Annotated in this window: 48 protein-coding genes (2 of these 48 running past the window's edge); 23 read left to right on the top strand and 25 right to left on the bottom strand. The window is 60.6% G+C overall.

Annotation, left to right across the window (positions count from 1 at the left end; genetic code table 11):
* On the top strand, positions 1-581 hold the 3' end of the coding sequence (locus AC26AR_RS08095; protein WP_488107821.1) for an FUSC family protein. The gene continues 1,648 nt to the left of window position 1, outside the view; only the last 581 of its 2,229 coding nucleotides appear in the window; its start codon lies beyond the left edge, outside the window; the stop codon is at positions 579-581.
* A gap of 155 nt (positions 582-736) precedes the next feature.
* Positions 737-1,057 (top strand): type 2 periplasmic-binding domain-containing protein, encoded by a 321-nt coding sequence (locus tag AC26AR_RS08090; RefSeq protein WP_479398741.1) that lies wholly within the window; start codon positions 737-739, stop codon positions 1,055-1,057.
* Between the two features lie 121 nt (positions 1,058-1,178).
* Here the strand turns inward: AC26AR_RS08090 and AC26AR_RS08085 are convergent, their stop codons facing one another.
* From AC26AR_RS08085 to AC26AR_RS08040, 10 genes are all read right to left on the bottom strand, one after another.
* Positions 1,179-2,564, bottom strand: a complete 1,386-nt coding sequence (locus tag AC26AR_RS08085; RefSeq protein ID WP_479398740.1) for a GntP family permease — start codon at positions 2,562-2,564, stop codon at positions 1,179-1,181.
* Between the two features lie 555 nt (positions 2,565-3,119).
* On the bottom strand, positions 3,120-5,108 hold the full coding sequence (locus AC26AR_RS08080) for a beta-galactosidase (RefSeq protein WP_488107820.1): 1,989 nt from the start codon (positions 5,106-5,108) through the stop codon (positions 3,120-3,122).
* 44 nt (positions 5,109-5,152) lie between these two features.
* Complete coding sequence (locus AC26AR_RS08075) at positions 5,153-7,381, bottom strand: alpha-galactosidase (protein ID WP_488107819.1); 2,229 nt, start codon at positions 7,379-7,381, stop codon at positions 5,153-5,155.
* Positions 7,382-7,425: 44 nt separating this feature from the next.
* Positions 7,426-8,382: an SMP-30/gluconolactonase/LRE family protein gene (locus tag AC26AR_RS08070; RefSeq protein ID WP_488107818.1), complete on the bottom strand. Its 957-nt coding sequence runs from the start codon at positions 8,380-8,382 to the stop codon at positions 7,426-7,428.
* Between the two features lie 40 nt (positions 8,383-8,422).
* A complete protein-coding gene (locus tag AC26AR_RS08065; protein ID WP_136937793.1) occupies positions 8,423-9,037 on the bottom strand; it encodes a 2-dehydro-3-deoxy-6-phosphogalactonate aldolase in 615 nt (204 codons plus the stop codon).
* A gap of 28 nt (positions 9,038-9,065) precedes the next feature.
* The gene (locus AC26AR_RS08060; protein ID WP_488107817.1) at positions 9,066-10,061 is read right to left on the bottom strand and encodes a 2-dehydro-3-deoxygalactonokinase; all 996 of its coding nucleotides are present in this window, start codon (positions 10,059-10,061) and stop codon (positions 9,066-9,068) included.
* Positions 10,058-10,855, bottom strand: a complete 798-nt coding sequence (locus AC26AR_RS08055) for an SDR family NAD(P)-dependent oxidoreductase (RefSeq protein WP_488107816.1) — start codon at positions 10,853-10,855, stop codon at positions 10,058-10,060. The genes AC26AR_RS08060 and AC26AR_RS08055 overlap by 4 nt, the downstream gene beginning before the upstream one ends.
* Positions 10,856-10,951: 96 nt before the next feature.
* On the bottom strand, positions 10,952-12,100 hold the full coding sequence (gene dgoD, locus AC26AR_RS08050) for a galactonate dehydratase (protein ID WP_077376333.1): 1,149 nt from the start codon (positions 12,098-12,100) through the stop codon (positions 10,952-10,954).
* A 66-nt stretch (positions 12,101-12,166) separates the two neighbouring features.
* Positions 12,167-12,892: a FadR/GntR family transcriptional regulator gene (locus tag AC26AR_RS08045; RefSeq protein WP_488107815.1), complete on the bottom strand. Its 726-nt coding sequence runs from the start codon at positions 12,890-12,892 to the stop codon at positions 12,167-12,169.
* Positions 12,893-13,233: 341 nt separating this feature from the next.
* Positions 13,234-15,306, bottom strand: a complete 2,073-nt coding sequence (locus AC26AR_RS08040) for a cache domain-containing protein (protein ID WP_488107814.1) — start codon at positions 15,304-15,306, stop codon at positions 13,234-13,236.
* A 569-nt stretch (positions 15,307-15,875) separates the two neighbouring features.
* On the opposite strand from AC26AR_RS08040, the gene AC26AR_RS08035 reads away from it, so the two are divergent.
* On the top strand, positions 15,876-16,157 hold the full coding sequence (locus tag AC26AR_RS08035) for a hypothetical protein (RefSeq protein ID WP_488107813.1): 282 nt from the start codon (positions 15,876-15,878) through the stop codon (positions 16,155-16,157).
* 153 nt (positions 16,158-16,310) lie between these two features.
* Here the strand turns inward: AC26AR_RS08035 and AC26AR_RS08030 are convergent, their stop codons facing one another.
* Positions 16,311-16,670, bottom strand: a complete 360-nt coding sequence (locus AC26AR_RS08030; RefSeq protein WP_488107812.1) for a hypothetical protein — start codon at positions 16,668-16,670, stop codon at positions 16,311-16,313.
* 229 nt (positions 16,671-16,899) lie between these two features.
* On the opposite strand from AC26AR_RS08030, the gene AC26AR_RS08025 reads away from it, so the two are divergent.
* The gene (locus AC26AR_RS08025) at positions 16,900-17,073 is read left to right on the top strand and encodes a DUF2970 domain-containing protein (protein WP_077376348.1); all 174 of its coding nucleotides are present in this window, start codon (positions 16,900-16,902) and stop codon (positions 17,071-17,073) included.
* A 139-nt stretch (positions 17,074-17,212) separates the two neighbouring features.
* Here the strand turns inward: AC26AR_RS08025 and AC26AR_RS08020 are convergent, their stop codons facing one another.
* The 8 genes from AC26AR_RS08020 to metH form a co-directional block, all read right to left on the bottom strand.
* Positions 17,213-17,767 carry a DUF934 domain-containing protein gene (locus tag AC26AR_RS08020; protein WP_488107811.1) on the bottom strand — a complete coding sequence of 185 codons (555 nt, stop codon included), beginning with the start codon at positions 17,765-17,767 and terminating at the stop codon, positions 17,213-17,215.
* Positions 17,760-19,412, bottom strand: coding sequence for a nitrite/sulfite reductase (locus AC26AR_RS08015; RefSeq protein WP_077376353.1), 1,653 nt, complete (start codon positions 19,410-19,412; stop codon positions 17,760-17,762). Before AC26AR_RS08015 ends, AC26AR_RS08020 begins: the two co-directional genes overlap by 8 nt.
* 232 nt (positions 19,413-19,644) lie before the next feature.
* On the bottom strand, positions 19,645-22,125 hold the full coding sequence (locus AC26AR_RS08010) for a putative bifunctional diguanylate cyclase/phosphodiesterase (protein ID WP_488107810.1): 2,481 nt from the start codon (positions 22,123-22,125) through the stop codon (positions 19,645-19,647).
* On the bottom strand, positions 22,115-22,627 hold the full coding sequence (locus AC26AR_RS08005) for a hypothetical protein (RefSeq protein WP_488107809.1): 513 nt from the start codon (positions 22,625-22,627) through the stop codon (positions 22,115-22,117). Before AC26AR_RS08005 ends, AC26AR_RS08010 begins: the two co-directional genes overlap by 11 nt.
* Positions 22,624-23,292 carry a type 1 periplasmic-binding domain-containing protein gene (locus tag AC26AR_RS08000; protein ID WP_488107808.1) on the bottom strand — a complete coding sequence of 223 codons (669 nt, stop codon included), beginning with the start codon at positions 23,290-23,292 and terminating at the stop codon, positions 22,624-22,626. The genes AC26AR_RS08005 and AC26AR_RS08000 overlap by 4 nt, the downstream gene beginning before the upstream one ends.
* Before the next feature lie 187 nt (positions 23,293-23,479).
* A complete protein-coding gene (locus AC26AR_RS07995) occupies positions 23,480-24,580 on the bottom strand; it encodes an ABC transporter substrate-binding protein (protein WP_404625575.1) in 1,101 nt (366 codons plus the stop codon).
* A 392-nt stretch (positions 24,581-24,972) separates the two neighbouring features.
* Positions 24,973-26,301: an MATE family efflux transporter gene (locus tag AC26AR_RS07990; RefSeq protein WP_488107807.1), complete on the bottom strand. Its 1,329-nt coding sequence runs from the start codon at positions 26,299-26,301 to the stop codon at positions 24,973-24,975.
* Between the two features lie 321 nt (positions 26,302-26,622).
* Positions 26,623-30,351, bottom strand: a complete 3,729-nt coding sequence (gene metH, locus AC26AR_RS07985) for a methionine synthase (RefSeq protein WP_488107806.1) — start codon at positions 30,349-30,351, stop codon at positions 26,623-26,625.
* 360 nt (positions 30,352-30,711) lie between these two features.
* Between metH and nfuA the strand changes: the two genes are divergently transcribed.
* From nfuA to AC26AR_RS07955, 6 genes are all read left to right on the top strand, one after another.
* Positions 30,712-31,302 carry a Fe-S biogenesis protein NfuA gene (nfuA, locus tag AC26AR_RS07980; RefSeq protein ID WP_077376371.1) on the top strand — a complete coding sequence of 197 codons (591 nt, stop codon included), beginning with the start codon at positions 30,712-30,714 and terminating at the stop codon, positions 31,300-31,302.
* A 247-nt stretch (positions 31,303-31,549) separates the two neighbouring features.
* On the top strand, positions 31,550-33,355 hold the full coding sequence (locus AC26AR_RS07975) for a diguanylate cyclase domain-containing protein (RefSeq protein ID WP_488107805.1): 1,806 nt from the start codon (positions 31,550-31,552) through the stop codon (positions 33,353-33,355).
* Positions 33,356-33,756: 401 nt separating this feature from the next.
* On the top strand, positions 33,757-34,314 hold the full coding sequence (ectA, locus tag AC26AR_RS07970; protein ID WP_077376377.1) for a diaminobutyrate acetyltransferase: 558 nt from the start codon (positions 33,757-33,759) through the stop codon (positions 34,312-34,314).
* A gap of 259 nt (positions 34,315-34,573) precedes the next feature.
* Positions 34,574-35,836, top strand: coding sequence for a diaminobutyrate--2-oxoglutarate transaminase (ectB, locus tag AC26AR_RS07965; RefSeq protein WP_065392487.1), 1,263 nt, complete (start codon positions 34,574-34,576; stop codon positions 35,834-35,836).
* A gap of 232 nt (positions 35,837-36,068) precedes the next feature.
* Positions 36,069-36,461: an ectoine synthase gene (locus tag AC26AR_RS07960; RefSeq protein ID WP_065392486.1), complete on the top strand. Its 393-nt coding sequence runs from the start codon at positions 36,069-36,071 to the stop codon at positions 36,459-36,461.
* 309 nt (positions 36,462-36,770) lie between these two features.
* On the top strand, positions 36,771-38,591 hold the full coding sequence (locus tag AC26AR_RS07955; RefSeq protein WP_488107804.1) for an EAL domain-containing protein: 1,821 nt from the start codon (positions 36,771-36,773) through the stop codon (positions 38,589-38,591).
* Here the strand turns inward: AC26AR_RS07955 and AC26AR_RS07950 are convergent.
* Complete coding sequence (locus tag AC26AR_RS07950; protein WP_488107803.1) at positions 38,588-39,154, bottom strand: DUF3833 domain-containing protein; 567 nt, start codon at positions 39,152-39,154, stop codon at positions 38,588-38,590. The genes AC26AR_RS07955 and AC26AR_RS07950 overlap by 4 nt on opposite strands.
* 882 nt (positions 39,155-40,036) lie before the next feature.
* On the opposite strand from AC26AR_RS07950, the gene AC26AR_RS07945 reads away from it, so the two are divergent.
* From AC26AR_RS07945 to AC26AR_RS07935, 3 genes are all read left to right on the top strand, one after another.
* Entirely contained in the window at positions 40,037-40,867 is an 831-nt protein-coding gene (locus AC26AR_RS07945; protein WP_077376386.1) for an ATP-dependent zinc protease family protein, read from the top strand.
* A gap of 99 nt (positions 40,868-40,966) precedes the next feature.
* On the top strand, positions 40,967-42,529 hold the full coding sequence (locus tag AC26AR_RS07940; protein WP_077376389.1) for an inactive transglutaminase family protein: 1,563 nt from the start codon (positions 40,967-40,969) through the stop codon (positions 42,527-42,529).
* A 1-nt stretch (position 42,530) separates the two neighbouring features.
* The gene (locus AC26AR_RS07935; RefSeq protein WP_240499519.1) at positions 42,531-43,547 is read left to right on the top strand and encodes an alpha-L-glutamate ligase-like protein; all 1,017 of its coding nucleotides are present in this window, start codon (positions 42,531-42,533) and stop codon (positions 43,545-43,547) included.
* A 74-nt stretch (positions 43,548-43,621) separates the two neighbouring features.
* Here the strand turns inward: AC26AR_RS07935 and AC26AR_RS07930 are convergent, their stop codons facing one another.
* The gene (locus AC26AR_RS07930; protein WP_488107802.1) at positions 43,622-44,278 is read right to left on the bottom strand and encodes a DUF1826 domain-containing protein; all 657 of its coding nucleotides are present in this window, start codon (positions 44,276-44,278) and stop codon (positions 43,622-43,624) included.
* Positions 44,279-44,613: 335 nt separating this feature from the next.
* Between AC26AR_RS07930 and AC26AR_RS07925 the strand changes: the two genes are divergently transcribed.
* From AC26AR_RS07925 to AC26AR_RS07885, 9 genes are all read left to right on the top strand, one after another.
* On the top strand, positions 44,614-45,081 hold the full coding sequence (locus tag AC26AR_RS07925; RefSeq protein ID WP_084208678.1) for a Fur family transcriptional regulator: 468 nt from the start codon (positions 44,614-44,616) through the stop codon (positions 45,079-45,081).
* A 59-nt stretch (positions 45,082-45,140) separates the two neighbouring features.
* Positions 45,141-46,478: a dihydroorotase gene (locus AC26AR_RS07920; protein ID WP_077376398.1), complete on the top strand. Its 1,338-nt coding sequence runs from the start codon at positions 45,141-45,143 to the stop codon at positions 46,476-46,478.
* 76 nt (positions 46,479-46,554) lie between these two features.
* Complete coding sequence (locus tag AC26AR_RS07915; protein ID WP_488107801.1) at positions 46,555-47,697, top strand: metal ABC transporter solute-binding protein, Zn/Mn family; 1,143 nt, start codon at positions 46,555-46,557, stop codon at positions 47,695-47,697.
* A gap of 112 nt (positions 47,698-47,809) precedes the next feature.
* Positions 47,810-48,640: a metal ABC transporter ATP-binding protein gene (locus AC26AR_RS07910; RefSeq protein WP_136937812.1), complete on the top strand. Its 831-nt coding sequence runs from the start codon at positions 47,810-47,812 to the stop codon at positions 48,638-48,640.
* Between the two features lie 78 nt (positions 48,641-48,718).
* Positions 48,719-49,543 carry a metal ABC transporter permease gene (locus tag AC26AR_RS07905; RefSeq protein WP_077376406.1) on the top strand — a complete coding sequence of 275 codons (825 nt, stop codon included), beginning with the start codon at positions 48,719-48,721 and terminating at the stop codon, positions 49,541-49,543.
* Between the two features lie 123 nt (positions 49,544-49,666).
* Positions 49,667-50,113, top strand: coding sequence for a phosphoribosyl-AMP cyclohydrolase (gene hisI / locus AC26AR_RS07900; RefSeq protein WP_373996124.1), 447 nt, complete (start codon positions 49,667-49,669; stop codon positions 50,111-50,113).
* A 67-nt stretch (positions 50,114-50,180) separates the two neighbouring features.
* The gene (yidD, locus tag AC26AR_RS07895; protein ID WP_279854545.1) at positions 50,181-50,456 is read left to right on the top strand and encodes a membrane protein insertion efficiency factor YidD; all 276 of its coding nucleotides are present in this window, start codon (positions 50,181-50,183) and stop codon (positions 50,454-50,456) included.
* 112 nt (positions 50,457-50,568) lie between these two features.
* Positions 50,569-50,970 (top strand): MbcA/ParS/Xre antitoxin family protein, encoded by a 402-nt coding sequence (locus tag AC26AR_RS07890; protein WP_176503301.1) that lies wholly within the window; start codon positions 50,569-50,571, stop codon positions 50,968-50,970.
* On the top strand, positions 50,967-51,677 hold the full coding sequence (locus AC26AR_RS07885; RefSeq protein WP_240499520.1) for an RES family NAD+ phosphorylase: 711 nt from the start codon (positions 50,967-50,969) through the stop codon (positions 51,675-51,677). The genes AC26AR_RS07890 and AC26AR_RS07885 overlap by 4 nt, the downstream gene beginning before the upstream one ends.
* A 156-nt stretch (positions 51,678-51,833) precedes the next feature.
* On the opposite strand, the gene AC26AR_RS07880 is transcribed toward AC26AR_RS07885, so the two are convergent.
* Both AC26AR_RS07880 and AC26AR_RS07875 read right to left on the bottom strand, forming a co-directional pair.
* Positions 51,834-52,265, bottom strand: a complete 432-nt coding sequence (locus AC26AR_RS07880) for a SufE family protein (RefSeq protein WP_084208681.1) — start codon at positions 52,263-52,265, stop codon at positions 51,834-51,836.
* 112 nt (positions 52,266-52,377) lie between these two features.
* Complete coding sequence (locus AC26AR_RS07875; protein ID WP_488107800.1) at positions 52,378-53,646, bottom strand: tyrosine-type recombinase/integrase; 1,269 nt, start codon at positions 53,644-53,646, stop codon at positions 52,378-52,380.
* A 328-nt stretch (positions 53,647-53,974) separates the two neighbouring features.
* Here AC26AR_RS07875 and AC26AR_RS07870 point away from each other — a divergent pair, with 328 nt between their 5' ends.
* Positions 53,975-54,940: a DNA-binding protein gene (locus AC26AR_RS07870; RefSeq protein ID WP_488107799.1), complete on the top strand. Its 966-nt coding sequence runs from the start codon at positions 53,975-53,977 to the stop codon at positions 54,938-54,940.
* Positions 54,941-55,083: 143 nt separating this feature from the next.
* On the opposite strand, the gene AC26AR_RS07865 is transcribed toward AC26AR_RS07870, so the two are convergent.
* A complete protein-coding gene (locus AC26AR_RS07865) occupies positions 55,084-56,484 on the bottom strand; it encodes a PhoH family protein (protein ID WP_077376418.1) in 1,401 nt (466 codons plus the stop codon).
* A gap of 421 nt (positions 56,485-56,905) precedes the next feature.
* Positions 56,906-57,671, bottom strand: the 3' end of a protein-coding gene (locus AC26AR_RS07860) for a TRAP transporter permease (protein WP_488107798.1). It continues 1,817 nt past the right edge of the window; only the last 766 of its 2,583 coding nucleotides appear in the window; its start codon lies off the right edge, out of view; its stop codon occupies positions 56,906-56,908.

Below are 57,671 nucleotides of genomic sequence, written 5' to 3'. Positions count from 1 at the left end.
GGATCGGCCTGATCGTGACCATTCTCGGGTTTCGCCTGATCCCGGTACCCGGGGCCGGCTGGGACAAACGCCAGCTGATCCAGACAACGGCGAGTGATATCCGGGAGCTGGCCGAACGCCCCGCTCAGCAGGTGGACAGCTGGTTCGGGGGACGCATGGGGGATCGCCTGCTGCGTCTTGCCCGCCATGAGCAAAGCCGTCAACAGGAGCAGCAGTCACGTCAGGGCGGGGCCGATTCACCTGCGATCGCGGACAAGCCGCAGGGAATGCCTCTGATGTCTCTGGGCCTGACAGGCATGGATATCGGGCGCGGAATAGGCTTCGTGCGACGCGAGCTTGGCGAGAACATGTCCAGGCCCGTGCAGCGTGCCTTGCAGAGCTTGATTCTGGCGCTGGCGGAGGATTTCGAGCGATGCAGTCAGGGCAAGCGACCCAGGCGTCTTCAGAAGGCCGGGCGCCGATTCTCGCAGACCATCGCCGAACAGGACGCCATGAGTCGCCACAAGCAAGCCTTGCTGGCGGGCTGGCTGGAGCGGGTGCAACTCACGCTCGAGAGTGATGCGTTGCGTCAGAACGCGTGAATCTGACGCCTGATCAATGTTCCGCGCTCAGGCGTCGGGTGGTCCGTTAAAAAACGCTAATAAAAGCAACCGTGGCAAGAGCATCTGGTCTATCATTGAAGATATCTGCTCATATCTGAGCGAAATGCATGAGATGTCTACTACAGGGGAGCATCATGGCTTTCATGAATGACATCAGCAACAGTGGTCGTGATGCCCCTGATCGCTTCAAGCGTGTCACCTTCACGACGCAATACCTGCACGAATTGAGCCTGTATGTGCTGCCCGGCAGTGAAGTGCTGCTGCGAGTGAGCCAGGCCAGTGAAGACCTGATGCTGTTGCAGTTCGATGATGACTTCTACGCCGAGTTCATTGCCTCGCGCATCGTCGACTGGGTGGCGGAGAATCCCCGGGCCGACAAGGAAGATCTGACGCTCTGGATCAAGACGCGTGCCCTCGCCGAAGTCCCCATGATCCAACAGCATCACGTCTATTGAGACTGTCCGTGCCATCAAGGCGCCCTGAGACAGATGTCTCAGGTATCGAAACGACACAGGCCACCCCTTGAGGTGGCCTGTGTCGTTTCTGTCGCCCTTGGCTTTCAGAGGCATGTCGTGGTCAGAAGCTGCCAAACAGGCTGCCCAGCGTCACGACACTGATCAGTGCCAGCATCGGGAACGCCACGGTCATCATGAACATCTGTCCGTAGGACTGGCGGTGAGTCAGCTTGCAGATGGCCAGCAGCGTGATGACTGCACCTGAGTGCGGTAGCGTATCCATGCTGCCAGCCGCCAGTGCCGCCACACGGTGCATCAATTCAGGGTCTATCCCGGCATTGACGGCCATCTCCATGTAGGTCGAGCCCAGTGTCGAGAGCGCGATGCTCATGCCGCCCGAGGAGGAGCCGGTAATCCCTGCCAGCACGTTGACCGCCACGGCCTCCGAGATCAGCGGATTGTCGGGGTAGAGCCCCAGTACTGCCTCCTTGACCAGTGCAAAGCCGGCCAGGCTTGCGATCACGGCGCCATAACCGACCTCCGAGGCGGTGTTGAAGACGGGCAGCATGGCACCGAAACAGCCATTGTTGACCGTCGTCTTCAAGTCAGCCCACTGCTTCCAGCGAGTCACCACCAGCCAGAGTGACGCACAGCTCAGCGCGATCAATATCGACCACATGCCGGTGGCGCCGGCCGGGTCCAGCTCCGGGAAGGCGTCATTGAGATAGGAGAAGTCGATGCGCGGGAAAACCAGGTAGGTGAGCAGGGCATTGAGTCCGATCACCAGTATCAGCGGGATCACCGCTGCCAGCATGCTCATGCTTGCCACCGGCGCATCATCATTCAATGCCTCATTGTCATGCTTGCCATAGCCTTCGCCCTGCGCCTGAGCTTTCGTGGCTCTGCCCTTCAGCCACCAGGTGCCCAGCCCCAGCATGATCAGACCGGCGATGATGCCAAGTCCGGGAGCCGCGAAGCTGTTGGTCTGGAAGTAGGGAATCGGAATCGCGTTCTGGATCGCCGGGGTACCGGGCAGGGCGGTCATCGTGAAGGTGAAGGAGCCCAGTGCCAGTGCCGCGGGCAGCAGTCGCTTGGGTGTCGAGGTGCGCCGGAAGAGCTGGGCCCCGATGGGATAGACGGCGAAAGCGACCACGAACAGCGAGACGCCACCGTAGGTCAGCAGGGCGCAGGCCAGCACGACGGTGAGGATCACATGACGGGTTCCGAGGCGCCTTACCAGTCCCTCGGAAATCGCGTGGGCAGCCCCGGAATCCGCCATCAACTGGCCAAACAGAGCACCGAGAATGAACAGCGGGAAGAACTTGGCCAGGTAACCGCCCAGCTGGCTCATGAAGGTGACGGTATAGCTGGGCAGCAGGGCGCCTGCATCACCTGAAAGCACGACGGCAAGAGCCGCCATCACAGGTGCCAGCAACAGAACGGTGATACCGCGGTAGGCCAGGAACATCAACAGTCCCAGCGATATCAGAATGGCAAGAATGCTCATGAAAGGGACATCTCGTGGTTGGCGTTGTAGTCATGGTGTGCCGTCTGCCAATGACGACGTATGTCCTGTGAACAGGTGCGTTTCCTGTAATTATTTCTTTATATGGACTGTTCTACAGTGATATCTGGCTCACGGTAGAGTTTGTCTGACAAGAGGGCAATGCGGCTTAAGTGGCAGCGTGGGACTCCCGTATCGGGGGGTGGCAAGGCGTGTGGTACAACAGATAGAAATTATACCGTTATCAATCGTTTGGATAAAAAATCCTGCCAATTCCGCGAGTCTCCAGGGCAGAAGGGACCATCGTGTCAGCAGAAGACCTTCCACGGGAAGGGGCTGTGTTCTGCACACCGCCAGCGGCAAGCTCTTGACAAGACTCTTGTTGGCAACTGTCGCATTAAGAAAAAGGCGGTACCCGGAGGCACCGCCATAAACGATCGAACCATCCGCCGGTCGCGAGGCCGACAGGGGTCATGGAGTCATACGTACGTGACGCTTGTCTGGATGATGGCAAGACTACTGAAGCGCTCCGTTGCCGTCATCGCCTTGGACATCTCGTCATGCCATGCGCCAGATACTGACGCCAGCGGGAGCGAGCTGTTGGCCTCCGCAGATCCAGCCATCTTCCGGCACCAGGCCTTCGGGTAGCCAGCGTGGTTCAGGCGCATAATTGAAGGCAAACACCAGATTGCCTCTGCAGCGCAGGCGCACACCCTCCGGCAGAGCGGTGGTAAGGATGGCTGCCTTGCGACATTCCTCGACCAGCACGGCCATGAGGGTGTCTTCTTTAAGCCAGGCGGTCAGATAGCTGACCCCTGCGCGCTCCGTGAGAGCCGCTTCTCCATCATCGAAACGGGTCACGACCCTTGCCGTGGTACGCGTGCTGTCGAGCAGGTCTCGCCAGCGCAACGCGTGGCCATGATGACCATTGGTTGTGGTGACCCCGGGGCAGGCACCGGGGCGCAGACCATCGACCCGATCGACCGTGACGCCGGCCAGCTCGCCGAGGGCGCCCGGTGCCAGTTGATCGGGTATCTGGAAGTCTGGCGTGCGTGAGCCGGAGCGTGCGCCGATCACGATACGGCTGCCGCTGTCACGTGCAGCGCTCAGGCGTGCCGCAAGCGCATCGTCGGCAATCACCTGACAGGGCAACACGACGAGAGGATAGCCACTGACATCATCACGAGGGGAGACGATGTCGATGTCCAGACCCAGCCGGCGAAGGGCGCTGTACCAGCTCAGATGCAGTTCCAACGCATCGAAGTCCTCGGCATGCGGTTGAATCTGGCAGGCCCAGATCGAGGCATAGTCGAACATCAAGGCCACGGGGGCCTGTTCGGTCTCGATCTCGCGCCCACTGAGGCCTTCTGCGCTCAAGCGAGCCAGTTCATCGCGGACCTGCAACAGCTCCGGCCAGGCCGAGGCCGGTGAACCATCCGGACGCAACAGACCCGCATGCATCTGTTCCTGCGCGAAGGGGGCCTGACGCCAACGGAAATAGGAAACGACTTCCGCGCCATGGGCAAAGGCCTCATGACTCCAGAGGCGAACCATGCCGGGCAGTGGGGCGGCATTGCTGATGGCCCAGTTGACCGGACCCGGCTGTTGCTCCATGACCCACCAGCGCCCCTTGCACATGGCGCGATAGAGGTCGTGGTGGAAACCGGCGAAATCAGGGTGGCCCTGTTGGCGATAGAACGCCTTGGTGGCCTCGAGATGGGCACCACGCTCCAGAAAGCCCAACGGGTAGCTATCCCAGCTGGCGATGTCCAGGTCCCGGGCGACGTCAAAGTGGTCAAACTCCGTGAACAGGCCCATGAAGTTGTGCACGATATCGACGTTCACGCCGCTGTCTCGCAGCGTCTGGACCTGAAGCCGGTTGTACTCGACCACCATGTCGGAGCAGAAGCGACGATAATCCAGCACGATCGCCGGATGTGGCTCGGTGACGGTGCCGACCGGCGCCTCGACCTGCGAGAAGGCGGTCACCTCCAGGCTCCAGAACACCGCGCCCCATGCCTCATTGAGCGCTTCGACACTGCCGTAGCGTTGTTCCAGCCACTCAGGGAAGCCTGCGCGCGCCGCTCGAGAGTAGCTGAGGATGGTGTCGTGACAGCCGTATTCGTTGTCGGTCTGCCACGCCATGATCGCCGGATGAGTGGCGTAGCGCTCCCCCATCAGACGCACGATACGCTCGCTCTGCGTACGATAGACGGGTGAGGAGAAGCAGTAATGGCGACGTGAGCCATACCCCCGCACCTGGCCATGCTCATCGACGGCCAGTATCTCGGGATGGGCATCCACCAGCCATTTCGGGGGCGTGGCCGTCGGGGTTCCCATCACGATCTTGAGACCGGCGCGGGCAAGCACCTCAACGGCCTCGTCGAGCCACTCGAAACGCAGCTCTCCGGAGCGCGGCTCCAGCCGACTCCAGGCGAACTCGCCTATGCGCACCACGCGAATGCCGGCCTCGAACATGTCACGGGCATCCTGCGCCCAGCGCTCACGCGGCCAGTGTTCCGGGTAATAACAGACGCCGAGTTGCATACAGGTCATCCTTGAATCGGTGAAGTGATAGCCGGAGCACAGGCTCAGTCAACGTCGTGTGCCGCCGTCAGGTGGATCAGGATCGCCTGTTCCGGGTCGAGCACCGGCAGGGCAAGCCCGGCACGCATCAGCATCTCGCCACTGGCGACGACGGGCTCCCCCGAGAGCTGGGCCTGCACCCAGGCCGGCAGCTGCTTCATGCGGCGTTCGGGATGTTCCGGCAGTTCCAGCAGCTCGAGTCGATAATGCTGCTCGGCGATGAGCCCTGCCAGCGGCTGTGGCGCAGGTACGGCGTGGCGTGGCATGGCCAGCTGGCTGATGCAGTAAAGCGCCTCTTCACCGTCCTGTCTGACCACGCCATGTGCATGCTGGCCGTCATCCAGGCAGTCCAGACGCCAGCTCACGCCGCCATGCAACAGCCCGCGCAATGCCTTGTAGCGCTCGATCCAGACGCGCAGCTCCCCACGCTCGCATGGCGCGAGCTGGCTGACGTCCAGTTCAAGGCCCAGGTGACCGAACAGGGCCGTGGAGGCACGAAAGGCAAGGGAGGTACGCCGCGACGTGGTGTGTGCATGCTCCGGCCCGATATGAGCCCCGAGCAGCTCCGGTGGCAGGAAGCGACTGGCACCGCGCTGGATGTGCGTTCTCTCATGCGGGTCGTTGCAGTCCGAGGTCCAGACGCGATGGGTGTGGCGCAGAATGCCGTGGTCGGTACGGGCGCCCCCCGAGGCGCAGCTCTCGATTTCCACCTCAGGGTGCGCCTGGCGCAGACGTGCGAGCAGCGCATAGAGCGCTTGTACCTGAGCATGCGCTGCAGGCATGCCGCGACGCTCGCCGGACTGGGTCGCGGCGTGGGTGAGGTCGCGATTCATGTCCCACTTGAGATAGCGGATCGGGTAGTCGCTGAGCAGGGCATCCAGTCGCGCAAACAGATAGTCAGTGACGTCAGGGCGTGTGAGATCCAACACGCATTGATACCGCCCCAGTGGCTGTTCACGGCCTTCCAGCGCCAGTATCCAGTCGGGATGCGTGCGAAAGAGCGCGCTGTCCGGATTGACCATCTCGGGTTCCACCCACAGACCGAATTCCATGCCCTGGGCATGGACGGACGCGATCAAGGGCCCCAGCCCCTCGGGGTATTTGCCCTGATCCAGGTACCAATCGCCCAGCGCTGCTCGCTCACCATCGCGGCCCACGAACCAGCCATCGTCGAGCACGAAGCGTTCCGCGCCGACGTCACCGGCAGCGTTGACCAGCTCCTCCAGCCGCTCGGCGTCGTGATCGAAATAGAGGGCCTCCCAGGTGTTGACGTGGACCGGGCGAGGCTTGTTCGGCGTCGGCCAGTCAAGCCGTGCACGCAAGGTACGATGCATGCGCTGACTGGCGCCATTGATGCCCGTGTCAGACCACGCCATGACGACTTCCGGCGTGGTGACGCTGTCCCCGGCGGCCAGTACCTGCTCACCGGGCAACAGCAGTGCGCCCAGCTGCAGTTGCGTGCTGCCATCGAACTGGCGCTCCACCAGCAGTCGATGGTTGCCGCTCCAGGCCAGGTGCGCGCTGATGACCTCCCCGGACTGCTCACTGAACCCCTCGGTACCCACGATGAGGGAGGGCACACGCTGGTGAGAGCTGCGCCCGCGACGATTCTCGAGCGTGAAGGTGCCTTCACTCAGGGCGTGGCGTGTCTCGGTGAACTCCTGGACCCAACGGCCACCGAAGCTCAGGCACTGTTCGAAGCGGTTCGGCAGTGGCAGGCAGCAGGCCGCCAGCCACTCGAGGCGATAGTCGGCCGTACCAGGATTGCGCAGGGTGGTGGACTGACGCAGCACCCCCTCGCTGGTGAGCGTGACTGACAGCAGAACTTCCAGCTCGCTCGTGGCATCCGCCAGTGTCAGCTGGGCATGCGCGCCCAGTGAATCGGTCGAGCACGCCACCTTACTCAGTCGCATGTCGGTGAGCCAGTCACGCCCATCACGGTCACCGATCAAGGCCGGATAGCCCGCAAAGCCAAGCCCGGCATCATTGAACAAGGTATTGGGCGGGAGCTGATCGAGGCTTGCCTGGGGCGTGGCAGCAGCGCTCATCAGGCGGTGCTGGGCTGGCGTGACCGGGGCGATGCGCCCCAGGTGGGCCAGCTTGAGCAGGCCATCGGCGAGATCCAGCTGCAGCTGGATGCCGTCGGCGCTCAGGTTCAGCCATTGCTGTTGGGGGGACCAGGTCGCGTCGGGCGCTGCCGAAGGTCGGGTGGATGAGGCGTCTGCGGTCATCATGAGAGGTCCAGAAATAAAGAAGAATCAGAGACGGAATGGCAGTGTCAGCCCAACACCAGCGGCGGTTCTGCCAGTCCCTTGAAGCCGTGTGCTGACAGGTCCAGCGCGAAGAGATCACCATCACCCGCCGCATGATCCGGCGTGGCCATGCCTTCGTGCGCCGTGGTGATATACAGCGTGCTCAGCCCCTCACCACCGAACAGCGGGCACGAGGGCTGGCTGACCGGCAGGGCCGCATGAGCGATTTCCTTGCCGTCATGATCCAGCCTTGCCACGCGGCCGGCCCCCCAGAGCGCAATCCACATATGGCCGTCGGCGTCGATCACGGCGCCATCCGGGCCACCGCCACAATCGCGCAGGTCGGCCCAGACCTCAGGAGCGTTGTATTCACCTGCTGACCCTTCACTTGCTGACCCTTCACCTGCTGATTTGAGTGGCCAGCCATCGGCGTCCAGCGGCCAGCGCAGCACCTGACCGGTAACGGTGTCGGTGAAATAGGCGAAGCGGCCATCCGGCGAGAAACACAGCGCATTGGGAATGGTCAGCCCATCCATGAGCTTGCAAAGCTTGCCGCGGTGCAGGCGGTAGAGACTGCCAGCCCCGGTCTCGGCGTTGCAGCCCATGCTCGAGAGCCACAGACTGCCGTGGGTATCCACTCGAGCATCATTGCTGCGTGTCGCGGGCATGGCGTCCGCCTCGAAGGACATGACATCCTCCACGGCGCCTGTCTCGGGGTTCCAGCGTGACAGCATGCCTTCCCCGACCAGCAGGTAGTCGCCTTCAAGGGTGAGCGCCGCATAGGAGGTGCGGCGCGCAAGCTGAGTGATGACGTGATCACTGCCGTCCGCGGCCGCGTGATGCAGCTCGCCGGCGAGGATGTTCAGCCAGCGCACCCGCGCAGGCAGGGTGGTTGTCGCGGGTGTCCAGCCGGGGCCTTCTCCCAGCTCGCAGTGGCTGGCCACGAGGCGCTCAGCCGTGCCCAGGCAGGTCGATCGTGTCATCCGTTACTCCTCGTGAATCCTGTGGGAGAGCCGCTGGGGCTCAGTCGGCGGCGGTCCAGGCGGAGACCAGCTTGCGTGCTCGTTCACCGACGTCAAAAGCCGTCAGACCCGGCGTGTAGATGGCCGTTCCCAGACCTGCACCATGGATACCTGCCGCACGCCATTGCGCGAAGTTGTCACTGCCGATGCCCCCGACGGCATACAGCTCGGTGCCTGTGGGCAGCACGGCCAGCATCGCTTTCATGTTGACGATACCGACCTGGGTCGCCGGGAAGAGCTTGAGACCTGAGGCGCCGGCGGCGAGGGCCGCGAAGGCCTCCGTCGGCGTGACGATGCCTGGCATGGACACCATCTCGAGTCGGCGACTCTCGCGAATGACCTCGACATCGGCATTGGGCGACACGATCAGCCGACCACCTACGCCGTGCACGTCCCGCACCTGCTCCGGCGTCAGGACGGTGCCGGCACCGATGAGGATCTGGCCGTCATGGGCCGTCGCACAGTGCTTGACCAGTGCCGCGATGCTGACCAGCGGCTGGGGCGAATTGAGCGGGACCTCGATGCGGGTGATGCCCGCCGCGATGATCTCGTCGGCAATCGCGATGATTTCCTGCGGCGTGACGCCGCGCAGAATGGCAACCAGGGGAAGGCTCATGGAAGTCTCCAGGGGAAAGATGGGGGTGTCAGTCAGTGGCGAGGCGTGTCTGACAGGCGTGATGAATGCGCCCGAGCCCGGCCAGAATCATGTCGGCATTGGCGGCCAGGCTGACGCGATAGCCCAGATGCTCGAGTGCAATCCGATAGCGCTGGCATAAGATGTCATCACCGATCAAGGTGATCAGCGACCCTTGCGGCTGCAGGCATGTGGCACCGGCCAGCTCAAGGCCCAGAACCAGACCGGAAAGCCGCGCACCCAGCAAGGCTGCGCGCGAGGCCTCATCATCGAGGCGTTCATCGAGCAAATCCCGCGCACGGATGCCGAACAACGCCGCCGTCATGCGCGCCGGTTCCGCCATGGCCGCATCGATGCCTGCCAGAAATGCCTGACGCTGTGGCTCATCGGCAAGATCCCCTCCCGCCACGGAGTGCTTGAGGACCGAATCCTGACTGAGCAGCTTGTAGAGTTCACCGCTCATGAAGGTGGTGAAGCCCGTGATCGAACCGTTCTCGAGCTGTGCCCACTTCGCGTGGGTGCCGGGCAGGCAGACGGCCCCGCTATAGCCCGGCTGAGTGGCGACCAGACCCGCCAGCTGTGTCTCCTCACCGCGCATGACATCAAAGGCCGGCTGGTGCTGACATAGCCCCGGCACGATGGTGACGGCGATGCGTCTGTCGCGCGTTGCCACTTGGGTCAGCTGCTCTGCCAGGCCAGACAGGACATCGATGGCAGGGGCTTGCTCACCGGGGACCGGAAGGTAGGCCGCTTCCACCCAGCCCTGGCGTGCGCCCGCCATGCCGCAGATCAACACCGGCATGCTTGAGTTAGAGTCCTCGGGCAGCCAGTCATTGATCACCACCCGCAGGACATCCTCGAATTCATCGCTCGCCAGACCCAGCATGCCGCGGGCACTGCTTGCCTGGGCGATGATCCGGTCCTGATCATCCAGCGCCCAGGCACGCAGATTGCTGGAGCCCCAATCCACGGCGATCCAGGCGGGGAGGGCATGGACGGCGCTCACACTCGACCTCCATCCACGACCATCGGTTGGCCGGTCATCATGCGTGAGGCGGTGGAGGCCAGGAACAGACAAGGATTGATCATGTCCTCGACCGGAATCGCTTCCTTGAGGCACTGCTGGTCGATGCACTCGTTCAAGTCCTTGTCATTGACCCACAGCTCGCGCTGACGCTCCGTCATTACCCAGCCCGGAATCAGACAGTTGACGCGAATGGCGTCTGGCCCGAGCTCACGCGCCAGCGCCTTGGTAAGCCCCATGATGCCGGCCTTGGCGGTGACGTAGGTGGGATAGCCCCCCAGCCCCAGCATGTAGCTGTTGGAAGACAGGTTGATGATGGCGCCGCCTCCCAGTGCCCGCATGTCAGCCGCGACCGCCTGAGCGGTGAAGAACTGGGGACGCAGGTTGGTGGCGATGGATTCATCCCACTGCTCCACCGTCCATTCCTCCAGCGTATGGCGAGTATCGCGGGCCGCATTGTTGACCAGAACTTTGATCAGGCCGTGCGCCTCACGCGCCTGAGCGACGGCGGCCTGCAATGCCTCGATGTCCTGGATGTTGCAGCGGATGAACAGCGGACGATTGGCGTAGCGAGCTTCCATGGCGTCACAGAATTCGCTGGCATCGGACAGGCCGACGAAGGCGACCTTGGCACCCTGCGCCAGGAAGCCTTCGGTCAATGCGGCACCGATACCCGAGCCTCCGCCGGTGATGAAGACACTGGCACCCGCGAGGTCCGGGTAGCGAAAGTCCGCGAAGGCGGGGAGTTCAGTATGGGGTGATGCGGTACGGGTCATGATGAGTCCCTTCTGCAGCGTGACAGACTCTCGGCTGAGAGCCTGTCCTGGCATGGCGTCTGTGTTGTCAGTGTGTACGTTGCGGCTTGCTCGGCATTACCACTCAGCGACGGAGCCGTCTTCGTGGGTCCAGACCGGATTGCGCCAGCGATGCCCGACCTTGGCACGTTCCTCGACGAAGGCTTCGTCAATCTCGACCCCGAGCCCCGGGCCCTGGGGAATGGCGCAGAATCCGTCCTTGATCGCCAGCGCGTCCTTGTCGACCAGGTAATCCAGGACGTCGTTGTCCTTGTTGTAGTGGATGCCCATGCTCTGTTCCTGGATGAAGGCGTTGTGACACACCGCATCCAGCTGCAGGGAAGCCGCCAGCGTCAGCGGGCCCAGCGGGCAGTGCGGTGCCAGGGCCACGTCATAGGCCGAGGCCAGCGTCGCGATCTTGAAGCCTTCACTGATGCCGCCGCAGTGGGAGAGATCCGGCTGGATGATGTCGACCATGCCGTCCGCCAGCAGGTCACGGAACTGGAAGCGGGTGTGCAGGCGCTCGCCGGTGGCGATGGGCGTCGCGATGCCCTCGGCGATATGCTTGAGCGCGGGCAGGTGCTCAGGTGCCACCGGCTCTTCGATGAACATCGGGTGGAACTGCTCCAGTTCCCGCAGCAGCGCCTTGGCCATCGGGCGGTGCACGCGGCCATGGAAGTCGATGCCGATCCCCACGTCGGGGCCGACCGCATCACGCGCTTCGGCGACACGCGCCACGGCGTCATCGATCTTCTTGTGGGAATCGACGATCTGCATCTCCGGCGTGCCGTTCATCTTGAAGGCCGTGAAGCCCTGGTCGACCAGCGCCTTGGCACCTGCGCCGACCTCTGACGGGCGATCGCCGCCCGTCCAGGCGTACATCCGCATCTTGTCGCGCACCGGGCCGCCGAGCAGCTGATGCACGGGCACTCCCAGATCACGGCCCTTCAGGTCCCACAGGGCCTGGTCGATGCCGGCGATCGCGGACATCAGAATAGGGCCGCCGCGATAGAACCCTGCGCGGTACATGACGTTCCACAGGTGCTCGATGTTGCGCGGGTCCTGGCCGACCAGATAATCCGACAGCTCGTGGACCGCGGCTTCCACCGTGGCGGCGCGCCCTTCGATGACCGGTTCCCCCCAGCCATAGCAGCCCTCATCGGTCTCGATCTTGAGGAACAACCAGCGTGGCGGAACTTGCCAGGTCTTGAGTCGAGTGATTTTCATGTCGAGATTCCTTGGGATGACGCTCGTGTCGAGCTTGGAAAGCATTGAAGAAGGAAAAGTCGTGGGTCAGAAGCGCGGCGTCTCGAGGCGCGGATGATCAAGGCCGAATCCGAGATCGCGCGCAGCCGTTTCCAGCACGCGCTCGGCACAGGTACGCGCCATGTCCGGTTGACGCAGGCGGATGGCTTCCATCACGGCGCGATGTCGCTCGAGACTGGCACGGTGATGGGCCTGGTCGTGCTGTTGTGCCGCCTGCTGGGAGGACTCGATCAACTGGCTGATGGAAGGGCGCAGCAAGCTACCCAGCTGGGCCCACACCAGGTTGTGGGTGGCGCGGTAGATGGCCTCGTGGAACGCCACGTCAAATTCGCTGTGAGCTGCCTGCTGCTCGTCATTGGCGGTCGCGACCATTCCCTCGAAGGCGCGCTCCAGCCTTGCGAGGTCCTGGGCGTTGGCCTTGGTCGCCGCCAGGGCGCTGACATAGGGCTCGACGGACAGCCGGAAGGCGTAGATCTCACGCATCAGGGCAGGGTTGATGCCTTCCAGTCCGCTGATCCAGTCGCTCATCAGTGGATCCAGCAGTTGCCATTCGCTCATCGGCCGCACCAGGGTGCCACGGCCGGCAGTGCGCTCCAGCAACCCGGCCCCCACCAGCTGGGCCAGTGCATTGCGCAGCCGGTTACGGCTGGCATCGAAGCGCTTGCAGAGGTCCATTTCACGCGGGAAGTTGTCGTCTGGATCGAACTTGCCGGCCAGAATTTCACGCGCCAGGCAGGCAGCGATGGCTTCCATGCTGGCTACGGGCTGTCTGGAGCCCGTCATGGCCGGCGACAGTGAATCTTTCTGGCGAGAGGAATCCTGATCCGGCGCTGTATCGCTGGAAGTCTCAGAGAGTGGGTCTGGGCGAGAGATGGTCACGCGAGGCCTCGTGGCTGACGTAGTGCGCAGGGCAAGCTACGGTAAATGTCTGAATGAACCTTAATAAATGTCAGACATTTGAACAAGCCTCAACGAATGCAACTTTGGTCGTTGCCGGCAGGCCAGGTCGCCTTGAGAGGTGGGGAGGGGGTATGGCGAGACTTCGGGCAGGCCGCTGGGATCGGTCGACTCCCCTCAGACCTTGCCATCAATCATCAGTCATCAGCGATCAGCTGATCGATGTGATGTCGCCAGTCCTTGAGTGACTCATCATCGGACAGAAGTCTCTGGCGGGTGACGAGTTCCGCGTCTGTCTCGAAGGTCCTGAGTACATTCCTCAATTGCTGCTGAGTGGCTGGAGTCAGCACGGGAACGTTCGAGGCTTCCTCGGTCTCGTCTTCCAGGACCACGAAGTGGCCAGGGGCCAGATGGAAGACCTTGAGCGGGTACAAACAGGCATTCAGATGGGGACCGAATTGCCGGTCCGTAGTGAGAGGGGACTGCGTCCCGACGAGCTGGAGATGGTGAAGCGTTATCCCCTGCACAGTGACATGCCCTTCATGCAGCAAGCCTGCCAGCAAGGTCTCCAGCAAGGCACGGTTGAAGCAACCGGTCGTCTGGTCACGCCATTGATCCGCATGGCGCTCGATCTGACGCGGGCCGGGAATCGCGCTGCGTGGCTCGGCCCTGGGGATCGGCTTGCGGGTCAACACCCTGCGTGCCGCCTGAAGGATGTCCGGCGCAAAGGGTTGGTAGGCGCAATGCTCGATTTCACTGATGGCCTCCGCCTGAGTCAGGCCCGAGTATCTCACCAGCTCCAGGACCTGGACGACCAGCGCCAGGATCGCGGGACTGGCAGACCGCGACAGCAAGGCCGCCTCCGAGTCCGTCTGGCGGTAAGGCATGTAGTGCTGGCTTTCACTCAGCAGGCTGGCCTCCAGAGGCGCATTGAGCGCTTCTCTCAACACTCGGCTGCCGATATCCGCCTGTTGACGCAACAACTGTTGTTGATCGAACTGAAGCTGCGCCATCGGCTTGAGCAGCGTGTCGGGAAGTGTCAGTCGGCCCATGTCATGGAGCATGGCCGTGCGCTCCAGTGCGCTGATCTGCGCCTCTTCAAGCCCCAGCTCTCTGGCGATGGCCGTCACGTATTCGGCGACGATGAGGTCATTGCCTTCACGCTGGGGGCAGCGTTCATTGCGTATCATCTGCAGGGTATTGATCAGCCTGTCCTCACCGCGCTGCTCAAGCTCGTTTTCCAGACGCCCCATGCGTTGGCGCATCTGACGCTGACGGGTGCGGGATTGCCGGAAGAGGGCATGACCGATGGCCAGGAACAGCAGCAGGCAGGCACCGAGGGTCAGCAGGAGATGCCAGCGCTCCAGACGGCTTTTCTCCTGCATGATGTCCGCGTGGGCTGTCAGGGCCGCATTGTTGATGTCGCCCATGTAGACCCCACTGGCCACGATCCATTGGAAGGGCGGATACAGCGCGGCATAGGTCGTCTTGTCTTCCTCAGGCCCCCCACGGGAGCGGGGGAAGCGGTAATCGAAGAAGATGCCACTTCCCTGCAGGACACCCTCGAGTTCGGTCTTGTAAGGCTGGCGTCCACTGCTGTCCCGATGCTCGGTGGAGAGCAGCGTGCCTTCGGTGCCGGGCAAGAGCGGGTGAATCAGGCGACGGGCGTAGCCGGGGCCGCCCGTCGGATCCAGAATTTCATTGATCCAGACATAGCGACTCTCTCCCTTGTCCAGGCTGGCATGCAGGGATTGACGAAGCTCGTTGGCGACCAGGAATGCCACCATCTGCGGGTCGATATGAATCAGGGTCCAGATGGTCGAGGCGGTGTTGCGAGGGCGTCGAACCTCACCATCCTTGCCCAGGCCCTGCTGGCTCGGGATGGCGAAGATCAGGCCTGCGTCCGTGCCACGCAGGAAGTGAGGACTGTCATTGCTCGTGTGCAGACGCAGATTGAGTTCTGTGGACCACCAATCCGGATAGAGATTGCTCGGCAATTGAACGATATCGATCCAATCCGGGTTGATGCGGAGATCAGGGAACTGACGCAGGAGCTCGGTACTGATATAGGACCGATCTCGACCGGTAAGGTGGGTGATTCCCAGGAAGGGGGCCCGCATCGTCGTCATCATCAGTCGCTGCAGACGATGTTCGTAATCTCGATGCCGTGAGGCAATCACGCCGAGCGTCTGCTCGACCAGCAGACTTGCCTGCAGACGCCTCTCGCTCGTGATGAGGTCACGCGTGGAAGCCGCATGCAGCGCTTCCATCTCGCGGCTATCTCTTTCGAGAATGATCAACACCAAGCCTAGCACCACGCCTGAGAGCGCTACCAGACCCAGCCAGTGCCGAATCGAAAGGCCGGCGAATTCTCGCGTGGCGTCAAGGAAAGACCGCCCTGGTGGTGTGTTGTCTGAGGAAAGATCATTATCCTTGATCATCAGATACATCATCCGTGTATTTTTCGTACACTGAGGATACACCACAACGACAAAGCGTTCGTTGCTTCTCGATCACGCACCGAGCGTCTGGTCAACGCCATGCCCAACATGGGGAGATTGCCTGGGAATTGCCGTCTCAAGTCGGCGGGTCAGCGTCCCTTGCATGCTTGCTAGCATGGTGGGAAATGGGCATGATGACAGGCGCTTTCTTCATGGCTTTCAAGAAGATATCACTTCCCTGGTGGCTTTCTCCCCAAGGGGTTGCCCTCTGGTTCCGTTACTCCCCCATGTTGCCGATATGACATTGAAGAAGCCTTGGGCATAGTGTGATATTTTGCTGTCTTGAATGTTTCAGCCTCTCTTCTTGTTGTCGACAAGATCAATAGTGGAAACCATGCATGAACCGACATGATGAAAAGGTCATCGCAAGCGCCCGCAAGCAGCGTGCCTTGTTTGATGAACTTGAAAAGGCATTGGCTGAAGAGTTGAATGCGCTGGATCGTCCCTCGACTCCCCCCGCCACGTCAGAAAGCAGCCCCCAGGCAACGGACCCGGCTGAAGCGCGTGAGGCTGAATTCAATGCGCGTCTGGAGAGCCTGATCGCGGAATTCGGGCTGGATCGTGACACGGCACATGCCTGGCTGTGCGATCTCAGTGAGTTCCAAACACGGACAGACTGATGTCATCCATGGTCATTGCCTGAACCGTCACACTCCATCCTCACGGCGCCAGTCTCCTTGCCATCGCCAGAGGCACCCTTTCGCTGTGCATTTCTGGCGTGATCTCCCCCCGGCACATTGCGTGGAGACCGGGGGAGACTCCTGTCATGCGAGTCAGATCTCTTCCCAGATGGCATCCTGCAATTCTTCATTCAATGTCTGCAGTCGCTTCATGCGAGTCAGCGCATGCTCGGTGACATCCCCGGCGAGTTTGCCAAGCAATTCAGGCGAGGTCCGAGCCTCCTGCCAGTCACCTGCCAATAGCGCCTGAGTCATCTCAAGCCCCTTGAGTTGACAGAGCTGAATGAAGGCCAGTTCCTGCTGATAGGCCTGCAACCCCAGCGACCAGAAGACCTGCTGGCATCGCATCCAGGGGGCGAGAGGGTGCACGAGATCATCAGGACGGTTCATCCAGGTCAGCGGGTGTGCCGTCAAGGGTTTGAAAGGCAGAGATGGCACGACGGAAAGTTCCATGAGGATAGCTCCTTCAGCGGCTGGATAATGCACTGGAAGCTGCTGTCTTGTATCCCGTCCGTGTCATGATTCACTGGTATTCGAGCAGATTCTGGCCAATAGTGAATTCAGGTCCGCATGTGACGCGAAAGGCAGCATCACCTCATCGTAGTTGTCCGCAGGGGTTGCCGCCACGCCTTGCAGCGTTGTTCCACCACCATATTGATATGCATCATTCTGGGAGGTGCCCATGATCAACGAAGTCAAATCCGTGCTTGCTGCATTCATCGGCGTTCAGAAGGAAGCCAACCGCAAACGTGACTTCGAGCATGGTCATGCGCTGGACTTTCTGGTGGTAGGGCTGGTGATGGCTGCCCTGTTGGTCGGGGGCATGGCGTTGCTGGCCACGGTGATGGCGGCGTGACCTGTCGATAGGCGTCGATACCATGATAGAGGCCGATACCACGACAAGGTCTGCAACGTAAGATGTGACCTGAAACGAAAAGGCCCCGTGAACTGGTGTCATCCAGCTCACGGGGCCTTTCATTGACTAGTTGTCAGGGTTACCAGCGACGAGAGAACAGCGGACTCGTCTGATCGATACCTGTCTGGTAACTCACGCTGAAGATGGACAGCGCGTACAAGGCATCTTCCACATACTGGTCCGAGCGTAGCTGGAAGGCGTCGATGCCACAGCGGCTCATGTAATGCAGCTGGTCGACGAGTACATCACCAACGGCACGAATTTCGCCTTGGAAACCATACCGCTCTCGCATCAGGCGGGCGAGGGTATAGCCACGCCCATCATTGAAGTTGGGGAAATCGACTGCCAGCAGCGGTGCAGTGGCAAGTGCTTCTCCCAGCTCCGGTGTCAGCTCGGTATCGCTGGCAAGCCAGGGGCCAAGCTGGTCAGACCCTTCACCTGCGTCCACCAGCGCCTGCCAGTGTGCCAGAGGCAGCAGGGCAGGTTGCTGGTAGCTCGGCAGGTTACCGTCTTCATCAAGGCGCACGACCTGCCAGGCGTCCTCGGGGACCAGCTGGTTCTGACGGATGACTCCGCCTTGACGCTGATCAGTCAATTCACGTGCTGACGTCATTTCCGCTGTCACCTCAGGCATAGACCCGCTCCTTGAACGGCTTCATGCCGATGCGGTGGTAAGTATCGACGAAGACCTCATCTTCCAGTCGCTGCTCGACATATACCTGCAACACCTTGTCGATGACGTTCGGCATGTCCTCGGCATTGAATGACGGGCCGAGAATCTTGCCGATGGTCGCGTTGTCATCACTGCGGCCGCCAAGCGAGACCTGATAGAACTCCTGGCCTTTCTTGTCGACACCGAGAATGCCGATGTTGCCGACGTGGTGGTGGCCGCAGGCGTTCATGCAACCGGAGATGTTCAGATCCAGCGGGCCGAGGTCATACAGGAAATCGAGGTCTTCAAAGCGATCCTGCAGTGCCTGGGCGATTGGGATCGACTTGGCATTGGCCAGTGAGCAGAAATCTCCGCCAGGGCAGCAGATCATGTCGGCCAGGGTGCCAACTGTCGGATTGGCCATGCCCAGCGCGTCCAGCGCCTTCCAGAGATTCTCGAGCTGATCGACCGGCACATCTGACAGCACCAGGTTCTGCTCGTGCGTCACACGCAGTTCACCGAAACCGTACTCTTCCGCGAGGTCGGCCACGGCGTCCATCTGATCAGCGGTGACATCGCCCGGCGCGAGTTCACGGCGCTTGAGTGACAAGGTCACGGCCTTGTAACCCGGGACCTTGTGGCCGACGACATTGTTGGTCACGAAACGGGCAAAGGCTCGGTTCTCGCTGCGCAGTGTCTCGTAGGCCGCAATCGCGTCCTCGCCGACGGCACGACGCGCCGGTTCCGGGAAGTACTCGGTCGCCTTGGCAACCGCCGAGTCTGTCAGTGTCTCGGGGCCATCCTTCAGGTGTGCCCATTCTTCCTCGACACGGCGGCGGAACTCCTCGATGCCCAATGCCTTGACCAGGATCTTGATGCGCGCCTTGTACTTGTTGTCACGACGGCCCCACTGGTTGTAGACGCGGACGATGGCGTCAAGATAGGTCAGCAGGTGCTGCCAATCGAGATCTTCCCGCACGACATCGCCGACCATCGGGGTACGACCGAGGCCGCCACCTGCCAGCACGGTCGCCTTGACGCGACCATCCTCGCCACGTGTCAGGCGCAGGCCGATATCGTGGACCTGGATCGCGGCACGGTCCGCGCTGGCGCCAGTGACGGCAATCTTGAACTTGCGCGGCAGATAGGCGAACTCCGGGTGCAGGGTGGACCACTGACGAATCAGCTCACACCAGGGACGCGGATCCACCGTCTCGTCTTGCGCGATACCGGCGAACTGATCCGTGGTGGTATTGCGGATGCAGTTGCCGCTGGTCTGGATCGCATGCATCTCGACCTGGGCCAGCTCGGCGAGGATCGCCGGGACATCTTCAAGCTTCGGCCAGTTGAGCTGCAGATTCTGACGCGTGGTGAAGTGACCATAGGCACGGTCATAGCGACGGCTGATGGCAGCCAGTGAGCGCAGCTGTGCAGCGCTCAGCATGCCGTAGGGAATGGCGATACGCAGCATCGGTGCGTGACGCTGAATGTAGAGGCCGTTCTGCAGGCGCAGGGGACGAAATTCTTCCTCACCCAGGCGGCCGGCCAGATAGCGGTCCATCTGGTCCTTGAACTGAGCTACCCGCTCGTCGACCAGGGTCTGGTCGTAAGTGTCATACCGATACATGTCAGGGGTGTCCTGCGGTCGGGCATCAGGTGGGCGACCACTGATGCGAGTCTTGTTGATGCTGCGGTCACCTTACTCCCTATCTTTTATTCTTTAAAAGAATAAATAATCATACTTTTCGATGATAGGGTTATGAAGAAGATGCCATGAGTGTGCCTACGGCAAGAACGAAAGAAAAGGCCAGAGGCTGCAATATGCGCGTCTGGCCCTGGATGACATCATGTTGCTGCCGTCAATCCTCGTCACGGCCCGTGCCTATCTGGCGGTCGCGGTTCTGATCGTCGGGTGTCGCCGCCCGAAGAAGACACATGCGGGTTTCACTTGACGAAGAATACCGGGCATTGAAGGCCTGCAGGGGCATCGGACGCGCGAAGTGATACCCCTGGAAGGCGCGCACTCCCATGGCCCTGAAGATCTCTGCCTGACCCCGTGCCTCGATTCCCTCCACGACGACCTGCATGCCAAGTGAATGCCCCATGTCGACGATGATGCGTGCAAGCTCCCTGTCTCGCCGGCTTGTCTGTACGTTCATCACGAACGAGCGGTCGATCTTCAAGGTGCCGAAGGGCAGGTTGTGAAGATAGGAAAGGCATGAAAAGCCAGTACCGAAGTCATCCAATGACAGATTCACGCCCAGCTTGCGAATCGCCTCCAGCTGAAAGCGCAGGCTGTCCTCATTGTCGAGCATCAGATTTTCGGTCACTTCGATGATCAGCTGCCGAGGACGTATCGGATGGCGTTCGATCAATGATTCGAGCTTGTGCAGCAGGCCCTGATCCCTGAACTGCATGACAGAGGCATTGACGGACAGGTAACGAGTCTCGATACCTTGCTTTTGCCATTCACTCAAGATGACGGCCGCTTCTTCCAGTACCCAGTTTCCGATATCGATGATCTGCCCCGTCTTCTCCGCTGCCGCAATGAATTCATCGGGCGCAATCAAGCCAAGGTCTGGGTGATGGATACGCACCAGTGCCTCCGCCCCCAGCAATGTTGGAGCATCGAGATCAGGACTTTGCGCCTGGAAGATGGGCTGCAGGTAAAGGCAGAGCCAACCTCTGGTCAGGGCCTCACGAATCAGACGCTCCTTGAGAAACAGTGGCTCACCGTCCTCCAGAGCGCTGTCGCGTACACAGAGTCGGTACTGGTTGCCTCCCTTGTGCTTGATATCCATGACAGTGCGCTCGAGCAGGCGCATCAGACGACTGGGCGTCTCATCATCCTGGCGAACTTCAAGCCCTGCCTTGCTCAGGCTGAGATTGATGGGCTCCCCCGCCTTGAGAAGCGGCGTCGAGAAGGCCAGTTCAATCCGACGCACCAGGGCGCGCAATTCGCTTGTGTCACAGGTCATGACGAATTCATCTCCGCCGGAGCGACCCATCCAGGCTGGAGTGCAACTCTTCAGACGTTCTCCTGCTTCCTTGAGCAGGATATCGCCGTCGACAGGGCCGAGGTGGTGATTGATGCTGTGAAAACGATCGATGTTGACCAGCAGCAGTCCGAAGGGAGCCCCGCCATTGATGAGTGTCTGAAGGTGTGAGTTCAGGGCCAGACGATTCGGCAGCTGTGTCAGCGGGTCGATCAGCTCATGCTCCAGCAATCGCTTCTGGGTCCGCTTCAATTCGGTAACGTCCGACAACAGCATCATGGTGCCGCGTTCGCTGTCATTGGTGGCCGACGGGATGACCACCTGTACCTGCCGGTCCTCTTCGTAGAGGCATTTGAGGGTCATCACCTGGTTCTCGCACGCGTCCCCCTTGCGAAGCGCCGAGCTGATGCGATCGATACAATGAGCATTCTGGCCGATGATCAAGGTATCGAAGGGCGATCCCACCAGTTGCTCTCGCTTCCACCCCGTTACCTCGAGCATCCTCTGGCTGACATCCAGCACCGTACCGTGAGCATCAATCACCAAAAGCAGTGCAGGGGTGTCGCGATAGAAATGCTGATAGCGCTCTTCGTTGTCACGCAGCGCCTCCATCATGATGAAGATGCGCTCCCCCAGGCTATTCAGCTGTGCAATGACCTTGTTGATCTCTCTTGAGCGCGTGAGCGGGATCCTGCGAAATGCCGTCTGCGGATTCTCCAGCTGACTCATGCTGGCGATCGCCCGGTTGAGAGGGACCATCACGTAGCGTTTCAATTGCCAGGAAACGATCAGTAGAACGCAGATGATGATCGAGAGTGCGATGACGAACAGCAGCGCTCCTCCCTGGTATTGCTTGGCAAGCAAGGGAGCATTGGTGCTTTCCATCTCCAGTCGCCCCACGACCTGCGTCACGAGAGAATTGCGATAGACCAGCTCCTGGGAATGTATCATCGGGTTCAGGGCGTCGCCCGCCTTGGTGATCTCCTCGACGAGAGTGCCCTCATGGTTGTAGTAGCGCACTGCATGCACGCTGGGGTGACTGCTCAGCGTTTCCAGATAGGCGTGAATGACATCGTCATCGAAGTTCCAGATCGCACTTGGCAGGGACAGAACCGTGATGTTCATCATCTCTTGATGATCTTCGTGCATGTGCTCGATGGTTTCACTTGAATACAGTGAATAACCCACGACGCCGCTGACTGCACAGATCAACAGGATGAGCGGCGCCAGCACGCGCAATATCCGCCAGCGCAGGGGCGAGGCATCGTGGCCCTCATGACCCTCATGACCCTCATGCACCTCTGTCGTGTCGTGAGGCCTGTCCTGTGTCTCGTCATTGCGCATGGCGGCGTGCTCCTTGATGGACGGCCGTCAATGCACTCGGTGCTGCAACGCTGGACGATGAAGCGGCATGAGCGGGCATCGGAAGGAAGGGAGAGGCATCAGGGGGAAGTGTCGCGACCTCATTGATCAGATGATCCATCGGTTGCAGGGCAAGGACTTCCAGAGGAATCCTGTCCAGAAAGGCCTCCGGGTCCCCAGCCAGCGCGATCCCCATGGTGTAATAGCGAGTGCCGATATCACGTGCCTGGAGGCTTCCTTGTTGTACCGCGGCGAGCAGGACCAGTGACCAGGCGGTCGCCAGGGCGCCTCCGCCAGCACTGACCTCCATCTCTCCTGAGCGCAGGTGATCTACTCCGGCACGGGTCCATCCCATGCCAGCCACGACGACATCCTTGCCCGGGCGAAGCCCATTGTGCTTGAGGGCATCAATGGCCGCGATGCCCATCAGGTCATTGGCCGCCCATATCATGCGAAGGGGGCGGGCGTCTGTTTGATGTCTCAAGTAGCTTTCGACCTTTCGGTAGGCATCCTCATAACTCCAGTTGGCCTGAAATATCCGATCCGGGGACAGATGGGGGGGGCTCTGAGAAGCGCGTCCTGTACACCGCGCACCCGGAGTCGTGTCGCCTCGTCATGCAGCCCTCCGACAAGAGCGATGCCTCGACCATCCGACTTGCCATGCAAGACGTCATGGCGATTGATGAGTGCCACCATGCTGTCGTGCCCCCCTTGCTGATGATCAGGCGAAACGCTGCCCAGCCAGTAGGGATATCGGCCAAGTGGCTTGCCCAACGCTCTGGCCTGGCGGGGGGTCAGGCTATTGACGATGATGATCATGGGCACGCGCACGGCATGGCTGATCTCGATCAATGGAACCGCCAGTCCATGGTTGTTGGTGGTGATCAATAGATCCGGAGGGCTCTCTCGGTTCAATACCTGCTTTCCCATTCGAATGAATTCGTCGGTGTTGCGTCTGGCACTGAAGACTTCCAGATGCATCCCCAGGGATTCAGCGGTCGTCGAGGCAGCGATGATCGCCTGGGCCCAGAACGTTTCCGTGGAATATCCGGGGTTCAGAAACACGACCTGCTTGATGGGACGCAAGCTCTCGGCCTGAGTCATCGTTGAGATGGACATCAATGCCAACAGGGCAAGGGCACGGCACATCCTCGAACATCGTGAAGCCAGTGAAGGTCGCGTCAATCTCATGATGACTCCATTATCGCGTGTGACAGGCTGTCAGGAAGCAAGTCGATCCCCGCGGCTGGCGAGCTGAAGGGGAGAGGGCTGCCTGGCGATGGGTGATCTGACGTGTTCCTCACCCGGGGCCGCACCATGATCTGCTCGATCAGTCCTATCGTTCGAGTGGCGCAGGCGAGTCTTTGATCTGCTCCAACACTGCCATCGGATCAAACGCGTAGTCGTCTTCCTTTGTCTGCAATCTGAAGCGCGTGAAGTCCACCGTTTCCCAGTCCGGCTGGATCAGCAACGGGCCGTAGATATCGACATTTCCCTGATGGATGGGGCTCATCGGGAAGTTCACGGTTCTGGGGGCCCAGTGGGTGTCATCAGCGTGGTCTCTCAACATCACCATCGCCCAGGCTCCCGCCATGAAATGCCCGCCATCTGACATCACCATGCGCTTGTCCATCACCATGGCGATGCCCTCGGGCGACCAGTTGAGACCCGCGATCAGCACATCCTTGCCCGGCTGCATGCCACTGGCTTCAACCGCTCGGACGGCACCTTCCGCCATGGCGTCGTTTGCCGCCCAGATGAGGGTATTGTGCAATCCCGAGCGTTCGGCCCATTGGAGATAGTGATGCGTGAGCCGCTCAGCATCCGGAAGGTTCCAGCGTGCCTCTAGAATGCGCGTCATCTTGACGGCGTCATGCTCAGCAAAGCCATTCAGCATCCCAGCATTGCGAGCGATGGAGGCTGGCGTTCTGGTATCGCCAATCAAGGCGAGCCCGTGGCGCGTTTCACCGGGGGGATAGATACGCGCCGCGTCAATCAATTCGCTGGCCATCCTTCTCCCGGCACCATGGTTGTCGGGAATGACGCTGGCGATCCAGGAGGGGTGGACACTGCCCGGGACGCCGTGAGTTGTCTGCTCCTCCGGGGTCAAGCCGTTCAACAGCATCACGACATGTGATGAGCCGCCATCTGCCAGAGGCAGGAGGTCGGAAGCGGCCTGCTCCTCATTGACCAGCACGAGATAGTCCGGAGGTGTTGCACGCGCTAGGGCCGCGCTTGCCAATCGTTTCATGAGGATGGGATTTCGCTCGGCATATACGACTTCCAGCGAGACATTCAGGTCTCGAGCTGCTGCCTGCATCGTCGCCGTGACCATATTCCAGAATCGTTCCCCAGGCAGCCCCGGATTGACGAAGACGGCGGTCAGATTTCGCCCGGGCGCGAGGGACGCCGCCGTGGGGGGCATCTCGTCGGCCACCCTGGCCATTCTCGAGTGACTGCTGGCCGAGGCAACATCAAGGACTGGTGGGAGAGGGGCTGAGGAAGCGGCAATCGGGGGGCTGAACGCCATGACGCAAACGACGGGAATCCATCGTCGCGCACTCTTGATCCAACCTCCTGATTTAGACGTGATCGACATGTCGGCACCCGATGACAAGGATTTGCAGTATGACCAACATACTCCAGACCTCAGCATGTCATACGCCTCAACAACCGTGCACTATCACCCGATTTCAACGCTTCGGTCCTCCAGATTCAGGGGCAATGCCAGATGAAAGGGAATCCATGTGGCGGTGATGCCCCCGTGGCGATCTCGAGGTCGACAGGACAAGGCCACCACGGCCCTTTGATGAAGGAAGAGGGCGAGACTCAGAGCCGCAGCAACTGCCACTCTCTGCGTTGCCAGATGGCACTGAAGACAAGGGAGTTGAAGATTCGATACCCGAGCTGAGTACACCAGATGGCCAGCAATCCACCCCCCAGATGCACCCCGAACCACCAGGCAAGCGGGAGGAAGAGCAGCCATTGGATGGCCAGGGTGGCGGTCATGACCGTGCGATTGGCACCAGCCCCGAGCAACGCCTGAGCCAGCACGATGGCCGCGCAGTCCATGATGATCATCACGGCGGTCAGCTGTAACGGGAGCTTGCCCAGCGCGATCAACTCCGGGCGATGCAGGAAGAGGCCCAGCACGCTTTCCGGTGCCGCCCAGAGCGGCAATCCCAGCAGCATGAGGCAAGGCAGGGCGATGCGCACCGTATCCCATCCCCAACGATGGGCATCTTCATGGTGATCGCGTCCCAATGCCTGGCCCACCAGACTCATGGCCGCCAGCCCCAGACCGACTCCGGGCAGAATGAGCAGCAGGGAGAGATTGACCAGCACATGACCCACTGCCACGCTGGCCGCGTCGATCCTGCCCAGAATCCAGAACAACACGGCATAGCCCGCCGCAAACCACAGCTGTTGGAAGGAATGGGGCACTGCCAGCTTGAGCAGCGTCAGGTAGTGTCCCAGTGGCGGCCAGGCATGCAGTACGCCATGTTGTCTGCGCTCTCCCAGGGTCGCCTGCACCCACAGGCCCAATGCCACGAAGAGGGACAGTGTCGTACCGGCACCTGCACCATCGGCCCCCATCCTGGGGGCGCCATAGAGTCCATGGATCAAGATGATGCTCAACACCACATTGATCAGCTGGGTGATCAACATGATACGCAGATAGATACCGGTGCGCTGAAGTCCATTCCAGAATCCGCGGAAGCAGAATGCCATGGCGACGGGCACGATGCCGGCGACGCGCCATTGGAAGTAGGAGGTGGCCGTTGCGTGGACCTCAGGCTGATCATTGATCAGACGAAGCAAGGTGTCTGCCCAGTGATGGCAGGCCAACATCACGGGAATGCCCACCGACAATGCCAATATCAGTCCGGCATTCAGCCCTTCGCCGCAACGTTCGGGGGCAGATTCTCCCAGCCGTCGAGAGGTCTGGGCCTGCACGGCGGATGACAGCCCGAAGATCAAGGCCGTGACCATGAACATGGCATAGCCCCCGACCCCGACTCCGGCCAGCGCCGTCTCACCAAGCTGTCCTACCAGGGCGGCATCGATCAGATTGAGAAGGCTCTGCGACAGCATGCCACCGATGATGGGCAGTGCCAGCTTCAGAATTCTCAGGCTGCGTTGGCGTTCAGGCAACATCACGCACGCCCCATCGCCGGTGAATACCGCCGCCGGCAATCACCAGAGTCACCTTCAGACGATGCCGCCGCGCAGGGCAGGACAGACGGGATGGATGCGCAGAACAGGGACACAGACGGCTCGCAGGTCAGAGGGCAGGGAAGGACAAAGGAGGCCATTATAGCGTGAGGTGTCACAGGCAGCATCCGATGCATGACGCTGACCGAGACTCTGCTGAGTCAACCAGCCCCACGCAAAAGGGCACCTGCGCTGGCAGGTGCCCTTTGCATGATCATGCGAGATACGCTTGCCGGCTGTCGGCAAATCTTCGTACGACCTGATCTAGCTGGCGTTGTCCGGATCGTAGCTCAGTACCGGTGACAACCAGCGCTCCATTTCGGCGAGTGGCATGCGCTTGCGCTCCGCCAATGACAGCACCTGGTCCCGGGTGATCTTGCCGGTGGAGAAGTACTTCGACTCAGGATGGGCGAAGTACCAGCCGGAAACGGCGGCGGCCGGCCACATGGCGAAGCTCTCGGTCAGCACCATGCCGGCATGCGTCTCCGGTTTGAGCATGCGGAACAGCGTGGCCTTCTCGGTGTGGTCCGGGCAGGCCGGGTAGCCTGGCGCCGGGCGTATGCCCCGATACCGCTCGGCGATCAGTGCCTCGTTGTCGAGCACTTCTTCGGCGTCATATCCCCAGAACTCCTTGCGGACACGTTCGTGCAGGCGCTCGGCAAAGGCTTCGGCGAGACGATCCGCCAACGCCTTGACCATGATGGCGTTGTAGTCATCGCCAGCCTCCTCGTACTGTCTGGCCAATTCATCCGCCCCATGCCCGGTGGTGACGGCGAAGCCACCGATCCAGTCCGGCTTGCCACTGTCTCGGGGAGCGATGAAATCGGCGAGGCTGTGACAGACGCCGTCACGGTTCTTGGTCATCTGCTGACGGATGTGGTGGAGGTGCTCGATGACGTGAGTACGCGACTCATCGGCATAGACCTCCAGGGTATCGTCGTCGACACAGTTGGCTGGCCAGAAACCGATGACCCCACGTGCGGTCAGCACCTTCTCATCGATCAACTTGCGCAGCATTTCTCTGGCATCGGCGAACAGGGCACGCGCGGCGTCTCCGACCACCTCATCCTGCAGGATCTTCGGATACTTGCCTGACAGCTGCCAGCTCATGAAGAAGGGCGTCCAGTCGATACGCTCGACCAGTTCGTTGAGATCATACCCATCGAAGACCTTGAGGCCCGTGAAACTTGGCGCCGGCGGCGTGTAATTCTCCCAGTCAGGCTGGAAGCGGCGCTTGCGCGCCTGGGCATAGTCAAGGTCCGCAGCCTTCGGGCGTCGTTTGGCATTGCGCTCACGCACCACGGCATACTCGCTGCGCACCTGATCGACGAAGTCGGGCTTGAGCTCGGGTGACAGCAGGCGAGACGCCACGCCCACGGCGCGCGACGCATCGGTGACATAGATGACCGGATGCTCATACTGCGGCTCGATCTTGACCGCCGTATGCGCCTTGGAGGTGGTGGCGCCCCCGATCAGCAACGGCAACTGCATGCCCCGGCGCTGCATTTCCCTGGCGACGCTGACCATCTCGTCCAGTGATGGCGTGATCAGGCCCGAAAGCCCGATGATATCGGCCTTCTCGTCGATGGCGGTCTGCAGGATCTTCTCCGCCGGTACCATCACGCCCAGATCGATCACCTCATAGTTGTTGCACTGAAGCACCACGCCGACGATGTTCTTGCCGATATCGTGGACATCGCCCTTGACGGTGGCCATGACGATCTTGCCCTTGGCCTGGGTGTCTCCGGACTTTTCTGCCTCGATGAAGGGGATCAGGTGGGCAACCGCCTGTTTCATGACCCGTGCGGACTTCACCACCTGGGGCAGGAACATCTTGCCGGCACCGAACAGGTCACCGACGACATTCATGCCATCCATCAAGGGGCCTTCAATGACCTCGATGGGGCGCGCCGCCTGGACCCGCGCCTCTTCGGTATCTTCCTCGATATGCGTGGTGATGCCCTTGACCAGCGCGTGCTCGATACGCTTGTTGATTGGCCAGCTGCGCCACTCGAGATCTTCCTTCTTCTCGCCAGTACTGCCATCACCCTTGTACTTGTCGGCAATGTCGACCAGACGCTCGGTACTGTCATCACGACGATTGAGCACCACATCCTCGACGGCCTCACGCAACTCATCGGGTAGATCATCGTAGAGCGCCAACTGGCCGGCGTTGACGATGCCCATGCTCAAACCCGCCTGGATGGCGTGATAGAGGAATACCGAGTGGATCGCTTCACGCACCGGGTTGTTGCCGCGAAACGAGAAGGACACGTTGGAGACACCACCGGAGATCATCGCATGCGGCAGGTTGGCATGGATCCAGCGCGTGGCCTCGATGAAATCGACACCGTAGTTATTGTGCTCCTCGATGCCGGTGGCTACGGCAAAGATGTTGGGGTCAAAGATGATGTCCTCGGCCGGGAAGCCGATATCTTCGACCAGCAATCGATAGGCGCGCTCGCAGATCTCGATCTTGCGCTCATAGGTGTCGGCCTGTCCGACATCATCGAATGCCATGACCACCACGGCCGCGCCATGGCGTCGACAGATCTGCGCCTGGTGACGGAAGCTTTCCTCGCCTTCCTTGAGCGAGATGGAATTGACCACCGCCTTGCCCTGGATGCACTTGAGCCCCGCCTCGATGATGTCCCACTTGGAGGAGTCGACCATGATCGGCACCCGCGAGATATCCGGCTCCGAGGCGATCAGGTTCAGGAAGCGCACTATGGCCTCCTGTGACTCCAGCATGCCTTCATCCATGTTGACGTCGATGACCTGCGCGCCGCTCTCGACCTGCTCGAGGGCGACTTCCAGCGCGGTGGTGTAATCCTCTTCCTTGATCAGGCGACGGAAGCGCGCGGAGCCGGTGACGTTGGTACGCTCACCGACATTGACGAACAACGAGTCCGGCTGGATGTTGAAGGGCTCCAGCCCCGACAGGCGGCAAGCTCTGGCGATCTCGGGCACCTTGCGGGGCGCACATTGATCCACCACACCCTTGATCGCGCGGATATGTGCCGGCGTGGAGCCACAGCAGCCACCGATGATGTTGAGCAGACCCTCCGCGGCGAAGGTCCGGATGATCTCGGCCATCTCGTCCGGGGTCTGGTCGTACTCGCCGAATTCATTGGGCAGGCCGGCGTTGGGGTGCGCGGAGACAAAGGTATCGGCCTTCTCGGACAGCTCACGCAGATAGGGGCGCAGCTCCTCGGCGCCAAGAGCACAGTTGAGGCCGATGCTCAGCGGGCGAGCGTGGCGTACCGAGTTCCAGAAGGCTTCGGTGGTCTGGCCGGACAGCGTGCGTCCCGAGGCATCGGTGATGGTGCCGGAGATCATCACCGGCAGGCGCGGGTGACCCTCGTCGAACAGCTCCTCCAGGGCGTAGATCGCCGCCTTGGCATTGAGCGTGTCGAAGATGGTCTCGATCAGGATCAGGTCCGCGCCGCCCTCGAAGAGCGCCAGCGCAGCTTCGCGATAATTGTCGCGCAGGATATCGAAGGTGACGTTGCGCTTGGCGGGGTCATTCACGTCGGGGGAGATGGAGCAGGTGCGGCTGGTCGGGCCGAGCACCCCGGCGACGAAGCGCGGGATGCCGGTCTCGGCGGCCACGTCATCGGCTGCCTTGCGCGCCAGTCGCGCCGATTCGAGATTGATCTCGTACACCAACGCCTGCATGCCGTAATCGGACTGCGACAACTGAGTCGCATTGAAGGTGTTAGTCTCGACGATATCGGCGCCGGCCTCGAAATAGGCGCGGTGGATCGCTTCGACGATATCCGGGCGTGTCAGGGCCAGCAGGTCGTTGTTGCCCTTGATGTCACTGGGCCAGTCGGCGAAGCGATCACCACGGAAGTCTTCCTCTTCCAGCCCATAGCTCTGCAACATGGTGCCCATGCCACCATCGAGGATCAGGATACGCTCCTGCAGCGCCTGTCTCAGCGCGTCAGACAGGGGCAGGGAATAGGGAACAGGGGGGTGGGCTTGCGCCATGACGGACTCCAGCGTACGTGACTTGTCGCGTTGTTTCCCGGACGTGTGACTCTGTTTGCCAAGCAAGGACTTTGCCAGGCAAGCCACACGCCACAGGCGCGAACTCATTGCTATTGGGAAGCTCTGGTGAAGGATCCGCTCGCGGCATCCTCGCCTTGCCAGATGTGGCTATCGTATCAGACCTCAGAATCGTCACGATGAGCATGATTCATGCGCAACATGAGTGCTTTAGGAAAGCCCACCCGGGAGTGGCCGCGCCCATGGCGCCAAACCCGAGTGATTTGCTCAGGATTGCGAGTGCAGCAGGATTTCCTTAACATGGAGCCATTAGTCACCTGACATCAAGAGAGTCTCTGCGCCATGAGTGAGAGCATCCAGATTACCGATAGCGCCCAGGAGTATCTTGCCGAGCTGCTCGAGAAGCAGAACGTGGAAGGCATCGGCGTGCGCATCTTCATCACCCAGCCGGGCACTCCGTATGCCGAGACGTGTCTTGCCTACTGCCGCCCGGGAGAAGAAGAGCCGACGGACGAGATTCTGGATCTTCCGAAGCTGAAGGTCTATCTCGACACCCACAGCGTTCCGTTCCTGGAAGAGGCGACGGTCGACTTCAATGCGGATCGCATGGGCGGCCAGCTCACCATCAAGGCACCGAATGCCAAGATGCCCAAGGTCAATGCGGACAGCCCGCTGGAAGATCGCATCAATTACATCCTCTACAGCGAGATCAATCCGGGCCTGGCGGCACACGGTGGTGAGATCAAGCTGATGCAGCTGACCGACGACCAGGTTGCCGTGCTGCAGTTCGGCGGCGGGTGCCAGGGGTGCTCGGCCGTTGACCTGACGCTCAAGGATGGCGTGGAGAAGACGCTTCTGGAACGCATCCCCGAGCTCGCCGGCATTCGTGACGTGACCGATCACACCGATACGACCAATGCCTATTACAACTGATTCATTGACGTGATGCCTCAAGGCGCCTGTCGATGGCCTGCGACGTCCCGTCCAGCTTGATCAGATGAAGATCCTCCATCGCGTTGCGGTGGGGGATCTTTTCATTGGGAAGCTGGTACCGGGAGCAACCCCGCGTAATACATCCGAGTATTAGGATTTCTGGTATTGTGAAGATGAATGCTGCAGATGGCGCCTACGCTGACGCCTTGCCCGATGACCGTATCCACCAGTGAAGAGACCGCCATACATGACCCTGGCCAACATGCGCTTTCGTACCATCAACATCATCATCTGCGGACTCTCCGCACTGGCAGGGCTGGTGTTGCTGGTCGTGTTGGCTTTTATTACCCGCAACGTGTCCGACCTGCGACGCGATTGGCAGGAATATCAGCAGGCGCGCTCCGATAAACCGCGCCTGGAAGGTCAGCTGACCAAGGCCCTGGGCTATGGCGGCATGGTGCATGACTTCAAGAATCTCGTGCTGCGTCAGGACCTCGAGCTGATCGGCGAGGTGCAGAATAAGATAGGTGCCGCTCGTAGCGCTCTGAGTCGTTACCAGAGCCTTGGACTGTCTCAGAGGGAGGAGCAGGCGGTGGCGGGTCTGCGTGCCACTATCAATCGCTATGAGCTGATGGTGCCCAGAATACGCACGATGATCGAGCAGGGGAGTTCGAGTGCCGATATCGACAAGGTGGTTCAGATCGACGATTTCCAGGCTGTCTCGGGGCTGGATACCCTGCGCCGTATCTCAATCGCGGAGCTACGTGACAATGACAATCCGCTCGAGAACGGCATGGGCAAGGCTCGCCTGGTGGCCAACCTGCGCCGTGATCTCGGCTACGGCGAGATGATCCACCACTTCAAGAATTACGTGCTGCGCAGTGACGCCATTTATGGTCAGCAGGCGGCGCAGGACATCGAATCGCTTCGCGCCACCCTAGCGGCTTATCGTCAGCTGGGCATGAACACCGCCGAGCAACGTGCCATCCGCGATATCGCCGATGTCATTCAGTCCTACAGTGACCGCTTGAACAAGGTCAACCAGCTGCATGATGAGCAGGCAGACCTTTCACCGCGTGAGATCGATCAACGGGTCAAGGTCAATGATGCGCCAGCGCTTGACGCACTGGGGGTGCTGGATCATGAAACCCGCATGCGGATCGGGGCCACCTCTGCCGCGGTCGGCAAGACGCTCAAGCTGCTAGCCACGGTGGCCCCGGTGGTCAATGGCCTGGCGCTGGCGATGATCGTGGTGCTGATCGGGCTTTCCATGTGGCTGTTCGCTCGCTATGTGCTCAAGCCGATTCGCCGCCTCACGCAGACGATGAACACTCTGGCCAATGATGATGTCAGCGTGGTGATCGACAGTACTCAGCACACCAATGAAGTCGGCCAGATGGCGCGTGCGTTGCAGAAGTTCAAGTACAACATCATCGAGAGCAACAATTACAAGAAACGCATCACTCAGCTGGCAATGCATGATTCCCTGACAGGGCTGCCCAATCGTCAGCATTTCTATGAGAGAAGCGAGCAGTGGCTGGCTGATGTCAATGAAGAGGGCGGTCAGATGGCCTGTCTGATGCTGGACATCGACAAGTTCAAGCCCATCAACGACACCTATGGTCACGCGGCTGGTGACGTCGCCCTCAAGGTGATCGCGGGAAGGCTCAACCAGGTGGTGCGCAAGGACGACTTCGTCGCACGTCTGGGCGGCGATGAATTCGTGGTACTGGTCCACAATGCCGACATCCAGGCAAATCTGGGGCACCATGGTGAACTTGCCCAGCTGGCACAGCGCATCATCGACTCATTGGGCAACCCTTTCCTCTATGAAGACCACAAGCTGGAAGTGGGGTGCAGCATCGGTATCGCGATCGCGCCGCAACACGGCAATCAACGTGAAGCGCTGACTCACAATGCCGATATGGCGCTATATGCTGCCAAGAATGAAGGCCGCAACTGCGCCATCCAGTTCAGTCGCCACGATGAACTCGGGCAGATCGTGGCGACCTCCTCCAGGCGAGCCGCTTCCTCGACAGCCGTGAAACGCTGACCTGTCGCTCGGGCACGTGCGATGGGGATCTGCTGACATCGTCAGAGACCGCATATGACGTCTTCACGATGCCTGCCGCGACGGCATCTCTTCATACCCTTTCTTCTCCATATGGCGCCTGCGGGCGCCATATGTCGTTCTGCTGACAGCGATGCGTACTGCACTCAGGCACGGCGATAGGGGATGGGGGGAGAGGGGGCATGGCATGACTGGCGTCTGCGCGGTGGGCGGAGGCGTGGCGATTGCCCCGTGGAGCGGCTCATGCGATGAGGTGATAAACGATAATTTCCCGTTATGTATGAGCGCTTCGCAAATAAACTATGGTTTGCAAGACTCATAACGGTTTGTTATGGTTTATAGCGAATTCGCCAACTGCGAAATAATCTATGAAAACCATGACAATGACTTCCACGATTCAGGGCCTTGCCCACCACACCCATGATGCCGTGATCAACCGCGCCACGACGCCGCTGTTCATCCGTCAGCCGACCACTGATGACGGCTGGGGCATCTATGAGCTGGTCAAGGCATGCCCGCCGCTGGACCTCAATTCAGGGTATTCGTACGTTCTGCTGGCAACCCAATTCCGTGACAGTTGCGCCGTGGCAACGGATGAAGAGGGTGAGGTGGTCGGCTTCGTCTCGGGCTACACCCGCAATGATGCCCCGCAGACCTTCTTCCTGTGGCAGATCGCCGTCGGTGAGAAAGCCCGCGGGACTGGCCTGGCACGTCGTCTGATCGAAGCCGTGATGAAGCGCCCGGAGATGGCCCATGTGCGCCACCTCGAGACCACCATCACGCCTGACAATGAAGCGTCCTGGGCACTCTTCACGCGTCTGTCCGAGCGCTGGCAGGTCCCCCTGCATTCGCGTGAATATTTCTCCTCGGATCAGTTGGGCGGCGTGCACCTCGCGGAGAACCTGGTACGTATCGGGCCGTTCCTGCCGAGCGATATCTGAGCCAGCCATGGTGTCTCAAGACGCCATGGAGAAGTCTCGGGTGAGGCGGCGTCACGATTCTCGTGTCGGACCTCGAGGAGAATCACGTCTCACCCGCTGGATGTTCATGACAGGAAAGTCGTGACATCACTTGTCGACCCCCAAGTCATCGTGTGCAAGTGGGTCAGTGTCATTCGTTGAATCGTCTTTACATTCTGGCATGGCCGCCAGCGCTTTCACCGCGCCGAGCATGGCCATCCATCACCAGGGAGGTGACAGCATGAATACGCAGATACTCGAACAGATGGAATCCGAGGTACGCACTTATTCTCGTTCTTTCCCGACCGTCTTCACCAAGGCGCAGAATGCCCACCTGTTCACCGAGGATGGCAAGCGCTACATCGATTTCCTGGCAGGCGCGGGCGTGCTCAACTACGGGCACAACCACCCGGTACTCAAGAAGGCATTGATCGATTACATCAGCAGCGATGGCATCATCCACGGTCTCGACATGTGGACTTCCGCCAAGCGCGACTTCCTGGAAGCTCTGGAAGAAGTGATCCTCAAGCCGCGTGGTCTGGACTACAAGGTCCACTTCCCAGGGCCGACCGGCACCAATGCGGTTGAAGCCGCCATCCGTCTGGCGCGCAAGGTCTCGGGCCGCCACAACATCGTATCGTTCACCAACGGCTTCCATGGCGTCACCATGGGTGCTCTGGCCACGACAGGCAACGCCAAGTTCCGGGATGCAGCGGGTCTGCCAGCCCAGGGCGCACAATTCGTGCCCTATGATGGTTACATGGGCGAGGGTGTCGACACCGTCGCGTATCTCGACAAGCTGCTGAAGGACTCCTCCAGTGGTCTGGACCGCCCGGCAGCCGTACTGGTCGAGACCGTACAAGGTGAGGGTGGCATCAACCCGGCCTCCATCGAATGGCTGCAGCGTCTGGATGCCCTGTGCAAGGAGCACAAGATCCTGCTGATCATCGACGATATCCAGGCGGGCTGTGGTCGTACCGGCAAGTTCTTCAGTTTCGAGCATGCCGACATCGTTCCAGACATCGTCTGCAACTCCAAGTCACTGTCGGCCTCTGGCGTGCCGTTCGCGATGGTGATGATGCGTCCGGAGCTGGATGAGTGGAAGCCGAGTCAGTACAACGGCACATTCCGTGGCCATGCACTGGCCTTCGTGACCGGCGCCGCCGCACTGCGTCACTTCTGGAGCGACAACAAGTTCGAGCGCGACATCCAGCGCAAGGGCCGTATCGTCGAGGAGCGCTTCCAGAAGATTGCCGCCAAGGCGCGTGAAAACGGCTTCGCGGCACACGAGAAAGGTCGTGGCTTGATGCGCGGTATCGATGTGGCGTCAGGTGAACTGGCAGATGCCATCACCTCACGTTGTTTCGAGCAGGGCCTGATCATCGAGACCAGCGGTCACTCCGGGCAGGTCGTCAAATGCCTGTGTCCGCTGACCATCCGTGATGAAGACCTGCTGGAAGCCCTCGACATTATCGAGGAAAATGCGGCAGCCGTCCTGCGCTGAGTCTCTGCGGTATCGGGCGCTGGTCACGTGATCGGCGCCCGTTCTTCCCTGGCCCGCCATGGCGCGGGTCATCTCATGCGATTCCTGGCCCTTGTCACCTGTCACCGAAGAAGGCGCTCATCGTTCTGCGCCGTGGCTCTTTCGTGTTCAAGCGCCATTGCCTTCATGTCACTACGGGAATCGCCATCTGTCAGCTGTCGAGTCATGACAGCGCCCAAATGAGGAGAAGTTGATGATCGTTCGCAATCTCGAGGAAGCCCGCAAGACAGACCGTCTGGTCAAGGCCGAGAACGGCAACTGGGACAGCACTCGTCTGCTGCTCGACGAAGATGGTGGCAAGTGCTCCTTCCATATCACTCGTATCTTCGAAGGTACCGAGACCCATATCCACTACAAGCACCACTATGAAGTCGTGTATTGCATGGAAGGTGAGGGCGAGGTGGAGACACTGGCGGATGGCAAGGTCTGGCCGATCAAGCCGGGTGACGTCTATATCCTCAATGAACATGACGACCACCTGCTGCGTGCTACCAAGACCATGCATCTGGCATGTGTCTTCACGCCGGGTCTGACCGGCAAGGAAGTCCACCGTGAAGATGGCTCCTACGCACCTGCCGAAGCCTGAACCCGCGTCACGAACCGCGAGATTCATGGCCTGACCACACGAAGCCCCCGCAGCTTAGCTGCGGGGGCTTCGTGGTATGTGGGAGCAGGGCAGAAGGGCAGAAGGGCGCGCGGCTCCATATTGCATCACGAATATTCGAAAGTTTACCGTTTAATTGACCAGAGGCGCTAAGTCTCCCTTCGCGATGCAGGCAACGATAAGCTGAATGGTGTCCGTGTCACTCAGATGAGATTCTCGCCAATGGCCATCCCCCCACACAACGCGTCTGTCAGCCCACCCGCCATTGCGGCAGGTGGGCGTCCCGGGTTCATGCCAGCAGCCCCTCATCCTCGCGAACAGGAGCGAATCGATAGCCTGCACGCGCTTCACGTACTGGATAGTGAGCATGAAAAGCGTTATGACGACCTGACGCGCCTGGTCGCGGATATCTTCGATGTCCCCATCTGTCTCGTGTCACTGGTGGACGAGAATCGCCAATGGTTCAAGGCCCACTGCGGTATCGATGCACGTGAAACGGGGCGTGACCTGGCCTTCTGCGCCCACGCTCTCCATGAAGAGCGCTACCTCGTCGTCAACGACGCGAGCAAGGATGAACGCTTTCATGACAATCCCCTGGTCACCGGCCCGCCATATCTCCGATTCTATGCCGGCGCCTTGCTGCGAGACAGTTCAGGATTGCCATTGGGCACCTTGTGCCTCATCGATCACACACCACGTGAGCTGAGTGCGCCTCAACTCGAAAGGCTGGGACGCTGTGCCATGTTGGTCGAAAACGAGCTGATCCAGCGCGACAGCCTCCTGACGGAACGAACGCGTGCCACGCTTCAGGCCAGCATTGACCCCATTACCGGCTACAGCACACGACGACGTTATCTTCAGACATTTGCCCATTGGATGGAAAACCGAGCGAGTGAAAGCTACCAGGCCATCATGCTCAAGGTATCGGAGGCAGAACACTGGCGTCACCATCAGGGCGAGGTCTTCCTCCAGGAGGTGATGCAGTCACTGTCCAGCCAGATCAATGAAAGCTTCGATGATGAAGACGTCATCAAGGGTCGTCTGTGCAGCGATACCCTGATCATCCTGCTGCCTCAGCGGCAGTCTGTCAGCGGGATGCGTTGGCAGCGTTTCATCACTCAGCCCTGGCTGATGCATCTTTCCAGTGCTCTGAGGCCCAAACTCCTGGTCGCAACGGCCACCTTCACGCCCGATGGAGCCACGGCCCATGAGCTTGTCGAACTTCTCGAGGAGGAACTCGCCAGTGCGGCGCATTGGGCACCATGTCAGCAGAATCTTCAGGTCGCCGATCTCAGCAGCAATGTCACCCTTGCCATCGCATTGGGTGATCGCTTCGCCCGGGCCTTGCGAGACAATGAGCTCAGCCTGCATGCGCAGCCGATCCTGGATGTCCGGACGAGAAAGGTGTGCGGCATGGAGATGCTGCTGCGTTGGCAGGTTCAAGGGCGCTGGGTCACCGCGAACCAGATGTTGCGCATGGCTGAGCGCGCAGGCCTTGGCGAAGAACTGGATACCTGGGTGTTGCGCCAGACGTGCGCCATGGTCAGTCGTTGGCAGTCGCAGCGCTCCACGGAGTCTCTCGGAGTGCCGGTATCACTGAATCTCTCGGCGAAGCGCCTGATCGACAGTGAATACGCCGAGACGCTGAGACGCATCCTGCGACTTTACCGCCTCAAGGGGGAGCATCTGCGCCTGGATCTCACGGGCTGCGAACGCTTCGCGGAGACACCAGAGGCACTGATTGCGGCAATGACCTCGTTGACCCGTGACGGAGTAACCTTCTGCATTGATCGGTTTGGCCGGGAAAATGCCAACCTGCGTCTGTTGAGCCGGATGCCGGCGGTAGCCGTCAAGCTGCACCCACGCTTCATGGCACCTCAGCAGCATGAGCCGGATCAGACTCGTTTGATCAAGGCATGGACCTGTGCGATGAAAACGCTGGGACTGGTGCCCATCGCGGTAGGTAGCAAGCGAGTTCAGCAGCTATCGGAGCTTGAGTCTCTCGGGTTCGATCAGGTTCAGAGCGATGCCTTCGGGCAACCTGCGCTCCCGGAAGATAGCTATGCGCAGTGGCTTGCCGAGACACATTCGCCCTTGAACAAGCGCCTCTAGCGGTCGCTCTCACAGGGGCAGCGCTGAAAGGCGAGGGTGATGGTGGCAAGCTCGATGCCCAGTTTGCGCATCGAGGTGCGATTCAACACGCGTCCGTCTGGTTGCAGATACATCCAGTCATCCATGTTGAACTCCCAGACACTGCCATCGATGGGAACCTGCAGGACATATTGCATGCGAAAGGCATGGCCATTGCTGGCTGCCGTGGCTTCTCCGGTCACGTCAGCTGCCGTGCCGCGCCACTGACGGTCACCCGTCGGGATGAAGGTCCATTGTCGATACTGCGTCTCGCCATCGCTGTAGCGAAAGTTCTCGTCGAGGGTCAATTGTCCATCCTGCCTGGTGCCCTGTAGGTCCACCACGAAGCGCCGAGTCACTTCACCGGAACGATCCTGAACCATTCCCCAGCCTCGTGTGTGCCCGAGGAAGTACTCGTCGATTCTGAACTCGGGACCGGAACCGGCATAGGTATCGATTGAGGGGCTGCTGCAAGCCATTAACAGACTTGCCGAGGAGGCCAGCAGGGTGATCAGACCGAGGGAGCGCAAGCGGGAGCGAATCATCGACATTCTCGACTAGGAAACTTGTACTGATACTATGCAGTGATTCTACAAATAGCAATTTGGATGTATCTCGACGCTTGCAGTGGATCGTCAACGCAGGCGTGATGTCGAATTCTCATAAGCTCGTATAATATATATTATGTTAAATCGAGTATTCGAGAAGCCCAGACTCACGTCTCACAGGACCTGCCCTGACGATCATGCTGCCTGTCATGTGCTCGCTGTGCATGACCGATACCCGCAATGCTGAACCACAACTCGAGTGTCTGATGTCCTGAAATGTTCAGCAGCATGTCTGCCTGTCGTCAGCTGACGTCAGTGATTGGTCTTCTTCTGCCCTTGTGTCACGACCAGCCCGTTGAGAACAGACTTCGCCACTGAGGTCTCCAGTGCTCCCGCCGATCATTCGATGACTTGTGACACCCACCACAAGGTGCACTCACGATGCGAGAAATGTGCAAGTCCATGAAATAAGTGCCAAAGTATGGTAGCCGGAGACGTCAACTCGGCTGGGACAGGCACGTCCCCAACGAGCGACATTCTTGCCTGTCGAGCGATGAAATCGACGGCAAGAGGCGTCATGAGCGCTTCGCATCACGCTGGATTGAATGATTGTCCGTGAATGGCAACGCATTGACGTAAGCCGTTCCCGGGCGCACCAGCCGTGGGTGGCGAATCATGGACAGCGACTATCCGGCCTACGTATCATCGCCCTTTGCCACACCTTCAGCGATCGCTGCGAAGACGACGACTGAAGGTGGCCGGGCTCCCTCCCATCATCCACTCGTGCAAGTACGGTGCGAGATGGATGAACAAGAATCATGCAAGGCGAACTCGTGAAGACGAGATCGTCAGCAAGGCTGAACAGGAACCCTCTTTATCATGCTGATCCGCAAGCTGCTGCTGCCCGTGTCATTGTCCAGCGTCATCGTCATGGCAGGTTGTGTTCCGGCGCAACCTCAGCCCCCCAAGCCGGTCTTGACCCCGGAGGCCTTCTCGCAACGCATCGATGCCCTGGAGAGCCAGATCGCCGGGCAATGCGACGTCCAGCAACAACAGCTTGTCGAGCAGCGCGAACTGAACCGCTCATTGCGCCGCGACATGCGGGAAGTCGGCAGCCAACTGCGCCGCATGCATGCCGAAATGGAACAGCCGGCAGCTCCGCAGGTGGTTCAGGCCTGCAAGACCGCCTCTGAAAACCCGATCATGGACAAGACGCTGCTCGGACGTGTCGAGTGGGTCGGCTTTCCGGACATCGGCAGCTATTTCAAGGCGCGCATCGATACCGGCGCGAACACGTCCTCACTGTCGGCGCGTGACATCACCGAGTTCGAACGTGATGGCGACAAGTGGGTCAAGTTCAAGCTGGCGCTTCGTGAGGATGCCAAATACTTCGTCCCCGAGGTGCGCGACAAGTGGGTAGAAGCCAAGGTCAGCCGTACCGTGACCATCGTGCAGGCGTCAGGCCGGGAAGACCGTCCTGTGGTCAGCATGTTGATGACGCTTGGCGACATCAAGCAGCGTGTCGAATTCACCCTGAATGACCGTCGTGATCTGACGTACCCGGTGCTGTTGGGCCGTCGTTTCATGATGGATATCGCAGCCGTCGATGTCAGCCGCACCTTCATCAATCCGCGTCCGGAATTCCCGGGCAGCGCTCCCAGCACCGCCGCTGCCAAGGATCAGGACCCGAATGAAGGAAATCGCGACTGACCCTCGCCCTCACCTGACGTTCACGGATCTCGAACATCTCCACTGACAGGGTCTGGCCGGGTGCCAGACCCTGTGACTGCATAATACTCAAGGACTCCCATGTCGCGTTTCTCCTTTTACCTGCTGGTCGGCCTGCTGATGCTGATTGGCGTGGGCCTGACCGCCTACCGCCATATTTCCTTCGATGTGCCCTGGGTGCCGGGTGCACAACAGAAAGTCTGGGATATCGAGGCCCAGGTCGCCTTCACGGCAACGGGCGGTCCGGTCAAGGCATCGTTGGCGCTTCCGGAAAATCAGAAAGGCTATAGCGTCCTGACCGAGAACACGGCCTCCTCCGGCTTCGGGTTGTCGTACCTGGATGATTTGCCGGGCCGTCGTGCTGAATGGTCGATCCGTGAGGCCGCTGGCTCCCAGCTGCTGTATTACACCGTGACCATGCTGGAGTCCGACAACGCGACGCCTGCTGCCATCAAGCGCCTGCCGGCACCTCAGGAAGTGTCCTGGGAACGTCCCTATGATACGGCTGCCGCTCAGGTGATCGAGCAGGCGCGCACCCGTAGCGCCGACTCCTTCACCTTCGCCCGTGAACTGATCAAGCAGTTCGACAATCAGCGTCAGGGTGAGAACGCGCGTCTGCTGCTGACCCAGTTCCAGCGTCCGGTGCTGATGCTGCGTCTGCTCAATGAAGCGGGCGTGAGCGCACGCCTGGTCAGTGGCTTGAGCCTGGAAGACGGACGCCGTCGCCAGAACGTGAGCTCCTGGCTGCAGGTCTTCGCCGAGACACCTGACAGCAATCAGGCTGTCGAGATCGACTCCCCCGAGGGTGAGAAGCTCAACACTGACTGGGTGCTGATCAACCCCGAGACCGGCAAGCAAGGTGAGCCTGACAACCTGCTGCTGTGGGAAGGCCGCGGTGCCCCGATGCTGGAAGTGGAAGGTGGCGTCAATTCCCGCGTCAGCTTCTCGATGATTCGCCACAACGAACCGGCCGCCGTCGCGGTTCGCAACAAGCTGGCCAATGACGAGCTGCTCAACTTCTCGATCCACTCGCTGCCGCTGGAAGAGCAGGCCCTGTTCAAGACCATTCTGCTGATCCCGATCGGCGCACTAGTCGTCGTGCTGCTGCGGGTGCTCGTGGGCCTGAAGACTTCCGGTACCTTCATGCCGGTATTGATCGCCCTCGCCTTCATCCAGACCAGCCTGATCACCGGCTTGATCGGTTTCCTGCTCATCGTCGCCACCGGGCTCGTGATTCGCAGCTACCTTTCGCGGCTCAACCTGTTGCTTGTCGCCAGGGTCTCGGTGGTGATCATCACGGTGATCGCGATCATCTCGATCTTCTCGGTACTCGCCTATCGCTTCGGCCTCAATGCCGGCCTGACCATCACCTTCTTCCCGATGATCATCCTGTCCTGGACCGTCGAGCGCATGTCGATCCTCTGGGAAGAGGAAGGCCCCAAGGAAGTCCTCAAGCAAGGTGGCGGTAGCCTTCTGACCGCCGTGCTGGCCTATCTGGCGATGAACAATCCGTGGGTGCGCCACCTGACCTTCAACTTCCTGGGTCTGCAGCTGGTGCTGATGGCCTTCATCCTGCTGCTGGGCAATTACACCGGCTATCGTCTGCTGGAATTGCGTCGCTTCAAGCCGCTGACGGAGGATTGAGATGCTCGCGTCATGGATGAATCGCTGGTCGCGCAACTGGACCACACCGGGCGCCCTGCGTGCCCGGGGGGTTGTCGGCATGAATCGCCGCAACATCGGCTATATCTCGAAGTACAACGACCGCCGCCTCTACCCGCTGGTGGATGACAAGCTGCAGACCAAGCTGCTGTGTCAGAAGTACGGTCTGGCCTCGCCGGAGATGATCGGCAAGGTCGCCAGCCAGTTCGAGGTCGAGCGGGTCGTCGACATGGTGCGCGATCACGCAGGTTTCGTGATCAAGCCGGCCAAGGGCTCTGGCGGCAAGGGGATCCTCGTCATCGAGCACCATGATGGCGAAGAGTATGTGAAGCCCAGCGGCGCGCGCATCACGCGTGCCGACATGGAGCGCCACGTCTCCAACATCCTGTCAGGACTTTATTCGCTGGGCGGCTCACCGGATGTGGCGCTGGTCGAAGGCTTGATTTCCTTCGATCAGGCCTTCGCCGAGTTCACCTATGAAGGCGTTCCCGACATTCGGGTCATCGTCTTCAAGGGCTATCCCGTGATGGCGATGATGCGCCTGTCGACGGCGGCCTCGGATGGCAAGGCCAACCTCCACCAGGGGGCGGTCGGTGTCGGGCTGGATATCGGGTCAGGCTGGGCCGTGCGCGGTGTGCAGTATGATCGCCCGCAGTTCGCCCACCCCGATACGGGACATGACATCTTCTCGCTCAAGGTTCCCCAGTGGGACACCCTGCTCGAACTGGCCTCGGGGTGTTACGAGATGACGGGGCTGGGCTATCTGGGCACGGACATGGTGCTTGACCGGCGCCATGGCCCGATGCTGCTCGAGCTCAATGCCCGACCGGGCCTCGCCATCCAGATGGCCAATGGCGAAGGATTGCGCAAGCGTCTCGAGCTGATCGAACGTCAACCTGATGGCGTGCCTGTCGCGGAACGGGTAGCCTTCGCCCGCAAGCACTTCGCACGCAGCAAGGAAGACGTGGCCAACGTCGGAATGGCTCCCATTCCTGAATGATGGCGTGCCCGCAGAGAACAACGCCCCGTGACACGCGAGTGTCACGGGGCGTTTGCGTTCGCGGGACGAGACCCTCAACCTGGGTCCATGCTCAGCATCAGACGGTTGCCGGTCGGCACGACTGGCGAGCGATGGATCAGACCATGCCCCTCATTGCCGGGCCAGCATTCTCCCTTGAGCAAGGCCAGGCTTCCTGGGCGCAGCTCCCGAATCTGTTCCGGGTCCCGACAGATGTCCCGGTGTCCGACAACGCCATGCCCCAGAGCCAGGCGATCGGCGGCCTGCTCCGGCAGCCATTGCGTTCCGGGGCCCTCATAGGTCGTCACCAACCGGACCGGAATGCGATCCACATGAAAGCGTGGGCACATGGCGCTCTGGGTCATTTCCAGCCGCATGCCGATATCCTGCACGTCGAACAGCTCGCCGATGGCCTCTCCCAGCACATAGATATCCTCTATCAGCGCAGCCCCGGCATCCGGTGCGGGAAGGTAGCGCTCCAGCGCCTCACGCAGGTCATTGATAGGCCCTCGCCAGCGCATGCGCAACGGGTAGGCACCCGAGGACTGAGCCTTGACCGCCATTTTCAATGCCGCATCGATGCGGCGCTGCATCACGGCCAGCGTCACCTCCGGGCGAAAGATCTCCCCGAGATCCAGCGCCTGCTCGCCGATGTGCCAGTGTGGTGTTGCCGAATCTTTCGAACCGCTCGCCGTGACAGCTGACTGGGCCAACCTGCCGCCCTTCGCAGGCCGGGAAGCCGATAGTGTGTCATGAGAAGTGATCGGAGTGATCGAGTGCATGGTAAGCGCCTCGGTGGGTAGGCAAGAGGGAAATCACGCTCGTTATTGTTATGTTATAACATGTCTTTGCTGTGCAGTGACAACACTCTACCTTGCCGCTATCTGACAAGCCTGAGTCTGCATATGGCCCGAGACCGCCCAAATGCCCTAGAATAAGAGTCTGTTCATTGAGGTAACACGCTGATCTGATTCACTCTCAACGTGTCACTGGCCTCTCGTCATCCCGGATTCTCGATCCTCAGAATTCCCGACACCCAGGATTCTTCATGCCCGAGCAACTTTCGCTGATCGACCAGGCTGAACGCCAATGCCTGAAGCGTGGCGTGCGTTTCACCCCGATCCGGCGACGTGTGCTGGAATTGATCGCCAACAGTCATGGCGCACTCAAGGCATACGACCTCTTGGATCAGCTTGCCAAGGAACACGGTGCCGCCCGCCCGCCCACGATCTATCGCGCGCTGGATTTCCTGATCGAACAAGGCCTCGTCCATCGCATCGAATCGCTCAATGCCTTCCTTGCCTGCCACTGTCCCGAGCATCAGCACGGTTTCCAGCTGCTGATCTGCCGTGGTTGCGGGAGAGTCGAGGAGATGCACGACGATGATCTTGGCACTCGCCTTCTCGCCAGTGCAGATCGCCATGGTTTCACGATCGAACGCCAGACTGTCGAACTTGAGGGGCGTTGCCAGAAATGCGCCTCTCAGGTCGCTGACATGGTAGAAACCGCTCAGTGAATGGCGCTTGCGAGCGCTTTTGATACGATATAACATTTGCTTCCCACGGAGGACGTCACATGCTGGACATCCGCATTTCGCAGGCACAGGTCGTCAATGAAGGCACCATTTCCACTCTGGATGTGGGCATCAAGGACGGGCGTATCCATGCCATCGGCAGTGATCTCTCACATCTGGACGCGCGTGAAGTGATCGATGCTGCCGGCCGCCATCTGCTGCCGGGCATGATTGATGATCAGGTGCATTTCCGTGAGCCCGGCCTGACCGCCAAGGGCAATATCGCCACCGAGTCGGCCGCCGCCGTCGCCGGGGGCATCACGACCTTCTTCGACATGCCCAACGTCAAGCCGGCAACCCTGGACAGCGATGCGCTGGAGGCCAAGTTTGCCGTGGCGGCGGGTCGTGCGCATGCCAACCACGCCTTCTATCTGGGTGCCAGCAACGACAACCTGGAAGCGATCAAGACGCTGGATCCGAATCAGACCTGCGGCATCAAGATCTTCATGGGTGCCTCGACCGGCAACATGCTGGTCGATGATCCGGAGATTCTCGAAGGTATCTTCAAGCATGCTCCGACGCCCATCGTCACGCATTGCGAAGACACTCCGATGATTCTGGAGAACGAGGCGCGCTGGCGTGAGCGTTTCGGGGAAGACGTGCCCTTCTCCGAGCACGGTCTGATCCGTTCTCGCGAGGCCTGCATCAAGAGCTCACGCCTGGCGATCGACCTGGCCACTCGCAACGGCACCCAGCTGCATGTCCTGCACCTGACCACCGCTGAAGAGATGGCGCTGTTCAAGCCGGGCCCGATGGCTGGCAAGCAGATCACCGCAGAGGTCTGCGCGCATCACCTGTGGTTCAGCGATGCCGATTACGACACGCGTGGCAGCCTGATCAAGTGCAACCCGGCCGTGAAGACCGCCGAAGACCGTGCCGCCCTGCGTGCCGCCGTGATGGATGGTCGCATCGACATCATTGCCACTGACCACGCGCCGCATACCTGGGAAGAGAAGCAGAACCCCTACTTCAAGGCGCCTTCCGGTCTGCCGCTGGTGCAGCATGCCCTGCTGTCACTGCTGGATCAGGTTCAGGACGGCATCTATGACCTGGAAACCCTGGTGCAGAAGACCAGCCACAACGTCGCGGATCGCTTCTCCATCGTCGATCGCGGCTATATCCGTGAAGGGGCGTTCGCGGATCTCGTGCTGGTCGACCTGAATGGCGAGACCAGCGTCACCCGTGACAACGTGCTCTACAAGTGTGGCTGGAGCCCCTTCGATGGCGTGACCTTCAAGGCACGCATCGATGCGACCTTCGTCAATGGCGTGAAAGCCTATGACGGCAAGACCGTCAACCCGGTGGCCAACGGCCAGCGTCTCTCGTTCAACCGCGGCTGATGGCGGTCCTGGCGTGTCGATCTTCGGTGCGCCTTGCCCGCATCATGCCGTGATCACTAGCAAAGGAAGTGGTGTCATGAGTATGCATGCGGGCTCTCCCCTGGCCTCTCGCCAAGTGTTCTGCGAAAAGCTGCTGTCCCGGATCCAGCGCACGCTGGGTTCGCGGGCTGCGCGTAGCCTGCCGTTGAGCGTGCTGGGTGCGCTTGCCGTTCTGGCGGCCCCCAACGCGCAAGCCGAAGACAGTGCGCCACTGCATGTCGCCGTCAGCGTGCCGCCTATCGAGTGGATGGTCGATCAGCTGGCCGGGGATCATGTCGAGATCACGACGCTGGTCAAACCGGGCAACAGCCCGCACACCTATGATCCGACCCCTCGCCAGGTGGCCGAGTTGTCGACGGTTCCCCTCTATCTCGCCATCGGCGTACCCTTCGAGCAGGTCTGGTTGCCGCGTCTCGAGAAGAACAATGCCGAGATGCAGGTCGTGCATCTGGAAGAGGGTCTCAACACGCGCCATTTCGGCAGTAAAGACGCTCATCATCATGATCACGGCTCCGACCATGACGAGCACGCGGGCCATGATGAGCATGAAGACCACGCAGACCATGCAGAGCATGACGAGCACGGCCATGAAGGCCACGCAGATCATGGCGAGCATGGCCATGAAGACCACGCGGATCATGACGAGCACGCGGGCCATGATGAGCATGAAGACCTCGGCGAAGCCGACCCTCATCTCTGGCTGGATCCGCAGCGAATGCAGACCGTCGTCGAGCGCACTGCCAAGGTATTGGAAGCCCAGCTGCCTGAACATGCCGGTGAAATAGATGCCAATGAGCAGCGGCTGCTCAAGACCCTGAATACGCTGGACACGCAGATCGCGCAGGCGCTGGCACCTTACAAGGGTCGCAACTTCCTGATCTTCCACCCCAGCTTCGGCTACTTCGCGGATCGCTACTCACTCGCGCAGCATGCCATTGAAGTCAGTGGTCGTGAGCCTACACCACGCGAGATGGCCACTCTGGTCACACGTGCCAAGGATGAGAACATCGGCACCATCTTCGTCTCGGGACAATTCTCCCAGACGGCCGCCAAGCGCATCGCCAGCTCGCTGGATGCCGAAGTCGCCGTGCTGGACCCGTTGGCCGAGGACTATCTCGAGAATCTAAAGCGTGCCACCGAAGCACTGAAAGCAGGCTTCGAGCGGACCGACAGTCAGTAATTTCTGGCCAGGTATTGCGCATGCGGCATGATCTTGCACAATGCTCTGCCCCATAAAAAAGTCAGACGGGCGCTCACGCGCCCGTCTGCGTTGCAAAGAGGTACCTCTCGTCATGGCCAGCCCCATCTCCGTCGCGCGCCGGCGCCCGGACAGCCATCCGGATGCACCAGCCACCGGGCGCAGTGTCGGTCCGGTATTTCGCCCGGTCCCGGCGGATGCACCGGATGCCATCGATATTCGCGGCGTGACCTTTCGCTATGGTGAGCAGGTCATTCTCGACGATGTCGACTTCCAGGTCGGCGCCCGCGAGATCGTGGGGCTGATCGGCCCCAATGGAGGCGGCAAGAGCACCTTGCTCAAGCTGGTGCTTGGCCTTCACAAGCCGGCAGCTGGGTGTGTCCGAGTGCTGGGGCGCACTCCCCAATCTGCCGCACGCCATATCGGCTATGTGCCACAGTTCGCCAATTTCGTGAAGCGCTTCCCGATCCGGGTGGAAGACGTCGTGCTGATGGGGCGTCAGGGACGCAAGCGTCAATGGGGCCCCTGGCCACGCGCGGATCGTGAGGCGATCGGTGCGGTACTGGAGGAAGTCGGGATCAGCCATCTGCGCCGTCGGCATATCGATGCCCTCTCCGGCGGTCAGCTGCAGCGTGTCCTGATAGCCCGGGCACTGGCGGCCGAGCCGCAATTGCTGCTGCTGGATGAGCCCACCGCGAGTGTCGACAGCGATGGTGAGCGTTCATTGTTCGAGCTGTTCAATCGGCTGGCCAACCGCATGAGCGTGGTGGTGATCAGTCATGATCTCGGCTTCATCAGTGATTATGTCGATCGGGTGGCCTGTCTCAACCGCAAGATGATCGTCCATGACACTGAGACGCTGACCGCCGAATCGATCGAGCGGCTCTACGGTGAACACGTCCAGATGATTCATCACCATCATTGATACGGTGGCCCGTGACAGGCTGCCTGGCGGGTTTCATTTCTTTCACGGCGCCTGCCCCGCGCTCTAGGCTTACAACACATGAATTTCATCACCGCCCTGGGCAGCCAGGACTTTCTTCAGAACGCCCTCTTCGCCGGCCTGTTGGCAAGCCTCGCGGCGGGCCTGGTCGGCCCCTATGTCGTGGTACGCCGCATCGGCTATCTGGCAGGCGGCATCGCCCACACGGTGCTTGCCGGCATGGGGATCGCCTACTTCATGGGGGCCAGCCCGCTCGTCGGTGCGTTCATCAGTGCCATCCTCGCGGCATTGCTGATCGGCTATATCAGCCTCAAGGGGTTTGATCAGGAAGACACCGTCATCGGTGCGCTGTGGGCCATCGGCATGGCCACCGGCATCCTCTTCATCAGTCAGACCCCGGGCTACAAGGTCGATCTGATGAGCTATCTGTTCGGCAATCTGCTGCTGGTGCCCGCAGACGCCATCGGCACCCTGGCCTGGATGGTGGGCGGGCTGGCACTGGTGCTGCTGGTCGTACACCGTCCACTGACGGCCGTGATCTTCGATGAAGAGTTCGCTCGCCTGCGAGGAGTGCCGGTCAAGACGCTCTATCTGCTGTTGCTGGTGCTGGTCGCCATTACCGTGGTGCTGTTGCTCCAGGCCGTCGGGCTGATCATGGTGCTGGCATTGCTGTCACTGCCAGCCGCGCTGGCCGGCCATCATGCGCGCTCACTGGGCATGATGATCGTGATCGCGAGTCTGGCGGCCATGGCCTTCACCACCGGTGGTCTGGCGCTTTCCTGGCAGTTCGATCTGCCTGCCGGTGCCACCATCGTACTGGTGGCGGGGATCGCCTATCTGGTCTCGCTGATCTGGCGTAGCGCCCGTGGCGGTCTGCGCCGCTGAGTCGCGGCTTGTTACACTGAGACTTCTTGAGATCTGGCCTCCGAACCGAAACGCTGCAACCTGCGCAGTGAACGTCGCGACGGGACCAGTCTTCGATACAGCTTCTGCAAGGATATGGATTCAATGGCACAGGATGGACTGCTCAAGTCGCTGGAAAATGCACAGGTCGGCGAAAAGGTCGCGCTGGACACCCTGATGGCTGCCCTGCCGTGGAATGGCGACGGGTTGATTCCTGCCATCGCCCAGCAGCATGACAGCGGCGAGATACTGATGATGGCGTGGATGAATGCCGAGGCGTTGCGCGAGACGCTGACCACGGGACGCGTGTGCTACTTCTCACGCTCGCGCAGCAAGCTGTGGCGCAAGGGCGAAAGCTCCGGTCAGCAGCAGCATCTGGTCAGCACCCACCTTGACTGCGACGGTGACACCCTGCTGGTCAAGGTCGATCAGACCGGCCCTGCCTGCCATACCGGACGCAAGAGCTGCTTCTACTGGCGCCTTGACGCCGAAGGCGCAGAGATCACCGATGCACCGATCATTGATCCCGACACGCTGTATGGCAACGCCTGAGTCAGGTCAACGTGACCCCGATCCCCGCCCTGCTCGCGGCTCGCTGTCGCGCGCTATGACGGCTGGCATGACGCGCCTGCTCACCGGCCTGCTGCGCGGCTATCAGCTGGTGCTCAGCCCGCTGCTGGGGCCGCGTTGTCGCTTCTTTCCCAGCTGCTCCAGTTATGGCCTCGAGGCCATCAAGGTGCATGGGCCGCTCAAGGGGTGCTGGCTGACAGCCAGACGCCTGTCACGCTGTCATCCCCTCGGTGGCCCCGGAGGAGTGGACCCCGTGCCACCACGCAAGGAGTCATCGTCAGACTGCTGCGCGGGCAATGACCGCGACTCAGGCCCCACGCCCTGATGGTGTCGCACGCTCCTGCGAGCTGATTTACGCATGTGAAGTGAAGTCGTGATATACTTCACATGTGAAAGGCGTCATGTGCGATGCCATCGTCAGTCAGCAGGAGAGCGCCATGTCCACCGCAACCGCCATCGATCGTGTGTCCCCGACCAGCCCCAGCGCGGGTCGCGTTGCCCTCAAGTCCTTCTTCAACATCATGGAGAAATGGCAATGCAGCGCTGCCGATCAACGCGTGCTGCTCGGCGGCATCGGCACCACCACCTATCACAAGTACCGCAAGCTGCCGGAAGTCCGCCTGCCCAATGACACCCTGGAGCGGATTTCCTACGTGATGGGGATTCACAAGGCGTTGCGCATCCTGTTCAGCAACACGCCTGAAATGGCCCATGAATGGGTGCGCCGCCCCAATCGTGCCGCTCCCTTCAATGGGCAGAGCGCGCTTGACTACATGCTGGCCGGGCAGGTGGTATCACTGGCCGACACCCGTCGTTATCTCGACGGAGTGCGTGGATGAGCATGAGCGCCCTGCCCCAACCTGCCCTGACACTGCCTGACTGGCAGAACGCCTGGCGCGTCATCTCCAGCGCCTTCCCGCCCATCTCGGTGTTCGAGGATATTCTCGAACCTGATGAGCTGGAGATGGCGTTTGCCATCGAGGCGCTGACCAATGATCGCCTGCGCGAGGAGGCCGGCGAGCTGAACCGTGTCGCACCCGAGGATCGCATCAGCGGGCCGGGCTCCACACCGGTGATGGCGGCCTTCACGCACATCGGCCGCGCATCACGCTTCACCGATGGCAGCTTCGGCGTCTACTACTGCGCCAGTAGCCTGGACACCGCCATCAGCGAAACCCGCTTTCACATGGCACGCTTTCTGGCTGATACCGCGCAACCCAGCCAGGAAATGACGATGCGCAGTTACGTCAATCGCGTGACGCAACCCTTGCACGACATTCGCCAGGGATACGCCGAGCTATGCCAGCCGGACACGGCCAGCTACCCGGCCGGCCAGGCTTTCGCGGCGAAGATGAGAGATACCGGCAGTCATGGTCTGCTCTACCCCAGCGTCCGCCATGCCAAGGTTGAGCCCGATGCCGAATGCGCGGCCATCCTGCGTCCACCGGCGGTCAGCATCCCCATCCAGGGCCCCCACCTGCGCTACGTCTGGGATGGTCAGCAACAGGCCATGACGCATGTGCTGGAGGTCAAGGAGCACCGCTGAGCCTGTGACGACACTGCGAACCTCCCGCTGGGTCCAGTCAGCGCGTCATTGCAATGACAACCACAATGACCAAGACGCCCGCCAGGCCTCTCGAGACATCTCGATCGGCATGGCGGGCGTCTTGGTTATCGTCAGGCCTCTTTTCTCGCCAGGGGGTCAGGCGTTGGCGTGCAGCTCGGCAACACCGTAGATGCGCTTGAGCATTGCATGCAGACCATTGGAGCGTGTCGGCGACAGGTGCTTGTCGAGGCCAAGCTCAGCGAGGAAGGTCGGCTGAGTGGCGACGATTTCCTGCGGCGTCCGGTCGTTGTAGATGCGCAGCACCACGGCGATCAGGCCTGCCACGATGGCCGCATCCGAGGTGGCCTGGAAGTGCAGACGCTGCTCGCTGCCTTCACCACGTACGTCAGGATGAATCCAGACGTTGGACTGGCAGCCGTCGATCTTGGTCTCAGGCCCCTTTAACTCTTCCGGGTACTCCGGCAGCGCCTTGCCCATGTCGATGATGTACTGATAGCGGTCCATCCAATTGTCGAAGAAGCTGAATTCCTCGACCAGTTCCGCCTGCGCTTGTTGCGCGTCGCTCATGCTGACTCCCGATGATGTCACTGAAGAGTGTCTGAAAATATGCTGTCGGCCATGATAACGCCTGACTCCGACGGACGCACGGGAGGCGTGAAGCCTGGCGCCATGCCAGCAGTCACGCCTCCTCCTCAGGGGTAGCCGTCGTCGTCGCCAGGAAGTGCCTTGCCATCTGCTGCTGCCACTCGCCGTCTTCGGCATGCAGGTAGCGAGAGGTGGTATCCAGCCGTGAGTGTCTGGCGGAGCGAGACAGGAAACGCAGCTCTAACCCGGCCTGTGCCTGGTGGGTAATGGCGGTGTGACGCAGCCAGTGCGGGCTTGCCTGGTCGAGCGTGCGTGCCATCAGCTCGCTGGCGTCGCCGGGGCGCTCCGTTCGCTGGCGCATGTCGTGGGCGGCCTGGGTAAACGTCTGCTTGATCAACCGGTAGAGCTGATTGTCGCCCAGAGGGGTCGTGCCATCCAACCGCGCGAGCAGAGGCAGTGACTCATCAGCGGGCAGTGCCTGTGGCAAGTCACTCAGTCCACGCAGGCGTCGCCAGCGCACCAGGGCCTCGAGCATCGGGGGCGGCAGCGGGATCTCGGCCAGCTTGGCGCCCTTGCCTATCACTCGCCACCACCACTGGCCTTCCCGCTTGATGATATCCCCCATTCTCGCGGCGGCCATCTCGGCGATACGCGGCGCCATCAGGTAGGCAAACGCGAACAGAAACCGCTGGCGCTCCGCGATGAATCGCTCCCGCGACACCTCGCGCTCGAGGGAGGCACTGCCGGCTGTCGGTACGTGACAACGCACCTCATCACAGCGCGCCTCGATACGCCCCCACAACCAATCCCATAGCGGACGCTCCAGATAGCGCTCGATGCGCAGCGTGCGATTGTCCATGCGCCGCTTGTCGCGCATCAGCCGGAAAGGATTGCGCGCCAGATAGCCGGCCTCGATCAACCAGGCATAAAGCCCCTGCAGGATCACCAGACTCTGGCGACGGCTGGCCGGAGCCAGCGGCCCGCGAAAGGGTCGCCACTCGGGGTGCCTGCGGGCACGCACACTGCCAATCCAGACCTCCGCTGGCTGAGGATTGGCCAGAAAGGCCTCGAAGTGCTCGAGCCGCTCACGATCCAGACTTGCCAGGGCGGCGTCTCTCCCCTGCTCACCTTCCGCCCTGAGCCACAGAAGCAGACGCTCTGCTTCCTTGCGATAGGCGCGCAGGGTCTGCGGGCTGTGGCGATATTCATTGAGCCACGCCGCCACGGCTTCAATGTCCGTCTGCGCCTTGATGAGTGCAGCGTCGCCACTCTGCGTGACGGCTGCAGTGCTGGTGGTATTGGCCAGCTCGCCCTCAAGGCGCCCGATCAACGCGGTCATGCCACCGTGTGCGCCCTTCTCCACTGTCTCGACTCCTGTCGCGTTGCCTGGGGGCTGATTGTGACGTTACGGCCATGATAATTCAAGATAAGGCGCGTAATCATGAATTACTACCACCAAGGGTAACGTAAATTACGTATTACGTAATATGTAATTATCTTTATTCCAAGCAGACGAGTCGCTACAATGACGCTAAGCGGCCAGAAGTCTGCCTAAAGGGGAGCCCGCGAGAGCACAGGGAAGATTTCTTGTGCATATCACGCAGAATCCTGACCAATGGAGTGGTAGTGAACGTCACTTCGTGGCGTAATGGCCGCTGAGCATCAACTTCAGAATACGGACGGAGATTCCCATGGCGCGCATTGGCGTCCAGTACGAGGATGTACAACGAGCGATAGAATCCTTGATGGCACGTGGTGAAGCGCCCAGCGTGCAGAAGATTCGGGAAGTGCTGGGGACCGGCAGCTTCACCACCATCAGCGATCATCTGCGCGAATGGCGCCAACGTCGCGCCGAGAAACGTGATGAGCCTCTGACCCAGGCGATGCCGGATAGTCTGACGGAGACACTGGCCACGGTATGGAGTGAAGCCCAGTCTCTGGCCAACGAGAGCCTGGCGCACTATCGGCAGGAAGCTGACCGCCAGGCCGAGTCAGCCCGTGAGGCCGAGGCACAGTCACAGCGGCGCGCAGAGGATGCGGAGCAGCGGCTCAGTGCACTCACGGAGCAACTGGCGGGAGTACAGGCGCGTCTCGAGGAGCGCGTGCAGACACTGGCGACCTTGACCAGTGAGCGCGAACAATGGCAGCAATTGCAGGAGAAGCTCGAGAAGCGCCTGACGCTTGCCCAGGAAGATGTCACCGCACTCGAGCGGACACGCGAGCATGACCATGAGCGCCATCAGCAGCTGGTGCAGCAACAGGAAAGCGAATTCAAGGAGCGCCTGGCGCAGGAAGAGTCTCGTCACGAGGCCAGTGAGACGCGCCTGATGAAGCTGCTCGATGATGCGCGCCTGGAGAAGCAGGAGCTGGACAAGCAGCATCGCCGCCGCCACGAGCAGCTCGAGAAGCGCGTGGAACGCCTGGATGCCCAGACGGCGGAGCAGCGGAAGTTGCTTCAGGAAGAGGAACGTCGTCGCTTCGAGGAAACCACGCTACGACAGCAGCGCGATGTGGAGCTCAAGGATCTGCGCTCTCAGCTGGAGCAGTCCATGGCGGAACAATCTCGTCTGGAGGCACAGCTGAGCCAGATCACGCATGAAAACAAGTTGCTCAAGGAGCGCCTGGCCTTCGCGCCGCTTCCTCCCTTTGTGTGTTGATGTTCCTGCAACGTCTGCTGAGGTTGCTGCAACACTCACACCAATGAAAGACGCCACCCTCAGGGGTGGCGTTTCGCTTGGAGGATGGCGCGTTCCCGCACCTCAGGACTTACGTCATACCATGCTCACCGCTGTCGAGAAATCTACAGCAGTTCTTCCGCCACCAGTGCCAGACGCGAACGCTCGACACACTTGAGCGTGACGTGACCGGCATGCGGCCAATTGGCGAAGCGTTGCACTGCCACCGCGAGACCACAGGTATTGGCCGTCAGATAGGGCGTATCGATCTGCCCGACATTGCCCAGCAGCACGACCTTGGTGTTGGCACCAGCCCGGGTCAACAGCCCTTTCAATTGTTTCGGTGTCAGGTTCTGGGCTTCATCGATGATCAGGAAGGTATCGCTGAGGGTTCGCCCACGCATGAAGGACGGCGAGCGTATCTGGACACGGTTGCCAATCCAGGCACGGGTGGCCTCCTCGTTCCACGCGCTGGTGCCTTCGCCTTCCTTGCGCAGCAGATTGTCCATGTTGTCGTGGAAGGCGCCCATCCACGGCGACATCTTCTCTTCCTCGGTCCCGGGGAGAAAGCCGATCTCTTCCCCCATGGCGATCGGCGCGCGCGTGAAGATGATACGTTCGAAGCGTTTCTTCTCCAGAGTCTGCTCAAATGCCGCCGCCAGGGTCATGTAGGTCTTGCCTGTCCCGGCACTCCCGGCAATCGAGACCATGTCGACGCTCTCATCCATCAACAGATTGAGCGCGAAATTCTGGCGACTGTCATGGGCATTGACGCCCCAGGCGCTACGCTCGTTGCGGAAATCCTGCAATACCTCAAGGCAGGCGTGATCATTGTCCAGCTCGCGCACGATGGCCTCGAAGCTGGCACCACGATCACAATCCGCGATCAACATTCCCGGATACCAGTCCTTGGGCATCTGGCCGGCGAGGGTGTAGAAGGTGCGATGATTCTCGCGACTGACGGTGACATCCACCTGCAGATCATCCCACACGCCCTGACCGTCAGGCCCAGCCTCGTGATAAAGCTTCACGCCCTCGATCATGGCATCGCTGTCACTGAAGGCGCGATCCGTCAGATAGTCCTCGACGGCCATGCCCAGTGCCGCTGCCTTGATGCGCAGATTGATGTCCTTGGTCACCAGGATGACGGATGCATCCTGACTGCGCGCCGCGAGACTGCGTGTCTCGGCAAGAATGCGGTTGTCGGCGCTTGCCTCGCTCTGATCGATGCTGCCGGAGAGAAAATGAAGATTGCCGGCGCCATTCAACGAGCCCGGCAGTGGAATACCGCGCAGAATCTCCTGTGGTGTGATGTCGGCGGTGAGATCAGACAGGGTGCGACTGATCTGGCGAGCAGTGTGGGCAATTTCCTTGTGGCCATTCTTGTGCTTGTCCAGCTCCTCCAGCACCGTCATCGGAATGACGACATCGTGCTCGTCAAACTGGAAGATGGCGGAGGGGTCGTGTATCAGCACGTTGGTATCGAGGACGTACAGACGACGGGACTGCTTCTCGACTCTTACCATTGGCGACATGCCTTCCGTTGGGGTGTGCCCTTTGAAGCTATCACGCTGAATATGTCGAGGATGTTTCAATTTGGCGCTCGATTTCACGCACAGGGTGCTGACAGGTCACGCAACGCAGGCGCATAATCTGTCCCCGGCTCTGCTGGCCGCACTCTCATCTGCTGTTCGTCACGGCCATGTTGCCGGCCTTCCTGCCGAGCATCTCGTGCAGCCATAAGCACGCAGCCACTGGACTCTCTGCACTTTTCATTTGCCAGATTTCATTTGCCAGACATCCCCTGCCGCAGATCGTCAGACAACCGCGTCGCCAGGAGCGCTGCGGAAGGACAGATGAAAAAAACCGCCCCTGACGATGTCAGGGGCGGTTTTTCATTGGCGGGTGCGCAATGTCACGGGTCTCGATCGTTCAGACCCCGAAGCATCAGGCAGTGACGCTTTCGCGACGGCGACGGCGCACCTGCAACCAGCCGATCAACCACAACAGCACGATGGCTGGCAGCATCGCGATTTCCTTCGGTGGACGTTCAGCGGTCTGCTGGATGCCATCGATGGTGAAATCGAAATCGATACCGGCCTGCTGTGCCACGCTACCGTATTCCACCATGCTGACCAGCACCTGCTTGTCGCTGATATCCAGCGTCAGACCGACATCGCTCAGGCGCGCTTCGCCACTGTCGGCATCCGACACCGGCAGCAGCACGGTCTTGGAGACCTCATCGCCATCCAGATTGATGCCTGACACATGAATCGGCAGCTTGCTGTCGACCGGTGCCTCCTCCATCAGGGTCTCGATCTGCTGCGGAGCCGCCATGATGACTGGCGGATAGACCATGTCCCACCAATAGCCCGGACGGAACAACGTGAAGGTGATCAGCAGAAGACCGATGGTCTCGTACCAGCGGGTACGCGTCAGCCAATAACCTTGCGTGGCCGCCGCGAAGACCAGCATCGCCGCGACCGCCGAGGCGATGGTGATCGCCAGATGCCAGTAGCTATCGATGTTCATCAGCAACAGGTTGGTGTTGAAGATGAACATGAAGGGCAGGATCGCGGTGCGGATGTCATAGGTGAAGCCCTGGATACCGGTCTTGATCGGGTCTGACTTGGCGATGGCCGCCGCCGCGAAGGCGGCCAGACCCACCGGTGGCGTGTCATCTGCCAGTATCCCGAAGTAGAACACGAACAGG

The sequence above is a fragment of the Cobetia sp. PS-4MA genome (assembly GCF_057670765.1).
Note: the sequence above shows the minus strand (reverse complement) of the source record. Positions and strands in the feature narration are given on the sequence as shown.

What these genes read in the sequence shown, in the direction of transcription:
- AC26AR_RS07940 (WP_077376389.1), top strand. Translation starts at nt 40,967, where the DNA reads ATGTCGCGTTTCTCCTTTTACCTGCTGGTCGGCCTGCTGATGCTGATT.
- hisI (WP_373996124.1), top strand. Translation starts at nt 49,667, where the DNA reads ATGGCACAGGATGGACTGCTCAAGTCGCTGGAAAATGCACAGGTCGGC.
- AC26AR_RS07920 (WP_077376398.1), top strand. Translation starts at nt 45,141, where the DNA reads ATGCTGGACATCCGCATTTCGCAGGCACAGGTCGTCAATGAAGGCACC.
- AC26AR_RS08085 (WP_479398740.1), bottom strand. Translation starts at nt 2,564, where the DNA reads ATGAGCATTCTTGCCATTCTGATATCGCTGGGACTGTTGATGTTCCTG.
- AC26AR_RS08075 (WP_488107819.1), bottom strand. Translation starts at nt 7,381, where the DNA reads ATGATGACCGCAGACGCCTCATCCACCCGACCTTCGGCAGCGCCCGAC.
- AC26AR_RS08020 (WP_488107811.1), bottom strand. Translation starts at nt 17,767, where the DNA reads ATGCCTGAGGTGACAGCGGAAATGACGTCAGCACGTGAATTGACTGAT.
- ectB (WP_065392487.1), top strand. Translation starts at nt 34,574, where the DNA reads ATGAATACGCAGATACTCGAACAGATGGAATCCGAGGTACGCACTTAT.
- AC26AR_RS07935 (WP_240499519.1), top strand. Translation starts at nt 42,531, where the DNA reads ATGCTCGCGTCATGGATGAATCGCTGGTCGCGCAACTGGACCACACCG.
- yidD (WP_279854545.1), top strand. Translation starts at nt 50,181, where the DNA reads ATGACGCGCCTGCTCACCGGCCTGCTGCGCGGCTATCAGCTGGTGCTC.
- AC26AR_RS07990 (WP_488107807.1), bottom strand. Translation starts at nt 26,301, where the DNA reads ATGTTGCCTGAACGCCAACGCAGCCTGAGAATTCTGAAGCTGGCACTG.
- AC26AR_RS08035 (WP_488107813.1), top strand. Translation starts at nt 15,876, where the DNA reads ATGAACCGACATGATGAAAAGGTCATCGCAAGCGCCCGCAAGCAGCGT.
- AC26AR_RS07915 (WP_488107801.1), top strand. Translation starts at nt 46,555, where the DNA reads ATGAGTATGCATGCGGGCTCTCCCCTGGCCTCTCGCCAAGTGTTCTGC.
- AC26AR_RS07870 (WP_488107799.1), top strand. Translation starts at nt 53,975, where the DNA reads ATGGCGCGCATTGGCGTCCAGTACGAGGATGTACAACGAGCGATAGAA.
- AC26AR_RS08065 (WP_136937793.1), bottom strand. Translation starts at nt 9,037, where the DNA reads ATGAGCCTTCCCCTGGTTGCCATTCTGCGCGGCGTCACGCCGCAGGAA.
- AC26AR_RS07975 (WP_488107805.1), top strand. Translation starts at nt 31,550, where the DNA reads ATGACCCTGGCCAACATGCGCTTTCGTACCATCAACATCATCATCTGC.
- AC26AR_RS07925 (WP_084208678.1), top strand. Translation starts at nt 44,614, where the DNA reads ATGCCCGAGCAACTTTCGCTGATCGACCAGGCTGAACGCCAATGCCTG.
- AC26AR_RS08030 (WP_488107812.1), bottom strand. Translation starts at nt 16,670, where the DNA reads ATGGAACTTTCCGTCGTGCCATCTCTGCCTTTCAAACCCTTGACGGCA.
- AC26AR_RS07885 (WP_240499520.1), top strand. Translation starts at nt 50,967, where the DNA reads ATGAGCATGAGCGCCCTGCCCCAACCTGCCCTGACACTGCCTGACTGG.
- dgoD (WP_077376333.1), bottom strand. Translation starts at nt 12,100, where the DNA reads ATGAAAATCACTCGACTCAAGACCTGGCAAGTTCCGCCACGCTGGTTG.
- ectA (WP_077376377.1), top strand. Translation starts at nt 33,757, where the DNA reads ATGACTTCCACGATTCAGGGCCTTGCCCACCACACCCATGATGCCGTG.
- AC26AR_RS08015 (WP_077376353.1), bottom strand. Translation starts at nt 19,412, where the DNA reads ATGTATCGGTATGACACTTACGACCAGACCCTGGTCGACGAGCGGGTA.
- AC26AR_RS07945 (WP_077376386.1), top strand. Translation starts at nt 40,037, where the DNA reads ATGCTGATCCGCAAGCTGCTGCTGCCCGTGTCATTGTCCAGCGTCATC.
- AC26AR_RS07905 (WP_077376406.1), top strand. Translation starts at nt 48,719, where the DNA reads ATGAATTTCATCACCGCCCTGGGCAGCCAGGACTTTCTTCAGAACGCC.
- AC26AR_RS07880 (WP_084208681.1), bottom strand. Translation starts at nt 52,265, where the DNA reads ATGAGCGACGCGCAACAAGCGCAGGCGGAACTGGTCGAGGAATTCAGC.
- AC26AR_RS08045 (WP_488107815.1), bottom strand. Translation starts at nt 12,892, where the DNA reads ATGGAAGCCATCGCTGCCTGCCTGGCGCGTGAAATTCTGGCCGGCAAG.
- metH (WP_488107806.1), bottom strand. Translation starts at nt 30,351, where the DNA reads ATGGCGCAAGCCCACCCCCCTGTTCCCTATTCCCTGCCCCTGTCTGAC.
- AC26AR_RS08070 (WP_488107818.1), bottom strand. Translation starts at nt 8,382, where the DNA reads ATGACACGATCGACCTGCCTGGGCACGGCTGAGCGCCTCGTGGCCAGC.
- AC26AR_RS07950 (WP_488107803.1), bottom strand. Translation starts at nt 39,154, where the DNA reads ATGATTCGCTCCCGCTTGCGCTCCCTCGGTCTGATCACCCTGCTGGCC.
- AC26AR_RS08055 (WP_488107816.1), bottom strand. Translation starts at nt 10,855, where the DNA reads ATGACCCGTACCGCATCACCCCATACTGAACTCCCCGCCTTCGCGGAC.
- AC26AR_RS08000 (WP_488107808.1), bottom strand. Translation starts at nt 23,292, where the DNA reads ATGTGCCGTGCCCTTGCCCTGTTGGCATTGATGTCCATCTCAACGATG.
- AC26AR_RS08040 (WP_488107814.1), bottom strand. Translation starts at nt 15,306, where the DNA reads ATGGAAGCGCTGCATGCGGCTTCCACGCGTGACCTCATCACGAGCGAG.
- AC26AR_RS07865 (WP_077376418.1), bottom strand. Translation starts at nt 56,484, where the DNA reads ATGGTAAGAGTCGAGAAGCAGTCCCGTCGTCTGTACGTCCTCGATACC.
- AC26AR_RS08025 (WP_077376348.1), top strand. Translation starts at nt 16,900, where the DNA reads ATGATCAACGAAGTCAAATCCGTGCTTGCTGCATTCATCGGCGTTCAG.
- nfuA (WP_077376371.1), top strand. Translation starts at nt 30,712, where the DNA reads ATGAGTGAGAGCATCCAGATTACCGATAGCGCCCAGGAGTATCTTGCC.
- AC26AR_RS08010 (WP_488107810.1), bottom strand. Translation starts at nt 22,125, where the DNA reads ATGCGCAATGACGAGACACAGGACAGGCCTCACGACACGACAGAGGTG.
- AC26AR_RS08080 (WP_488107820.1), bottom strand. Translation starts at nt 5,108, where the DNA reads ATGCAACTCGGCGTCTGTTATTACCCGGAACACTGGCCGCGTGAGCGC.
- AC26AR_RS07955 (WP_488107804.1), top strand. Translation starts at nt 36,771, where the DNA reads ATGCCAGCAGCCCCTCATCCTCGCGAACAGGAGCGAATCGATAGCCTG.
- AC26AR_RS07960 (WP_065392486.1), top strand. Translation starts at nt 36,069, where the DNA reads ATGATCGTTCGCAATCTCGAGGAAGCCCGCAAGACAGACCGTCTGGTC.
- AC26AR_RS07910 (WP_136937812.1), top strand. Translation starts at nt 47,810, where the DNA reads ATGGCCAGCCCCATCTCCGTCGCGCGCCGGCGCCCGGACAGCCATCCG.
- AC26AR_RS07890 (WP_176503301.1), top strand. Translation starts at nt 50,569, where the DNA reads ATGTCCACCGCAACCGCCATCGATCGTGTGTCCCCGACCAGCCCCAGC.
- AC26AR_RS08090 (WP_479398741.1), top strand. Translation starts at nt 737, where the DNA reads ATGGCTTTCATGAATGACATCAGCAACAGTGGTCGTGATGCCCCTGAT.